This is a genomic window from Pseudactinotalea sp. HY160 (assembly GCF_009372055.1).
Lineage (GTDB): Bacteria > Actinomycetota > Actinomycetes > Actinomycetales > Beutenbergiaceae > HY158.
The window spans coordinates 1-57,671 of sequence record NZ_WHMT01000009.1 but is presented as its reverse complement, the minus strand read 5'-3'; the positions used below and the strand labels follow the sequence as shown (position 1 = coordinate 57,671).

The 57,671-nt window shown below is 72.7% G+C and carries 42 protein-coding genes (1 of these 42 running past the window's edge); 14 read left to right on the top strand and 28 right to left on the bottom strand.

All coding sequences use genetic code 11. The features are described 5' to 3' along the window. Window positions 1-1,095, bottom strand: the 5' portion of a protein-coding gene (locus tag GCG21_RS10080; RefSeq protein ID WP_370517437.1) for an aldolase. 114 nt of this gene lie to the left of the window's left edge; only the first 1,095 of its 1,209 coding nucleotides appear in the window; it begins with the start codon at window positions 1,093-1,095; its stop codon lies off the left edge, out of view. 14 nt (window positions 1,096-1,109) lie between these two features. Beyond that, window positions 1,110-2,561, bottom strand: coding sequence for an NAD-dependent malic enzyme (locus GCG21_RS10075; RefSeq protein ID WP_152909564.1), 1,452 nt, complete (start codon window positions 2,559-2,561; stop codon window positions 1,110-1,112). A 354-nt stretch (window positions 2,562-2,915) separates the two neighbouring features. Between GCG21_RS10075 and GCG21_RS10070 the strand changes: the two genes are divergently transcribed. The 3 genes from GCG21_RS10070 (at window position 2,916) to GCG21_RS10060 (ending at window position 6,392) form a co-directional block, all read left to right on the top strand. Then, on the top strand, window positions 2,916-4,616 hold the full coding sequence (locus GCG21_RS10070) for an NCS1 family nucleobase:cation symporter-1 (protein WP_152909563.1): 1,701 nt from the start codon (window positions 2,916-2,918) through the stop codon (window positions 4,614-4,616). A gap of 9 nt (window positions 4,617-4,625) precedes the next feature. Continuing rightward, a complete protein-coding gene (locus GCG21_RS10065; RefSeq protein WP_152909562.1) occupies window positions 4,626-5,348 on the top strand; it encodes an aspartate/glutamate racemase family protein in 723 nt (240 codons plus the stop codon). 267 nt (window positions 5,349-5,615) lie between these two features. Beyond that, complete coding sequence (locus tag GCG21_RS10060; RefSeq protein WP_152909561.1) at window positions 5,616-6,392, top strand: IclR family transcriptional regulator; 777 nt, start codon at window positions 5,616-5,618, stop codon at window positions 6,390-6,392. Window positions 6,393-6,474: 82 nt separating this feature from the next. Here the strand turns inward: GCG21_RS10060 and GCG21_RS10055 are convergent, their stop codons facing one another. From GCG21_RS10055 to aceB, 5 genes are all read right to left on the bottom strand, one after another. After that, complete coding sequence (locus tag GCG21_RS10055) at window positions 6,475-8,058, bottom strand: nucleobase:cation symporter-2 family protein (protein ID WP_152909560.1); 1,584 nt, start codon at window positions 8,056-8,058, stop codon at window positions 6,475-6,477. A 70-nt stretch (window positions 8,059-8,128) separates the two neighbouring features. Beyond that, on the bottom strand, window positions 8,129-9,073 hold the full coding sequence (gene pucL / locus GCG21_RS10050; protein WP_370517436.1) for a factor-independent urate hydroxylase: 945 nt from the start codon (window positions 9,071-9,073) through the stop codon (window positions 8,129-8,131). Between the two features lie 11 nt (window positions 9,074-9,084). Beyond that, on the bottom strand, window positions 9,085-9,915 hold the full coding sequence (uraD, locus tag GCG21_RS17275; RefSeq protein ID WP_370517435.1) for a 2-oxo-4-hydroxy-4-carboxy-5-ureidoimidazoline decarboxylase: 831 nt from the start codon (window positions 9,913-9,915) through the stop codon (window positions 9,085-9,087). Window positions 9,916-10,205: 290 nt separating this feature from the next. Next, a complete protein-coding gene (locus tag GCG21_RS10035) occupies window positions 10,206-10,679 on the bottom strand; it encodes a peroxiredoxin (RefSeq protein ID WP_152909559.1) in 474 nt (157 codons plus the stop codon). Further along, window positions 10,679-12,265, bottom strand: a complete 1,587-nt coding sequence (aceB, locus tag GCG21_RS10030; RefSeq protein WP_152909558.1) for a malate synthase A — start codon at window positions 12,263-12,265, stop codon at window positions 10,679-10,681. Before aceB ends, GCG21_RS10035 begins: the two co-directional genes overlap by 1 nt. Before the next feature lie 361 nt (window positions 12,266-12,626). On the opposite strand from aceB, the gene GCG21_RS10025 reads away from it, so the two are divergent. Continuing rightward, window positions 12,627-13,991 carry an 8-oxoguanine deaminase gene (locus GCG21_RS10025; protein WP_152909557.1) on the top strand — a complete coding sequence of 455 codons (1,365 nt, stop codon included), beginning with the start codon at window positions 12,627-12,629 and terminating at the stop codon, window positions 13,989-13,991. A 6-nt stretch (window positions 13,992-13,997) separates the two neighbouring features. Here the strand turns inward: GCG21_RS10025 and gatB are convergent, their stop codons facing one another. Genes gatB through GCG21_RS10005 form a run of 4 tightly spaced genes read right to left on the bottom strand, consistent with a single transcriptional unit; the run spans window position 13,998 to window position 18,445 of the window. Next, on the bottom strand, window positions 13,998-15,497 hold the full coding sequence (gatB, locus tag GCG21_RS10020) for an Asp-tRNA(Asn)/Glu-tRNA(Gln) amidotransferase subunit GatB (protein ID WP_152909556.1): 1,500 nt from the start codon (window positions 15,495-15,497) through the stop codon (window positions 13,998-14,000). After that, entirely contained in the window at window positions 15,494-17,041 is a 1,548-nt protein-coding gene (gene gatA, locus GCG21_RS10015; protein ID WP_152909555.1) for an Asp-tRNA(Asn)/Glu-tRNA(Gln) amidotransferase subunit GatA, read from the bottom strand. The genes gatB and gatA overlap by 4 nt, the downstream gene beginning before the upstream one ends. Further along, on the bottom strand, window positions 17,038-17,337 hold the full coding sequence (gene gatC, locus GCG21_RS10010; RefSeq protein WP_152909554.1) for an Asp-tRNA(Asn)/Glu-tRNA(Gln) amidotransferase subunit GatC: 300 nt from the start codon (window positions 17,335-17,337) through the stop codon (window positions 17,038-17,040). Before gatC ends, gatA begins: the two co-directional genes overlap by 4 nt. Window positions 17,338-17,392: 55 nt before the next feature. Further along, the gene (locus tag GCG21_RS10005; RefSeq protein ID WP_152909553.1) at window positions 17,393-18,445 is read right to left on the bottom strand and encodes a hypothetical protein; all 1,053 of its coding nucleotides are present in this window, start codon (window positions 18,443-18,445) and stop codon (window positions 17,393-17,395) included. A gap of 67 nt (window positions 18,446-18,512) precedes the next feature. Between GCG21_RS10005 and GCG21_RS10000 the strand changes: the two genes are divergently transcribed. Then, a complete protein-coding gene (locus GCG21_RS10000; RefSeq protein ID WP_152909552.1) occupies window positions 18,513-18,893 on the top strand; it encodes a hypothetical protein in 381 nt (126 codons plus the stop codon). A gap of 64 nt (window positions 18,894-18,957) precedes the next feature. Here GCG21_RS10000 and GCG21_RS09995 read toward each other — a convergent pair whose 3' ends face one another. The 9 genes from GCG21_RS09995 to GCG21_RS09955 all read right to left on the bottom strand — a co-directional run bounded on the left by GCG21_RS09995 (window position 18,958) and on the right by GCG21_RS09955 (window position 28,877). After that, complete coding sequence (locus GCG21_RS09995; protein ID WP_152909551.1) at window positions 18,958-19,854, bottom strand: biotin-dependent carboxyltransferase family protein; 897 nt, start codon at window positions 19,852-19,854, stop codon at window positions 18,958-18,960. After that, entirely contained in the window at window positions 19,851-20,498 is a 648-nt protein-coding gene (locus GCG21_RS09990; RefSeq protein WP_152909550.1) for an allophanate hydrolase subunit 1, read from the bottom strand. Before GCG21_RS09990 ends, GCG21_RS09995 begins: the two co-directional genes overlap by 4 nt. After that, window positions 20,495-21,262 (bottom strand): 5-oxoprolinase subunit PxpA, encoded by a 768-nt coding sequence (locus GCG21_RS09985; protein WP_370517434.1) that lies wholly within the window; start codon window positions 21,260-21,262, stop codon window positions 20,495-20,497. Before GCG21_RS09985 ends, GCG21_RS09990 begins: the two co-directional genes overlap by 4 nt. Then, window positions 21,259-23,736: an NAD-dependent DNA ligase LigA gene (ligA, locus tag GCG21_RS09980; RefSeq protein ID WP_370517433.1), complete on the bottom strand. Its 2,478-nt coding sequence runs from the start codon at window positions 23,734-23,736 to the stop codon at window positions 21,259-21,261. The genes GCG21_RS09985 and ligA overlap by 4 nt, the downstream gene beginning before the upstream one ends. Continuing rightward, window positions 23,733-24,689, bottom strand: coding sequence for a hypothetical protein (locus tag GCG21_RS09975; RefSeq protein ID WP_152909549.1), 957 nt, complete (start codon window positions 24,687-24,689; stop codon window positions 23,733-23,735). Before GCG21_RS09975 ends, ligA begins: the two co-directional genes overlap by 4 nt. Before the next feature lie 92 nt (window positions 24,690-24,781). Next, window positions 24,782-25,888, bottom strand: a complete 1,107-nt coding sequence (gene mnmA / locus GCG21_RS09970) for a tRNA 2-thiouridine(34) synthase MnmA (protein ID WP_152909548.1) — start codon at window positions 25,886-25,888, stop codon at window positions 24,782-24,784. After that, on the bottom strand, window positions 25,885-27,075 hold the full coding sequence (locus GCG21_RS09965) for a cysteine desulfurase family protein (RefSeq protein ID WP_152909547.1): 1,191 nt from the start codon (window positions 27,073-27,075) through the stop codon (window positions 25,885-25,887). The genes mnmA and GCG21_RS09965 overlap by 4 nt, the downstream gene beginning before the upstream one ends. A 9-nt stretch (window positions 27,076-27,084) precedes the next feature. After that, a complete protein-coding gene (locus tag GCG21_RS09960; protein ID WP_152909546.1) occupies window positions 27,085-28,080 on the bottom strand; it encodes an electron transfer flavoprotein subunit alpha/FixB family protein in 996 nt (331 codons plus the stop codon). Continuing rightward, on the bottom strand, window positions 28,077-28,877 hold the full coding sequence (locus tag GCG21_RS09955) for an electron transfer flavoprotein subunit beta/FixA family protein (RefSeq protein WP_152909545.1): 801 nt from the start codon (window positions 28,875-28,877) through the stop codon (window positions 28,077-28,079). The genes GCG21_RS09960 and GCG21_RS09955 overlap by 4 nt, the downstream gene beginning before the upstream one ends. Before the next feature lie 85 nt (window positions 28,878-28,962). On the opposite strand from GCG21_RS09955, the gene glgX reads away from it, so the two are divergent. The 4 genes from glgX (at window position 28,963) to GCG21_RS09935 (ending at window position 34,825) form a co-directional block, all read left to right on the top strand. Next, a complete protein-coding gene (gene glgX, locus GCG21_RS09950) occupies window positions 28,963-31,146 on the top strand; it encodes a glycogen debranching protein GlgX (RefSeq protein ID WP_370517432.1) in 2,184 nt (727 codons plus the stop codon). Between the two features lie 75 nt (window positions 31,147-31,221). Beyond that, window positions 31,222-32,871, top strand: a complete 1,650-nt coding sequence (locus tag GCG21_RS09945; protein WP_152909543.1) for an FAD-binding dehydrogenase — start codon at window positions 31,222-31,224, stop codon at window positions 32,869-32,871. 54 nt (window positions 32,872-32,925) lie between these two features. Next, window positions 32,926-34,017, top strand: a complete 1,092-nt coding sequence (gene trpS / locus GCG21_RS09940) for a tryptophan--tRNA ligase (protein WP_152909619.1) — start codon at window positions 32,926-32,928, stop codon at window positions 34,015-34,017. Between the two features lie 121 nt (window positions 34,018-34,138). After that, window positions 34,139-34,825, top strand: coding sequence for an HAD hydrolase-like protein (locus tag GCG21_RS09935; RefSeq protein ID WP_194165042.1), 687 nt, complete (start codon window positions 34,139-34,141; stop codon window positions 34,823-34,825). A 155-nt stretch (window positions 34,826-34,980) separates the two neighbouring features. Here the strand turns inward: GCG21_RS09935 and GCG21_RS09930 are convergent, their stop codons facing one another. The 4 genes from GCG21_RS09930 to glgP all read right to left on the bottom strand — a co-directional run bounded on the left by GCG21_RS09930 (window position 34,981) and on the right by glgP (window position 42,670). Beyond that, entirely contained in the window at window positions 34,981-35,202 is a 222-nt protein-coding gene (locus GCG21_RS09930; RefSeq protein WP_152909541.1) for a hypothetical protein, read from the bottom strand. A 156-nt stretch (window positions 35,203-35,358) separates the two neighbouring features. Further along, window positions 35,359-38,574 (bottom strand): HNH endonuclease signature motif containing protein, encoded by a 3,216-nt coding sequence (locus tag GCG21_RS17095; RefSeq protein ID WP_194165041.1) that lies wholly within the window; start codon window positions 38,572-38,574, stop codon window positions 35,359-35,361. 333 nt (window positions 38,575-38,907) lie between these two features. After that, window positions 38,908-40,083: an FAD-dependent oxidoreductase gene (locus GCG21_RS09915; RefSeq protein WP_152909540.1), complete on the bottom strand. Its 1,176-nt coding sequence runs from the start codon at window positions 40,081-40,083 to the stop codon at window positions 38,908-38,910. 7 nt (window positions 40,084-40,090) lie between these two features. Further along, entirely contained in the window at window positions 40,091-42,670 is a 2,580-nt protein-coding gene (glgP, locus tag GCG21_RS09910; RefSeq protein WP_370517431.1) for an alpha-glucan family phosphorylase, read from the bottom strand. A 96-nt stretch (window positions 42,671-42,766) separates the two neighbouring features. Between glgP and GCG21_RS09905 the strand changes: the two genes are divergently transcribed. Continuing rightward, window positions 42,767-44,911: an alpha-1,4-glucan--maltose-1-phosphate maltosyltransferase gene (locus GCG21_RS09905; RefSeq protein WP_152909618.1), complete on the top strand. Its 2,145-nt coding sequence runs from the start codon at window positions 42,767-42,769 to the stop codon at window positions 44,909-44,911. Window position 44,912: 1 nt separating this feature from the next. Next, on the top strand, window positions 44,913-48,509 hold the full coding sequence (gene glgB, locus GCG21_RS09900; protein ID WP_152909538.1) for a 1,4-alpha-glucan branching protein GlgB: 3,597 nt from the start codon (window positions 44,913-44,915) through the stop codon (window positions 48,507-48,509). A 3-nt stretch (window positions 48,510-48,512) separates the two neighbouring features. On the opposite strand, the gene GCG21_RS09895 is transcribed toward glgB, so the two are convergent. The 3 genes from GCG21_RS09895 to GCG21_RS09885 are packed head-to-tail and all read right to left on the bottom strand — an operon-like array spanning window position 48,513 to window position 52,046. After that, window positions 48,513-49,427: a tetratricopeptide repeat protein gene (locus GCG21_RS09895; protein WP_152909537.1), complete on the bottom strand. Its 915-nt coding sequence runs from the start codon at window positions 49,425-49,427 to the stop codon at window positions 48,513-48,515. A 19-nt stretch (window positions 49,428-49,446) separates the two neighbouring features. Continuing rightward, window positions 49,447-50,469, bottom strand: a complete 1,023-nt coding sequence (locus GCG21_RS09890) for a hypothetical protein (protein ID WP_152909536.1) — start codon at window positions 50,467-50,469, stop codon at window positions 49,447-49,449. Further along, entirely contained in the window at window positions 50,466-52,046 is a 1,581-nt protein-coding gene (locus GCG21_RS09885; RefSeq protein WP_152909535.1) for a hypothetical protein, read from the bottom strand. The genes GCG21_RS09890 and GCG21_RS09885 overlap by 4 nt, the downstream gene beginning before the upstream one ends. A gap of 137 nt (window positions 52,047-52,183) precedes the next feature. On the opposite strand from GCG21_RS09885, the gene GCG21_RS09880 reads away from it, so the two are divergent. The 3 genes from GCG21_RS09880 to pepN all read left to right on the top strand — a co-directional run bounded on the left by GCG21_RS09880 (window position 52,184) and on the right by pepN (window position 56,834). After that, window positions 52,184-53,749: a hypothetical protein gene (locus GCG21_RS09880; protein ID WP_152909534.1), complete on the top strand. Its 1,566-nt coding sequence runs from the start codon at window positions 52,184-52,186 to the stop codon at window positions 53,747-53,749. Between the two features lie 3 nt (window positions 53,750-53,752). Next, a complete protein-coding gene (locus GCG21_RS09875; RefSeq protein WP_152909533.1) occupies window positions 53,753-54,175 on the top strand; it encodes a hypothetical protein in 423 nt (140 codons plus the stop codon). Window positions 54,176-54,284: 109 nt separating this feature from the next. Further along, complete coding sequence (gene pepN, locus GCG21_RS09870; RefSeq protein WP_152909532.1) at window positions 54,285-56,834, top strand: aminopeptidase N; 2,550 nt, start codon at window positions 54,285-54,287, stop codon at window positions 56,832-56,834. A 71-nt stretch (window positions 56,835-56,905) separates the two neighbouring features. Here the strand turns inward: pepN and GCG21_RS09865 are convergent, their stop codons facing one another. After that, entirely contained in the window at window positions 56,906-57,316 is a 411-nt protein-coding gene (locus GCG21_RS09865) for a pilus assembly protein CpaE (RefSeq protein ID WP_152909531.1), read from the bottom strand. Window positions 57,317-57,671 lie beyond the last annotated feature (355 nt).

Here is a 57,671-nt window from a genome sequence, read left to right as displayed (position 1 = left end):
CGGCTCGTCCATGACGCTGCCGGTCCCCTCCCCCAGGTAGACCGCCAGGCGCCGGTTGGCATCGCTCAGGGAGCGCCGGAAGAAGGCGTAGGTGGCGGCGTACCGGCTCGGAAGCTGCGCCGGGTGCAGGTCCCACCCCTGGTAGAAGCCGCGCTCGAGCGAGCGGGTCACGAGTCGCCCGTGGAGCGCCCAGGCCGCGCGCGCGCCCGCCCCGACGGGGAGGATGTTGGTCGATCCGTCGCTCAGCCGCACCCCCGTGCCGGCCGCCGCCGCCTGCATGACCTCCTTGGCGTAGTCCGCCGCGGGATGCTCCATCGACTGGTACGCCGCAGCGATGCCCACGGAGGCGGAGTAGTCGTAGGTGCCGTAGGGCATGCCGGTGATGCGCCCCCCGCCGGCGGCGATCATCCGCGGCAGCGGCGAGGTGCCGTCGACCCCGAGGATGGCCTGCGGGGTCTCGACCTGGATCTCGAAGGTCAGCCGCCCCTCGCGCAGGCCGTGGCGACGTTCGAGTTCGGAGAGCATGAGCACCATCGCCTCGATCTGGGCGACATCGGTGACCATCGGGAGGGTGAGCACGAGGTTCTCCGGCAGCCCGCGGGGCGCGAGCTCGTCGACGAACAGCTCCAGGCTCCGCAGGCCGCGGGCGCGCGTGCGCGGCTCGAAGCACTTGAAGCGGATGCCGATGAACGGGGGCGCCGTGCCCTCGCTCGCCGCCTGCGCCACGAATCGGGCACCGGCGCGCACCGCCTCGTCCTCGGCCTCGTCCCCGCGATCGCCGAAGCCGTCCTCGAAGTCGAGGCGCAGGTCCTCGATCGGCTCCGTGCGCAGCTTCGCCTCGACCTTGGCGGCGATCCTCGCCGCCTCATCGGCGTCGTCCACGAGGCCGTGGATGCGCATGAGCTCGGTCATGCCACCGATCTCGGCGACGGCCTCGAGCGCCGCCTCCCCCCATTCCCGCGGGGTCGAGGGCCGGTACCGGTCACCGGGGAGGTAGACCGAATGGATCGGCTGGCGAGAGCCGTCGTCCCCCGGATAGTTCCGGGCGGCCGCGGCGTCGACGGGTGCGAGCAGGGCCTCGATGCGTTCGTTCACCGTCGTCACCGCACTCATTCCTGTCCCGCGCCGAGCGGCAGCGCCCCGGTCAGGGGAGGCTCCTCGCCGCTCGCGGCCCGCTCGGCACGGACGACCTCGACCACGGCGGCCGCCACCTTCTTGGCGACGGCGGCGTCGAACACCGACGGCACGATATACGACGGATTGCGCTCGCCGTCCGCCACGACATCGGCGATCGCCACGGCGCTCGCCCGCAGCACCTCGTCGGAGATCGCGCTCGCGCGGGCATCGAGCAGCCCCCGGAACAGGCCGGGGAAGGCGAGCACGTTGTTGATCTGGTTCGGGTAGTCCGACCGCCCCGTGGCCACGACGGCCGCGTGCTCGGCCGCGGCGATCGGGTCGACCTCGGGGGTCGGGTTGGCCAGTGCGAACACGATCGCCCCCTCGGCCATGCGGGACACGTCCTCGCCGGTGAGGATGTTCCCGGCGGAGACGCCGATGAACACGTCCGCCCCGACGAGGCCGTCGGTGAGCGACCCGGCGAATCCCTCGGGGTTGGTGTTCTTGACGAGCCACTCGCGGTGGTCGTCGCTGTAGTCGCTGCCGGCGTGGATCGAGCCGTTGCGGTCGAAACCGACGATGTTGCGGGCCCCCTGACCGACGAGCAGGCGGATGATCGCCGACCCCGCGGCGCCCACGCCCGAGACGACGATGCGCACGTCCTCGATCGCCTTGCCCACGACCTTGAGGGCGTTGATGAGCGCGGCGAGCACGACGATCGCGGTGCCGTGCTGGTCGTCGTGGAACACCGGGATGTCGAGCTCCTCGCGCAGGCGGCGCTCGATCTCGAAGCACCGCGGCGCCGAGATGTCCTCGAGGTTCACCCCGCCGTAGGCCGGCGCGATCGCCTTGACGATCCGGATGATCTCCTCGGTGTCCTTCGTGTCGAGCGGCACCGGCCAGGCATCGACCCCGGCGAACTGCTTGAACAGGGCCGCCTTGCCCTCCATCACGGGCATCGCCGCGGCGGGGCCGATGTCGCCGAGGCCCAGCACCGCGGTGCCGTCGGTCACGACGGCGACCGTGTTCCGGGCGATCGTCAGCCGCCGCGCGTCCTCGGGGCGTTCCGCGATCGCCAGGCTCACCCGGGCCACCCCTGGGGTGTACGCACGGGAGAGGTCCTCGCGGTGGCGCAGATTCACCTTGGGGCGCACCTCGAGCTTGCCGCCCAGGTGCATGAGGAAGGTCGCATCCGACACGTGCCGGACCGTCACGCCGTCGATCGCCTCGAGCGCGACGCGCATCTCGCCGACGTGGGCGTCGTCGCGGGCGTTCGCCGAGATGTCCACGACCATCTGCGTGTCCGTCGACTCGACGACGTCCACGGCGGTCACCGCCGCTCCGGTGGCACCCACGGCCGCGACGAGGTTCGTCGTCGTCCGGGGTCCCGTCGGCGCCTCCAGACGGAGGGTGATCGCGTAGCTCGGGCTAGGAATCGCCGCCATTGGCCTGTCCAATCTGTCGCAAGGTGGAGTTTTACTTTCGCTATCTGAAATAGCATAGCCGATCCCGAGGGCCGTGGGAAGACGTCGGGGCGACATCCGAGAGGTCGCCCACCTCACTCCCGGAAGGGTTGACCGCCCCCGCCCGGCTCGTTACAGTTTCATTATGCAGAACTGACCTTCCGCAACATGGAACCTGCATGGGACCAGATGGAGCCGACGCGGTACGGAACCACCGCTCCCGGGCACCGACCACCGAGCGGTGACCCGCCGTGGACCATCCGGAAGGCTCCCCGGCCCGGAGCGCGACCGCGCACGAGACCGGGGTCGACATTCAGCTCGATGAGGAGACCAGACATGCGCGACGACAACGACCGCGGGCAGGGCTCAGCACGCGCAGCCGGCCCAGCCGGCGCCGACGGCCCAGGTGGCCCAGGCGAGAGCGCGCCGAGTGATCGCACCCATCCCGGCATCGACGTGAGCACCGGCCCGCCGCGCCACCATGCCGGTCCGGAGCCCTGGGGCACGGGCGCACCGGAGCAGCAGCGCGCCCCCCACGACCCGCAGCCCTCCCATCCGGCCCCCGCGGGCACGAGCCCGGCCCTCTACAACCGCGATCTCGCCCCGACCACCCGCTCGGGCCGCACCTGGCACGCGTACTCGATCTTCACCCTGTGGGCCAACGACGCCCACTCCCTCGGCAACTACACCTTCGCGATCGGCCTGTTCGCCCTCGGCCTCGGGGGCTGGCAGATCCTGCTCGCCTTCCTCATCGCCTCCGGCCTGCTCTTCGTGCTCCTGTCGATCTCCGGCATCATGGGCGAGCGCACGGGCGTTCCGTTCCCCGTCATGAGCCGCATCTCCTTCGGGGTCGTCGGCGCCAAGGTGCCCGCGGCCGTCCGCGGCGTCGTCGCCATCGCCTGGTTCGGCATCCAGACCTACCTCGCCGCGGTCGTGCTCAAGGTGCTCATCATCGCCCTGTACGAGCCGGCCGCGAAGCTCGACGAGAGCACCTTCCTCGGGCTGTCCCCCCTCGGCTGGATCGCATTCGTCGCGCTGTGGATCCTCCAGGTCCTCATCGTCATCCGCGGGATGGAGATGATCCGCAAGTACGAGGCCTTCGCCGGGCCGATCATCCTCGTCACGTTCCTCGCCCTGGCGATCTGGGTGTTCACCAAGGCGCTGAGCGCGGGCATCACGATCGACTGGAGCCCGGCGCTCACGGCCGCCGGCGATCCCGCGCCCACCGGCGGGGCGATGTGGCTCGACATCGGCAAGGCCGCGGCCCTGTGGGTGGTCATCTACGGCACGTTCGTGCTCAACTTCTGCGACTTCACCCGCGGCGCCCCCCACCAGAAGGCCGTGCTCAAGGGGAACTTCTTCGGCATCCCGATCAACATGATGTTCTTCGCCGTCATCGTCGTGGCGCTCTCCGCCAGCGAGTTCAGCATCAACGGCACCTTCATCGAGTCGCCGAGCGACGTGGTCGAGCAGATCCCGAACACGCTCCTACTCGCCCTCGCCTCGCTCGCGCTCATCATCCTGACGATCGCGGTCAACCTCATGGCGAACTTCGTGGCCCCCATCTACATGTTCGCCAACTTCTTCCCGAAGCACCTGAACTTCAAACGGGCCGCCATCATCACCGCGATCATCGGGCTGATCATCCTGCCGTGGAACCTGTACAACAGCCCGGCGGTCATCGAGTACTTCCTCGGCGGGCTCGGCGCCCTGCTCGGGCCGATCTTCGGCGTGATCATCGTCGACTACTGGGTCGTGCGCCGGGGCAGGATCAACGTGCCCGACCTGTACTCGCAGGACCCGAAGGGCGAGTACGCCTACACCCGCGGCACGAACCTCAAGGCCGTCGCCGCCGGCGCCCCCGCCGCCGCCGTCGCCCTGATCGTCGCCCTCGTGCCGTTCTTCGAGGGCATCGCGGGCTTCTCCTGGTTCATCGGGGCGATCCTCGCCGCGGCCATCTTCTGGATCATCGCCGACCACCACAAGGACTACCACGACGTCGACGGCGAGGCGATCGCCGTCCCACCCCTGCACTGAGGAGATCCCATGCGCATCCTTGTCGCGAACGTCAACACCACCCGCTCCATGACCGACACGATCGCGGCCTCGGCCCGGTCCGTCGCCGCACCCGGAACCGAGATCGTCGGGATCACCCCGGAATTCGGCGCCGAATCCGTCGAGGGCAACCACGAATCCTTCCTCGCGGCCGTCGCCGTGCAGGAGGCGGTCCGCGCCTACGAGGGCCACTACGACGCCGTCATCCAGGCCGGCTACGGCGAACACGGACGCGAGGGCCTGCAGGAGCTGTGCGACGTGCCGGTCGTGGACATCACGGAGGCCGCCGCCGCCACCGCCCAGTATCTCGGGCACAAGTACTCGGTGGTGACGACCCTCGATCGCACCGTTCCCCTGATCGAGGACCGCCTGCTCACCGCCGGGCTGCTCCAGCGCTGCGCCTCGGTCCGCGCCTCGGGGCTGTCGGTGCTCGAGCTCGAGGGCGATCACGACCGAGCGGTCGAGGCCATCGTGGCGCAATCCGTGCGCGCGGTCACGGAGGATCGCGCCGAGGTCATCTGCCTCGGGTGCGGCGGGATGGCCGGCCTCGACGCGGCCGTCCAGGAGGCGACCGGGGTTCCCGTGGTCGACGGGGTCGCGGCCGCGGTGACCGTCGCCGAATCCCTCGTCCGGCTCGGGCTGAGCACGTCGAAGGTCCGCACGTTCGCCACCCCGCGCCCCAAGCGAATCGTCCATCCGGTCGCACCCGCCTGAGGCGGCGCGCCCGTGAGCGACAAGACGGACGCGACCGACCCGAACGTGCACTATGTCACAGCGTGGAGTATACTTTCCACTATCTGAAACGATGGCACCCCTCCCCGACACCCCTCCCCGACACCCCTCCCCGACACCCTGCCGAGTCGCCGTAGAGCCATGCGCAATCGCGCATCACCGTGCACGACCGGCGCCGAGCAGTCGAGGTCGTCGCGAGAGCACTCGAACCGGTCGCCGTCATCGCACCCGATGTAGACGAGGCACAGCATGAGCGCAGCCGCCCCCACCCGCAGCAGCACCCGATCCGGGACCGTGCAGTCGGTCGACCGGGCGGTCGAACTGCTCGAGCTCCTCACGGACGCCGGCGGACAGGCGACGCTGAGCGAGCTGGCCGAACACACCGACCTCCCGCTGCCGACGATACACCGGCTCATGCGCACGCTCCTCGCACACGGCTACGTGCGCCAGCTGCCCTCGCGGCGCTACACCCTCGGGCCCCGCCTCATCCGGCTCGGGGAGAGCGCGGGCCGCCAGCTCGGCTCGGATGCCCGTCCCTACCTCGCGGCCCTCGCACAGGAGCTCGGGGAGAGCGCCAACCTGGCGATGATCGACCGCGACATGGTCGTCTACGTGGCGCAGGCCTCCTCGGCCCACTCGATGCGGATGTTCACGGAGGTGGGCCGGCGGGTCTTCCCGCACTCCGCCGGGGTCGGCAAGGCCGTGCTCTCCCAGCTGCCGGACCAGACCGTCATGGAGATCCTCGGCCGGGTCGGCATGCCCGCGGCGACCGACCGCACGATCGTCACTCCCGCGGCGCTGCTCTCCGAGCTCGCGCTCATCCGGGAGCGGGGCTTCGCGGTCGACGACGGCGAGCAGGAGATCGGGGTGCGGTGCTTCGCCGTCCCGGTCCCCCGTGCGCCGACCCCCACCGCGCTGTCGATCTCGGGCCCGGACTCGCGCGTGACCCCCGACTTCGGCAAGCGCGCCGTGCCCGTGCTCCAGCACGCCGCGCACGAGATCGCCGAGACCCTCCTGACCGACTGAGACCCACGAGAGCGCCGGCCGGCCGAGTATGATCTCGGCCGGCCGGCGCTGTCTCGCGTGCTCGCGCGTGTTCCGGAGCGGGTCAGTCCTCGACGGCGCGCTCGAGCACCTTGGCCACGTCCTCCTGGGAGGCGACCTCGCCGGCGACGACCGCGTCGTGGACGATGACGGCCTCGCGCTTGGAGACGACCGGAATCTCCTCCCCGGCGGCCGTGTGCAGCTTGCCGTCCTGGACGTAGTCGCCGTCCTGGAGCCGGCGGAACTGCTTCTCGGTGATGACCCGGCCGGTGCCCGCGGCGAAGACCGAGGGGTTGTCCGGGGTGCCGCTGCTGAAGTGGTTGAACACCAGGTTCATGACGACGGCGAAGATCGCCGCGGAGGAGATCCCCGAACCGAAGATGATCTGGACGGCCGTGGGGAACTGCTCGTAGAACTCGGGCCGCACCTCGGGCAGGATCCCCACCGCGATGCCGACGGCGACGATGATGAGGTTCATGTTGCCGTCGTACTTGACGGTTCCCAGGGTCCGGATGCCCGCGGCGGCGACGCTGCCGAACAGCACGATGCCCGCCCCGCCGAGAACCGGCGGCGGGATGACGGCCACGATGCCGCCGACGACCGGCAGCAGGCCGAGCACGACGAGGATGACGCCGCCGGCCACGACGACGAACCTCGACTTGACCTTGGTGATCGCCACGAGGCCCACGTTCTGGGCGAAGGCGGACTGCGTGAAGGAGTTGAAGATCGGCGCGATGGCCGAGGAGATCATGTCCGCCCGCAGGCCCGACGCGATCCGCTTCGAGTCGACCTTGGTCTTGACGATCTCGCCGACGGCGAGGATGTCGGCGGTCGTCTCCACCATCGTCACGATGATGACCACGAACATCGACACGATCGCCCCGATCGCGAACGTCGGCAACCCGAAGTGGAACGGTTCGGGGACGGCGACGACGCCGGCCTCGGTGATCCCGGAGAAGTCGACCTTCCCGAACGGGATGGCGATGATCGTTCCCACCACGATGCCCAGCAGGATCGACATCCGCGACACCATGGAGATGCCGACCTTCGACAGGCCGAGCACGACGACGAGCGTGAGGAGCGCGAGCACGATGTTGCTCGGCTCGCCGAAGGTCGCCGATCCGACGCCGCCCATGGCCCAGTCCGCGGCGACGCGCATGAGCGAGAGGCCGATGACGGTGATGACGGTGCCGGTGACGACCGGCGGGAAGAACCGCACGATCTTCGCGAAGAACGGCGCGATGATCAGGCCGATGACGGAGGCTCCGATGACCGCGCCGAAGACCGCTTGGAGCTTCTCGTTCGGGCTCGCCGCGACCAGCTCCCCGCTGTTCATGATCGCGAGCATGGTGGAGACGCCCGCGAAGGAGACGCCCTGGACGAGGGGCAGCTGCGATCCGAAGAACGGCAGCCCCCAGGCCTGGAGCATGGTGGCGAGGCCGCCGACGAACAGGCAGGACGCCACGAGCAACGCGACCTGCGTGGCGTCGAGACCGGCGGCCTGGCCGATGATGAGGGGCACGGCGATGATGCCGCCGTACATGGTCAGGACGTGCTGGAGGCCGAAGGCGAAGTTCGCTCCGAGCCCGAGGCGTTCGTCCTCGGGCCTCGCGCCCTTCCGGGTGGCGGCAGCCGACTGTGCCGTCATAGTTTCTCTCCTTTGAGATGAGGCGCCGACGGCCGGGGCGCCCTGAGCGCTCCGGCCGCCGGAACGGGGGTCAGGTGAAGGACGGGATGGTGGTCCAGGCGGCCGGGGTCGGGGTCGTGCCCGTGCGCACCACCTCCGAGGTGATATCGCCGAAGGGGCGGTCGGCCGCGTAGAAGACGACGTTCGGGTTGTCCTGGCCGAACGGGCTCAGGTCGACCACGAAGTGGTGGTTGTTCGGGCACTGCAGCCGCACCGTGTCGATCTCGGGGTGGGTGTCGATGATCCGCGAGCTGATCGCCCACATCGTGTTCTGCAGCGCCATGGAGAAGCGCTCCGCGAACTCGGTCAGGATGATGTGGCGAACCGAGTCGAAGATCGCGTCGAAGTCCGCCTCGAGGGTGTTGTACTCCCACCAGGCGGAGACGTCGGTCGACATGATCCGGTCGGTCGTCTCGGCCAGGGTCGTGTACGTGCCCTTGGGGTAGCCCACGAAGGACGACCCGGAGGACTTGAGCACGGTGAGCTCCTTGAGGCCGGAGACGATGTGGAAGTCCTTCCCCTCTGCCTGGACGACCGCGTAACGCTCCTCCTTGCCGGAGCGCACGAAGGAGTGGTCGTGCGGGCCGTGGTCGCCGACGATCCGATCCCAGTCGACCTTCTTGACCTCCCAGCGGCCACCGGTGACGATCTCGGGCCATTCCGAGAACATGAACCGGCCGAACTTCAGGGCGAACTCCTCGGGCGTGCCCACGCCGTCGCGGGCGAGGGAGAACGTGATGTTCTTCTGCGTGTCCGTGGCCACGCAGGTGGAGTTGTCGCCGTGGGTGTAGATGCGGTCGAGGTCGCCGCGGATGGCGGAGGAGACGGTGTAGTCGGTGATGTGGTGGACCGGGCCGTCCCGGTCGATGCGGACGAGGTGGACCCCGCCCTTGCCGTGGGAGGCGGCATGCATCCGGGCGTTCTCGCTCGGCAGTTCGCGCGGAGTCGTGTCCGGGGTGGTGTCAACGGTGGTCATCTTGCTTCCTTTCAGCTGCCACGGTAGGTGGAGTAGGCGAATGGGCTCAGGAGGATCGGTACGTGGTAGTGCTTCTCGTCGGCATCGACGGTGAAGGTGACCGAGACCTCGGGATAGAAGGTGGGGGTGTCGTGCCCGGCGAAATAGGCGCCGGTGTCGAACGTGACGCGGTAGGTGCCACCGGCGAGGGCCTCGGGGCCGAGGTCGCCGATGCGGCCGTCGTCGTCGGTCCGGCCGGTGGCGACCGTGACCCAGCCGGTGGCGTCCCGGTGGGCGAGCTCGACGTCGATCCCGGCGGCGGGCCGGCCCGACTGCGCGTCGAGCACGTGGGTGGTGATGAACGAGGCCATGGGGGACAGCAGTCCTTCCAGTCGTAGTACGGCGATCTCACGAAGCTGCTCGGCCGCGACCCGGCGTTCCGTCTCCGGGGTGTGGGTCATGCGGCGTTCGAGCTCGGCGAGGATCTCCTCGGCGGTGCGCCCGGCGGCGCGGATGAGGAACACGAAGCCGAACGCGTCCTCGTAGGCGGCGTTCCCCTCGTCCAGGCGGCGCTGGACGTCGTCGGTGATGCCCAGGCCGGACTGCTCCGCCCGGCTCATCCGGGCATCCTCGGCCGCGCCCCGGGCGCGTTCGCCGATGCGGGGGTGGCGGGCGAGGGCCTCGTCGATCTCGGCCTCCGTCCACAGATCGGCGCAGGCACGCGCCGCCGCCGAGACCTCGGCCACGGAGGCATACGGCCGGCCGGCCGCGATCTCCCGTGCCCAGCGATCGACGTGGGCGCAGGCACGGAGCAGGTCCGCGGCCTCGCCCGCCTCGATCTCGTTGAACGCTGACAGCTGCATCGCCGTCCCTTCCGAAGCGACGCACACGGACGCTTCATCGACGCCCTGAACGTGCTACAACGGAGGTCGAACATCCGAAGAGTTTCCGACAGGTGGAAAGTAACTTCTACAATGCAAACGTTATGGGCACCCGTCGCGGATGTCAAGCCTCAGTTCCCCTGAGCTTCGCGATCGGCCCCATCGCCCGTCGGTCTTGTATCGGGGCTCCCCATGCCGACGGGGGACGCGGCGTGTGCCGCGCCCCCCGTCGGGTGGCCGATGTCTCGGCCCGGTCGCCTGTGCCGGCCCTCTCAGCCGAGCAGCTGCTCGCGGAGTCGGGCGACGTGGCCCGTGGCCTCGACGTTGTACTCGGCCGAGCGGACATCGCCGTCGGGGCCGATGACGAAGGTCGAGCGCAGAACGCCCTCGAACGTCGAGCCGCCCACGGTCTTCTCGCCCCAGGCGCCGTACTCCTGCGCGACCCGGGCACCGTCGTCGGACAGCAGCGGGAAGGTCAGGTGCTCCGCCGCGGCGAAGGCCCGCAGGTCCGCGATCGGATCGGCGGAGATCCCGAGCACCTCGTAGCCGCCGGCCGCGAGGGAGGCGAGGTTGTCCCGGAAGTCGCACGCCTCCGTGGTGCAGCCCGGCGTGCCCGCCTTCGGATAGAAGTAGACGACGACCCCGGCCGAGGCCCGCGCACACACGCCGGCGAGGGAGACCTCGGCGCCGTCGGCGCCGGTGAGGGTGAAGTCGGGGGCGCGGACGCCCGTCTCGAGCCGGGTCATCACACCATCCGATCGTAGGCGGGCAGGGTGAGGAAGTCGACGTACTCCTCCGCGATCGCGACGTCGAGGAACGTGTCGCGCGCCTGCTCGTAGTCGCCCGGCTCGCCGGGCAGCTTCGCGATCTCCTCGGCCACGATCCGCTCGACCAGCTCCCGGGTCACGAGCTCGCCGGTGTCGGCCAGCGTGATCCCGTTGTGGAGCCACTGCCAGGTCTGGGAGCGGGAGATCTCGGCGGTGGCGGCGTCCTCCATGAGGTCGAAGATCGCGACGGCCCCGAGGCCGCCGAGCCAGGCACGCAGGTACTGCAGCGCCACGGAGACGTTCGTGCGCAGCCCCTCCTCGGTCACGTCGCCGGGGGTGGCGGCGACGTCGAGCAGGTCGGCGGCGGTGACGGAGACGTCCTCGCGCTTGTTGTCGATCTGGTTCGGCCGGTCGCCGAGCACGGAGGTGAAGACCTCCTTGCAGGTCTCGACCATGCCCGGGTGGGCGACCCACGAGCCGTCGAAGCCGTCGGTGGCCTCCCGCAGCTTGTCGGCGCGGACCTTGTCGAAGGCGACCTTGTTCACCTCCTCGTCACGGCTCGGAATGAAGGCGGCCATGCCGCCGATCGCGTGCGCTCCGCGCTTGTGGCACGTGCGCACGAGCAGCTCGGTGTAGGCGCGCATGAACGGCACGGTCATCGTGATCGCGTTGCGGTCGGGGAGCAGGAACTCCTGACCGCGGGTGCGGAAGGTCTTGATGACCGAGAACAGGTAGTCCCAGCGGCCGGCGTTGAGCCCGGCCGAGTGGTCGCGCAACTCGTAGAGGATCTCCTCCATCTGGAACGCGGCGGGGATGGTCTCGATGAGGCAGGTCGCCCGGATCGTGCCGCGGGGGAAGCCGAGGTGGTCCGAGGCGATGTTGAACGCGTCGTTCCACATCCGCGCCTCGAGGTGGTGCTCCATCTTCGGGAGGTAGAAGTACGGCCCCTGCCCCTTGGCGATCTGGCGCAGGCCCGCGGTGGCCACGAAGAGGGCGAAGTCCACGAGCGAACCGGAGGTCACCTCGCCGTCGACGAGCACGTGCTTCTCCGGCAGGTGCCAGCCGCGCGGACGCATGACGATGGTCGCGAGGTCCTCGTCGGGCGCGAGCGCGTAGGTCTTGCCGTTCGAGTGCGTGAAGTCGATCGTGCGGTCGATGGCGTGGAGCAGGTTGAGCTGGCCCCCGACCACGGAGTCCCACTCGGGCGTGTTGGCGTCCTCCTGGTCGGCCAGCCAGACCTTCGCGCCGGCGTTGAGCGCGTTGATGGTCATCCGCCGATCGGTCGGGCCCGTGATCTCGACGCGCCGGTCCTCCAGGCCCGGGGCCGGCGGGGCCACCTGCCACGTGGGATCGGCCCGGATGTGCTCCGTCTCGGGCAGGAAGTCGAGGGTGCCGCCGGCGCTCACGCGCTCGACGACCTCGGCGCGGGCGGCGAGCGCCTCCTCGCGGCGCGCCGCCAGCGCGCGGTGGAGCGTGACGATGAGCTCCAGGGCCGAATCGGTCACCACCTCCTCCGCTCCGGCGGGAAGATCTCCAATGATCTCGATTCCGCTGACTGTGCTCATGCGGATCTCCGTTCCTTCGTGATCGGTCGGTTCGTGACGAGCTGATGAGCCGGTGAGAAGTCCATCGTGGCGGACTTCCGAGCCACTCACAACGCTTTTCACATCTTGAAAGTTCGCTTCCATCGTAGCAGTTCTCTCGACGTCAAGAGAACTGAGTGTTAGCAGGAGCACGGCACCCCGTCCCCGTCGGCGGCGCCCGCCGTGAACTCCTCGAGGGTGCGGGACTGCTTGACAGCGCGACCTTCGGAGGTGCTATCGTCCCCGGCACCGGAACGACCCGGAACGGCGGAGCAGCAGACGCCGAAACACCTGAGCTGGCGGTTCGCGCGCCGGCGGTGCCGCCGAAGGAGGTAGCACCGAGATGCCCACGCTGTGGTTGAAGAATCCCCTGGCCGTCCACCTGGGAGCCGAGGCACCCGAGGAGCCGGCCCGAGGCGGCATCGTCGTGGACACCGACGCGGGGGTGATCCTCGAGCTCGTCGGCGCCGGCGGGCAGCCGTCGGTCCCGGCCGACGAGGTGTTCGACGCGAGCGCCCACGCGATCACGCCCGGACTGATCAACACCCACCATCACTTCTACCAGACCCTCACCCGCGCCTGGCCGCCCGTGGCCAGCAGCAAACTCTTCACGTGGCTCACCACCCTCTACCCGGTGTGGGCGCGGATCGACGCCGAGGCGATGCGGCTCGCCACGACCGTCGCGATGGCCGAGCTGCTCACGACCGGCACCACGACGACCTCGGACCACCACTACCTCTTCCCCGCCGGCGGGGACGTCGCGATCGACACCCAGGTCGACGTGGCCCGAGAGCTCGGCATGCGCGCCGTGCTCACGCGCGGCTCGATGAGCGTCGGCGAGGACGACGGCGGCCTGCCGCCGCAGCACACGGTGCAGGACCCGGACACGATCCTCGCCGACTCCCGGCGGCTCGTCGAGACCTATCACGAGCGTGGCGAGGGCGCGATGATCCAGATCGCCCTCGCGCCCTGCTCCCCGTTCTCGGTCTCGACCACGCTCATGGCCGACAGCGCCACGCTCGCCGCGGACCTCGACGTGCGGCTGCACACGCACCTGGCCGAGACCCTCGACGAGGAGGAGTACTGCCTCACCCGCTTCGGCCTGCGCACGGTCGACTACCTCGAGTCGGTCGGCTGGCTCACGGACCGGGCCTGGCTCGCGCACGGCATCCACTTCGACGACGCGGAGATCGCCCGGCTGGGAGCCGCGGGCACGGCCGTCTCCCACTGTCCGAGCTCGAACATGCGGCTCGCCTCCGGGATCGCCCGCGCCGTCGAACTGGAGGAGGCCGGCTCCCCCGTCGGCCTCGGCGTCGACGGCTCGGCCTCGAACGACTCCTCGAACATGGTCCGCGAGGTCCGCCAGGCCCTCTACGTGCAGCGGCTGCGCTACGGCGCCGAGTCCGTCACCACCGGGCGGGCCTGGGACTGGGCCACCCGCGGGTCCGCCGCGGCGCTCGGCCGGGCCGACCTCGGGGTGATCGAGGTGGGCAGGCAGGCCGACCTGGCGCTGTTCCGCCCGGAGGGCCTCTCGTTCTCGGGCTCGCACGACGTGCTCACCGCGCTGCTGCTGTGCGGGGTCGAGCGGGCGGACCGGGTCATGGTCGCCGGCCGCTGGCGCGTGACCGACGGCCAGGTCGTCGGGCTCGACACCGACGCCCTCATCGCCCGTCATCATGAGCTGGCCCGATCGCTGGTCGAGGGCTGAGGCGGCTCAGGACCCGGCGACCCGCTCCAGCACGAGCTCCCGCACCCGCCCGGCATCCGCCTGACCGCGCGTGGCCTTCATGACCGCCCCGATGACCGCGCCGATCGGGCCGAGGTTGCCCGCGGCGATCTTCTCGGCGATGTCGGGCTGGGCGGCCAGCGTCGCGTCGATCACCTCGAGCAGCGGGCCGTCGTCGGAGACGATCTCGAGCCCGCGGGCGACGAGCACCTCCTCGGGGGTGCCCTCGCCGGCGAGCACGCCGGTGAGCACCTGTCGGGCGAGCTTGTCGTTGATGCGGCCGGAGTCCACGAGCTGCTGGAGCTCACCGACCGCGGCCGGGGTGATCGCCAGCTCCTCGAGGGCGCGGCCCTCGTCCTTGGCGGTGCGGGCGAGCTCGCCCATCCACCACTTGCGGGCCGCGGCCGGACTTGCGCCGGCGGCGACGGTCGCCTCGATCAGGTCGATCGCGCTCGCGTTGACGACGTCGCGCATCTCCAGCTCGGTGTAGCCCCACTCGCCCTGCAGCCGCCGGCGCCGCGCGGCCGGCATCTCGGGCAGGTTCGCCTCGATCTCGCGCACCCAGGCCGGGTCGGGCACGACCGGCACGAGGTCGGGCTCGGGGAAGTAGCGGTAGTCGTCCGCGTCGGACTTCGGCCGCCCCGACGAGGTGGAGCCGTCGTCCTCGTGGAAGTGACGCGTCTCCTGCAGCACGGCCTCGCCGGCGTCGAGCACGGCGGCCTGCCGGGAGACCTCATAGCGCACGGCCCGCTCGATCGACCGGAAGGAGTTGACGTTCTTCGTCTCCGTGCGGGTGCCCAGCGGGGCCTCGGGGGCGGCCCGCAGCGACACGTTGATGTCGGCCCGGACGTTCCCGCGCTCCATCCGCGCCTCGGAGACCCCGAGCGCCCGGAAGATGTCGCGGAGCGCGTGCACGTAGGCGCGGGCGATCTCCGGGGCCCGGTCCCCGACCCCCGTCAGGGGCTTCGTCACGATCTCCACGAGCGGGATGCCGGCGCGGTTGTAGTCGACGAGCGAGTGGGTGGCCCCGTGGATCCGGCCGGCGGCGCCGCCGACGTGGGTGTTCTTGCCCGCGTCCTCCTCCATGTGCGCCCGCTCGATCTCGACGCGGTAGACCGTGCCGTCGTCGAGTTCGACGTCGAGGTGGCCGTCGTAGGCGATCGGCTCGTCGGACTGGGAGGTCTGGAAGTTCTTCGGGATGTCCGGGTAGAAGTAGTTCTTCCGTGCGAACCGACAGCTCGGCGCGATCGTGCAGCCGAGCGCGAGGCCGATGCGGATCGCGTACTCCACCGCGGTCCGGTTGACCACCGGCAGGGAGCCGGGGAGCCCGAGCGACGTGGGGGTCAGGGCCGTGTTCGGCGCCGTGTCCACGTGCGCGGGGGCGTCGTCGAACATCTTCGTCGCGGTTCCGAGTTCGACGTGCACCTCGATGCCGAGCACCGGGTCGAACCGGCGGATCGCATCGGCGTAGTCCACCAGCGCGGTCATCGGTTCGCCTCCGTGTTCATCGGGTTCGTCGGGTTCATCGAGTTCATCGGCACGTGCGTGAGCAACGGAGTGCCTCCCCAGGCGCCCGCGAGCCGGGCCTCGAGGGCGGCCGCGTAGGTGTACAGGTTCGTCTCGCCGCGGGCGGGGCCGATGAGCTGGAACCCCGTGGGCAGGCCGTCCGAGTCGCGCCCGTTCGGCAGCGACAGCGCCGGCACCCCGGCGAGGTTGGCCGGGATCGTGGCGATGTCGTTCAGGTACATCGCCATCGGGTCGTCGACCTTCTCCCCGAACCTGAACGCCGTGGTCGGGTTCGTCGGGGAGACGATGACGTCGACCCGGCCGAACGCCGCGTCGAGGTCGCGCTGCACCAGGGTCCGGACCCGCTGGGCCGACCCGTAGTAGGCGTCGTAGTACCCGGCCGAGAGCGCGTAGGTGCCGAGGACGATCCGGCGCTTGACCTCCGGGCCGAATCCGGCCCCGCGGGTGGCGGCCATGACCCGTTCGGCGGTCACCGGCCCCTCGGAGGGCTCGACCCGCAGGCCGAACCGCATGCCGTCGAACTTGGCGAGGTTCGAGGACGCCTCCGAGGGCATGATGAGGTAGTACGCGGCGAGCGCCGCCTCGAACGAGGGGCAGGCGACCTCGACGACGTGAGCTCCGGCGTCCTCCATCAGCGCGACGGACTCCTCGAAGCGGGCCTGCACGTCGGGGGCGTACCCGGCGCCGGCGAGTTCGCGGACGATGCCCACGCGCACCCCGGACAGGTCGCCGTTCGCGCCGGCGCGGGCGGCCGTGGCGTAGGCGTGCGGGGCGTCCGGCAGCGAGGTGGAATCGCGCGGGTCGTGGCCGGCGATGAGGTCGTGCAGGAGCGCCGCGTCGGTGACCGTGCGGCTGCAGGGGCCGACCTGGTCGAGGCTCGAGGCCATGGCGATGAGGCCGTAGCGCGAGACCGAACCGTACGTGGGCTTGACCCCGATCGTGCCCGTGACCGAGGCGGGCTGGCGGATCGATCCGCCCGTGTCCGAGCCGAGGGCGAGCGGGGCGGCGTAGGCGGCCACGGCGGCGGCCGATCCGCCCCCGGAGCCGCCGGGGATCCGGTCTCGGTCCCACGGGTTGCGGGTCGGGCCGAAGGCGGAGAACTCCGTGGAGGAGCCCATCGCGAACTCGTCCATGTTGGTCTTGCCGAGGATCGGCAGGCCGGCCGCGCGCAGCTTCGCCACGACCGTCGCGTCGTACGGCGGCACCCAGCCCTCGAGCATGCGAGAGCCGCACGTGGTCACCTGGTTCTCGGTGACGATCGAGTCCTTGACGGCGATCGGCACCCCGGCGAGTTCGGGCAGCTCCCGGCCCGCCGCGCGGCGCGCATCGACGTCGGCGGCCGCGGCGAGCGCCTCGTCGGCGTTCACGTGGAGATAGGCGTGCAGGTCGCCGTCGACCGCGGCGATGCGGTCGAGGTGGGCGCGGGTGATCTCGGCGGAGGTGGTCTCGCCCGCGGCCATGGCCGCGCTCAGCTCGACGGCGGTCGCGGTGATGAGGTCGCTCATGCGTCTTCTCCCAGGATCTGCGGAACGGCGAAGCGGCCCTCGGCGGCGGCCGGCGCCTGGGCGAGCACGACCTCGGGGTCGAGCGTGGGCCCGACGACGTCGTCGCGGAAGACGTTCGAGAGCGGGAGCGGATGGCTCGTGGCCGGGACGTCGCCGGAGACGGCCTCGCTCACGGTGGCGACGGCGGCGACGATCACGTCCAGCTCGGCGGCGAGGCGGGCGGTCTCGTCCTGCGTCAGGTCGATCCGCGCGAGGTCGGCGAGGCGCGCAACCTCATCTGGATTGATGGTGGGCATGTCCGGAAGTCTATCGGCCATGACCCACCTGCTCCGCCGCCGCCTCACCGCTGCGTCACCACGCCGCGGCCAGGCGGGCGTGCAGGTCGAGCAGCGGTGCGGTCCGCTCGGCCGGTCCGCGCCCGAAGCCGCACTCGGTCGCGAGCCCGAAGTCGCCCACGCCGCTCGCGCCGGCCGAGGCGATCCGGGCGCGGGCGCCGTCCGTGCCGTCCTCGTGGTGCACGAGCCCGAGGTAGAGCTCGGCGAAGCGGTGGCGGTGCAGGTCGCGCAGCGGTGCGAAGAAGGCGGCGTCGTCGCGCTCGATCGGCACGGGCAGGTGGAGCCAGGTGATCTCCCGGTCGATCCGCTCGGCCAGGCCGTTGGCCACGAGCACGAGGTTGGTCGCATCGAGCGGCTCGACGAAGTGCCGCTCCCCGACGTCGCCGTAGCAGAGGTGGAAGCCGAGCTCGACCCCGGCCGGCACGGCCCGCCCCACGTGGGCGGCGCGGTCGAGCAGGCCCGCCGCGACGTCGTCCCACCATGGCCCCCGGCCGTAGGCGACCGCCCGCCCCTGGGAGTTCTCGAGGTAGGCGAACTCGACCGCGAGGTCGAACTGGATCGCCAGGTCGGCGGCCGGAATCGCCGCCGTGATCCGGTCGAGCTCGGCCAGGAGCGCGGCGGTGTACGGTCCCTCGACGGCGGCCCGGGCCTCGGGGTGCACGAAGGTGGTGAGCGCGGCCAGCGGTGTGGGCAGACTCACCTGGAACCGCGTTCCCGCCCGCACGACGCCGGCCTCGCGCAGCCTCGCGAACGTGGCGTAGGACTCGAGGGCGGCGTCGGCGTAGCCGAGGTCGGAGAAGGCGAGCCGGTCGGGTTCGACGCTGCCGTCGAGCGCGAAGGGGCGCACGTCGAAGCCGGCGAGCAGCGCGGGCTCGTCCCCGACCCGGCTCAGGCCCGCGGTGGCGGCGAAGGCGGCGCCCTGGAAGAGGATCCAGTGGAAGCGCGGGCCCACCTCCCCGTCGGGGATGCGGCGCAGGTGGCCGCCGAGGTGCTGGGATGCCACTCGGAACGTGCTCTCGGCGTCGGTGCAGGTGAGCGAACCGACCAGATGGGCGCCTTGGATGGCCATGTGCTGTACTCCTTGACGTAGCTGCTGCCGACCCACTGTAGGGCCGGTGGCCCCGTAGGCTGACGGCATGCACGGCACCGACGAGAACCCGATCCCCGATCCCGAGGCGGCCGATCCCGAGGACGGCCCGGAGGCCCCGGCGCCCACCCCGATCGGGGCGTTCCTGGAGCGTCACCGGTTCGTGCTCGGAATCACCCTGGCCGTGGTCTTCGCGGCCGGCACCGCCGTTGCCCTGGTCTCGCTACGACCCGACGCGGCGCTGCCGGGCTTCTTCGGGATGGTGCAGCGCTTCGCCTTCCCGCTCATGACCGCGCTCATCGCGGCCGTCGGGCTCACGTGGGCGCTGCGGCTCCCGCGCCGGTGGCCGAACCTCGCGGCCTACCTGGCGATCGGCACCTACCTGCTCTACCTCGCGACCGGCTGGATCCACGACCAGTTCCTCTCCTGAGCCGCGCGCCGCCGCTTCGACGCAGGACCGGCACAGGAGCAGTGCAGGCCCGATGACGGGGCGGTCACCAGGCGCCGGTGCGGCGGAAGCGCACGGCCTGGCCGGGGCGGGCCTGGGCGAGGGCGTCGGCGGCGGCGCCGGTGAGCACGGCGATCACCGGGTAGCCGCCCGTGACGGGATGGTCCGCACCGAAGATCACGGGCAGCCCGCTGGGCGGCAGCTGCACCGATCCGCGCACGAGCCCCTCCGACGGCAGTTCCCCCGCGTCCCCCGCGCGCGCCCGGGCGAGTGGCGCCCCGGCCAGGCGCGTGCCCACCCGGTCGCTCTCCTCGCCCACGCGGTACTCGCCCGCGAAGAGCACCCCGAGATCCTCGGCCCAGTCGGCCCGCGGGCCCGGGTGCACGGAGAGCATGAGCAGCGGGCCGGGCAGCGGGGTGCCGCCCGCAGTGTCGTCGCCCGCACCGTCAGTCGCACCGGCACCGTCACCGGCACCGTCACCAGCACCGGATCCGTCGCCGACCGTGCGCAGGTCGCCGAGGTCGCGGCCGATGGCGAGGACGTCCCCGGCCCGCAGCGGCGCGGGCCCGAGGCCGGAGAGGGTATCGGTCGCGGCGGAGCCGAGGGTTCGCGCCGTCGCCAGCCCGCCCCGCACCGCCAGGTACGTGCGCAGCCCCCGCTGCGGGAACGGGACGCTCATCCGCTCCCCCGCCGCGAGCACCGTCGCCGCCCGCGTCTGCGCCCCCGCGAGCGCGATCATGACGCCGGCCTCCGCCCGCACCTCGAGCGTGCCGACGATCTCGATCCCGGCGGCGCCGGGGCGGTTGCCCACGAGCGCGTTCGCCCGCCGCAGGCTCGCCCGGTCCGCGGCGCCCGATCCGGTGATCCCCAGGTGCGCGTGCCCCGGCCTACCCAGGTCCTCGCACAGCGCCCGTCCCCCGAGGTGTTCGATCCGCAGGCTCATCCGATCGCCTCGAATCGCACGCGGGCGCCGGCCCGCAGCGGGGTCGGCGGATCCTCCGCGAGGTCGAACAGCGTCATCGTCGTGGTTCCCAGCAGCAGCCATCCGCCCGGCGACGGCCGCGGGTAGACGGCCGTGTAGTCGCCCGCGATCCCGACGGCCCCCGCGGGCACCCGGGTCCGCGGGCTCTCCAGCCGCGGCAGCCGCAGCGCCGGATCGAGGCCGCCGAGGTAGGCGAATCCGGGCGCGAAGCCGATGAACTCGGCGACGTAGGTGGGCGCGCAGTGGCGGGAGACGACCTCGGCCGCGGTCAGCCCGGACCGCCGCGCCACCTCGGCCAGGTCGGGGCCGTCGTAGCGCACCGGGATCGTCACGAGGGCGCCCGCGGCCCGCGCCGCCCCCGCCCCATCGCCGTCGAGGCCGGCGAGCGTCTCGCCGATGAGCCTGCGGACGACGCCGCCCGCCCCGGGTGCGAACGTCACCAGCACGGTCCTCGCCGCGGGCACGACGTCCCCGAGCAGGCCGGCGCCGTCGCGCTCGTGCAGCGCGACGGCGAGGTCGGCCGGGGTGGCACGCTGCCCGCCGCCCCGGTCCACCTCGACCAGGAGGGCCGTGGGTCCGCACGGCAGGATCCGTGCCGGGCTCATCGCGTGAACGGCCGCGGCGGCAGCCCGGCCGCGGTGAGGGCCTCGGCCAGGCGCCGGGCGATGGCGACGGCCTCCGGGGTGTCGGAGTGCACGCAGATGCTGCGCACGGGCAGCGGCAGGCGGGTGCCGTCGACCGCGGTCACGTCCCCAGTGCGCACGAGGTCGAGGATGCGCTCGGTGATCCGGACGGGGTCGTGGAGGAGGTCGCCGGGCTCGCCGCGCGGCACGAGGCCGCCGGTGGCGAGGTAGCCGCGGTCGGCGAAGCCCTCGGCCACGAGGTGCACGCCGCGCTCGGCCGCGGCGCGGGCGAGCGCGGCGCCGGGTGCGAGCGCGGGCGGGGCGAGGAGCAGCGGCAGGGCGAACTCCGCGGCGACGCCCACGATCGCCGCGGCGTGCCCGGGATCCACGGCCACCCGGTGGTAGAGCGCCCCGTGCGGCTTGAGGTAGCGCACCGGCACGCCCTCGAGCGCGGCGCACTCGACGAGGGCGGCCACCTGTGCGGCCAGCCGGCGCCGGAGCTCGGGGCCGGAGATCCGGGTGGCGGCGCGTCCGGAGTTCTCCCGGTCCGGATAGGAGGGGTGGGCGCCCACGTGCACCCCGTGCTCCCCCGCGAGCGCGCAGGCCGCCCGCATCGTGGACTCGTCGCCGGTGTGGCCGCCGCACGCGACGTTCGCGCTCGTGAGGACCTCCATGAGGGCCTCGTCGCGGCCGGTGCCCTCGCCGAGGTCGGCGTTGAGGTCGAGGGCGGGCAGGGCGGGACTCACGTCGTCCCCCCGCGCGCCTCGGCGGACTCGCCGGGGTCGGCGAGCAGGTGCTCGACCGCGGCCGGGCCCCCGGCGAGAAGCGCCTCGAACCCGGCCTCGTCGAGGATCGGGCGGCCGAGCTCGCGCGCCCTGGCCTCCTTGGAGCCGGCGCCGGGACCGACGACCACATAGTCGGTCTTCTTCGAGACGGAACCGGCGGCCTTCCCGCCGCGGGAGACGATCGCCTCCTTCGCGTCGTCGCGGCTGAAGTGCTCCATCGCTCCGGTGACCACGACCGTGAGCCCGGTGAGGATCCCGGCGGCGGCGTGGCCCGCTCCCGGTCCCGGGTGGCCGGGAGTGGCGAACGAGACGCCGGCGGCGCGCCAGGCGGTGAGGATGTCGCGGTGCCAGTCGACCGCGAGCCACTCGATCACCGCGCCCGCGATGGTCGGTCCGACCCCCTCGACCTGGGCCAGATCCTCCTCGCCCGCGGCCTCGATCGCGTCGAGCGAGCCGAAGTGGTCGGCCAGCGCGCGGGCGGCGACCGGGCCGACGTGGCGGATGTTCAGCGCCACGAGCTGGCGCCAGAGGTCCTTGGTCGTGGCGGCCTCGAGCTCGGCGATCAGGGTCTCGGCCTGCGCCGAGGGCTCGACCAGGTCGTGGTCCTTGCGGATCTTGGCCGCTCGCCGCTCCGCAGGGCTCATGCCCTCCGTCCCGGGCGGGTACACCTTGGTCACCTTCTGGAACGGTCGCCGCACCCGCGGCCGTCCGGTGGACTCGTCGGTCCTCGGCTCCCCGGTCTCGGCGTCGCGCACGACGACGGAGATCGGCACGAGCTCCTCGATCGTCAGGGCGAAGAGTCCCGCCTCGGTCTCGAGCGGGGGCGTGGCCGGCGACTCCGGCTGGGTGAGCGCCGCCGCGGTCACCTCGCCGAGGGCCTCGATGTCGAGGGCCCCGCGGGAGCCGGCGTGCTCGACCCGGCCGCGCACCTGCGCCGGGCACGAGCGGGCGTTCGGGCAGCGCAGGTCGATGTCTCCCTCCCGCATCGGCCGCAGCGGCGTGCCGCAGGCGGGGCACTCGGCGGGCATGACGAACTCGCGTTCAGTGCCGTCGCGGAGCTCGAGCACGGGGCCGACGACCTCGGGGATGACGTCCCCGGCCTTGCGCAGCACCACGGTGTCGCCGATGAGCACGCCCTTGGCGCGCACGACGTCCTGGTTGTGCAGGGTCGCCTGCCGCACGACCGATCCGGCCACGTGCACGGGCTCCATGACCGCGTACGGGGTGGCGCGGCCGGTGCGCCCGACGGCCACGGCGATGTCGAGGAGCCTCGTGTGCACCTCCTCGGGCGGGTACTTGAACGCGATCGCCCAGCGGGGGGCGCGGCTCGTGGCGCCGAGCTCGGCGTGCAGGGCGAGCTCGTCGACCTTGACCACGACCCCGTCGATCTCGTGCTCGACCGAGTGCCGGTTCTCGCCGTAGTAGTCGACGAACTCGAGCGCGTCCGTGACCGAGTCGACGACCCGGGCGTACGGGCTCGTGGGCAGGCCCCACCCGGCGAGCAGTTCGTACACCTCGCTCTGGGCGGCGACCGGGGGGTGGTCCCAGGCGCCGATCCCGTGCACGTACAGCGACAGGGAGTGGATCCGGGCCTCGCCGGCCTCGAGCTCGAGACCCTCCTTCTTGCTCAGGATCTGCCGGAGCCCGCCGCTGGCCGCGTTCCGGGGGTTCGCGAACGCCGGGAATCGGCGGGCGGCCGCGGCGGCCTGGCGCTCCTCGTCGAAGTCGCCCCGGGTGGCGGCCGGCCGCTCCCGCCACTTGTCCCGCGCCGCCGAGATCGCCCGGCCCTGGAGCCGGGCCTGCAGCTCGTTCAGCCGCGCGAACTCGGCGGTGGGGATGAAGACCTCCCCGCGCACCTCCACGAGGTCCGGATGTCCCGTGCCCGAGAGGCGGCGCGGGATGCCGGCGACGCGGACGGCGTTGACGGTCACGTCCTCACCGATGCGCCCGTCGCCGCGGGTGGCCGCGCTCACGAGCACGCCGCGCTCGTACCGCAGCGCGATCGCGAGCCCGTCGATCTTCAGTTCGCACAGCCAGCGCACCGCCCGGCCGGCGGCGTTCTGGGTGCGCACCTCCCAGTCGCGAAGCTCCTCGATCGAGAACACGTTGTCGAGGCTGAGCATCGGCTCGGCATGGGTGACCGGCGTGAACAGCTCCGAGACGGTGCCGCCGACCTGCCGGGTCGGCGAGTCCGGCCGGCGCAGGAACGGGTGGCGGGCCTCGAGCGCCTGCAGGTCGCGCAGGAGTTCGTCGAAGGCGGCGTCGGACAGGAGCTGGGCATCGCTGCCGTAATACGATTCGCGGGCGGATCGCACGCGGCCGGCCAGGTCGTCCCAGCGGGCGCGCAGGGCGGCCCCGTCGGTGCCGTCGACCTCGTCGGTGCCGTCGGCGCCCGGGGGGTCGGTGGGCTCTGGTGCTGCGGCGGATTCACTCACGCCGCCATTGTCTCCCCTTCGCCGGGCGCCGGTCGTGTCTCGTCGGCACTCGGACCGGGAATCGGTCCCGGCTCGGCACACGCGAGGGCGACGATCGAGACGTCCGGATCGCACGTGGTGTAGGTCCACTCGCCCCGCCGCGAATCGCGCGTCGCGTCCACGAAGACCTCGGACCCCGCCGGACCGACCCGGACGAACCACACGAGGGCGGCGCCGGTGTCGCTCGGGACGGCGACCGCGGCCTCGGCGCCCTCGCCGTCGGCGCCGGCGTCGAGACAGGCGACGACATCGGGGGGCAGGAGTTCCTGGCCGTGGGCGCGCACGAGGTCGCCGCACGAGACGTAGCGCTCCCGGGCGCGGAACGCCGCGGGTGCCTCGCCCGTGCGCGACTGCGAGATGAGCGCCGCCCAGCCCTCGATGGGCGGGGCCGGAGCCGGTTCCGGCGCCGGTGACGTCGGCTCGGGCTCCTGCGGCGCGGGCCGGGTGGGGTCGGCGGTCGGCCGTTCCGATGGTGTCGACGGGTTTGATGGGGTCGGCTGTTCCGACGGTGTCGATGGGGTCGATGGTCCCGGCGGGCGCGGACCGGAATCGTCCCCGTCCGGATCGGCCGGCGGCGGCGCGGTCTCGCCTGGACCGGTCTCGACGGGACCGGTCTCGACGGGCGCGGGCGGATCGATTCGCGGCGGATTCGGCGTGGCCGAGGCGTCCGGACCCGTCGAACCCGTCGGGCCCGTCGAACCCGTCGGACCCGTCGGGGTCGATGGCGTCGGTGGAGCCCCGCCGGTTCCTCCCGCACCCGGCTCGCCGGCCGGGTCGCTCGGGCCGGCACTCGCGGGTGGTGTGCTGCTCGCGGCGTCGCCGGGCACGGTCACCTCGCCGGCGCAGCCCGCCACGGCGAGGACGCCGGCGAGCAGGGCGCTCAGGCACGCGATCCGTCGATCGGTACGCCTCATCACGCCTCCCTCCGAACCAGTACCCCTACCGTTCCCTACTGCTCCCACGTTCTCCGGTGAGGATAGCAAAGCCGCCGAGGCCTGCCCAGGGCTCAGTGCGCGAGCCGATCCCCGAGCCGCGCGCTCGCGCTGATCGAGCCCTGTCCGAGCACCCGCGTGTCGGCGTAGACCACGAGCGACTGGCCGTTGGCGATCCCGCGGATCGGCTCCTCGAGCCGGGCGACGAGCTCGCCCTCGACCCGGCGCACGCGTGCCCCGACGGGAGTGCCGTGCGCACGCACCTGCACGGTGAGGCCGTCGAGCCCGTCGCCCGGGTCGATGTCGCCGGCGAGCCAGACGACGTCGTTCGCCCGCAGTTCGTCGACGCTCAGCAGGGCGGCGGGGCCGACGATCACCCGGTTGCTCGCCGGCTCGGTGGCCACGACGTATCGCGGGGCGCCGTCGTCGGCGGGGCGCCCGATGCCGAGCCCCTTGCGCTGGCCGACCGTGTACCCGAAGAAGCCGTCGTGCTCACCGAGCACGACGCCGTCGGTGTCGACGATCTCCCCGGCGCGGCTGCCGAGCCGGTCGCGCAGGAAGCCACGCGTGTCGCCGTCGGCCACGAAGCAGATGTCGTAGGAGTCGGGCTTGGCCGAGACACTCAGCCCGCGGGCGGCCGCCTCGGCGCGCACCTCCTCCTTCGAGGTGACGTCGCCGAGCGGGAACAGGGACCGCGCGAGCCGCTCGGGCCCCATGACCGCGAGCACATAGCTCTGGTCCTTCGCGGAATCGTTGCTGCGGTGCAGCTGCGGGCCGTCCGGTCCCGGCACGATCCGGGCGTAGTGGCCGGTGGCCACGGCGTCGAAGCCGAGGGCGAGGCCGCGGTCGAGCAGGGCGGCGAACTTGATGTGCTCGTTGCAACGCACGCAGGGGTTCGGGGTGCGGCCCGCCTCGTACTCGGAGACGAAGTCGGCGACGACGGTCTCCTCGAACTCCTCCGAGAGGTCCCACACGTAGTACGGGATGCCGAGCACGTCGGCGGCGCGGCGGGCGTCCGAGGCGTCCTCGATCGAGCAGCAGCCACGCGAGCCGGTGCGGTGCTGGGCGCGGCTGCGGCTCAGGGCCATGTGCACCCCGACCACCTCGTGGCCGGCGTCGACGGCGCGGGCGGCGGCGACGGCGGAGTCCACCCCGCCGGAGAGTGCGGCCAGGACTTTCATCGGATTCCCTCCAGGACGGCGCGCGCTCGCCCGAGCGCGTCCGGCAGCACCGCGAGCGCGGCATCGATATCGGCGGCCGTGCTCGTGCGGCCGAGGGTGAAACGCAGGGCGGAGCGGGCCTCCTCCTCCGTGCCGCCGGCGGCGAGCACGACCGGGGAGGCTCCCACGACCCCCGCATGGCAGGCCGAGCCGGCCGAGGCGGCGACGCCGGCCATGTCGAGCGCGAAGATCACGGGTTCGGAGCGGGTCCCGGGGACACTGACGAGCAGGTGCCCGGGCAGGCGTTCGGCCTCCCCTGCCCAGACCCGCACGTCGGGGGCGATCGCGCGGATCCCGGCCTCGAGCCGGTCCCGCAGCCCGGCGAGCCGGTCGGCCTCGGTGGACAGGTCGTGGACGGCCGCGGCGAGCGCGACCGCGAGGGCGCGGGCGCCCGCGGCGTTGACGGTTCCCGAGCGGACCCCGCGCTCCTGCCCGCCGCCGTGCTGGTGGGAGCGCATGTCGAAGTCACGCCGGGCCAGCAGCGCGCCGACCCCGACCGGGGCGCCGAATTTGTGGCCGGAGATGCTCAGCGCCGCGAGCCCGGAGGCGGCGAAGTCGATCGGCACCCGGCCCGCGGCCTGCACGGCGTCGGTGTGCACGGCAATGCCGTGCGCGCCGGCGAGCTCGACCACCGCGGGAAGCGGCTGGATCGCGCCGGTTTCGTTGTTCGCCCACATGATCGAACACACGGCGATGCGACCCCGCTCGGACTCGGGCCGCGCGAGCAGGCCTGCGAGCGCGTCGAGGTCGACGGTGCCCGCGGTCGTGACGGGGGCGATGTGCAGCCGGGCGCCGCCGTCGCTCGCGAGCCATTCGGCGCTCTCGAGCACGGCGGGGTGCTCGATCGCGCTGACGATCAGCCCCGGCGGCACGGCCGTGTCGGCTGTGCCCGCGGCGGCCGCCTGCCAGGCCCCGATGACCGCGAGGTTGTCGGCCTCCGTGCCGCCGGAGGTGAGGATGACCTCGGCGGCTTCGGCGCCGAGCAGCGCGGCGATCTCCTCCCGCGACTCCTCCACGATCCGGCGGGTCGTGCGCCCGTAGCCGTGGACGGCCGAGGGGTTGCCGAGTTCGCGGGCGACGCGGGCAAAGGCGTCCGCCGCCTCGGGGAGCACCGGGGCGGTGGCCGCATGATCGAGATAGGCACCCATCACCCCAGTCTAAATACCCGTCGGTGGCTCGGCGTCGCGGTGCGCCCGGATCACCTCCGCCGCCTCGCTCAGCACGCTGCCCGCGTCCCCGATGACCGCGAAGTCGGAGATCTGCACGAGCGGGGCCTCCTCGTCGATGTTCACCGCGATGACGACCGAGGAGGCCTGCATGCCGCCGTGGTGGTGTGGGGCGCCGGAGATCCCGGCGCCGATGTAGACCCGCGGGGCGATGGTCACCCCGGTCTGGCCGATCTGCAGGTCGTGGGAGATCCAGCCCTCCTCGACGCAGTCGCGGGTCGTGCCCACGGCGCCGCCGAGGGCGTCGGCGAGCTCCTCCACGGGCGCGAAGTCGCCGTAGGTGCCCCGGCCGCCGGCGACGACGTGGGTCGCCTCGGCCAGGTCCGGGCGGCCGGAGCCGGAATGGACGGTGCGCTCGATCACCTCGAGTCCCGCGGGCAGGTCGACCTCGACGGCGAGCGACTCGAGCACGGGCGTGCCCGGGCGCTCGGCCGCACGGGCGGCCACCGCATTGGGGCGGATCGTGACCACGGCGAGCGGCGTCGTCGTCTCGCAGTCGCAGACCCAGCTGCCGGCGAAGGCGCGCTTGCCGCCGGCGAGCCCGGTGGGGGTGCGGCGCACGTCGGCGACGTCGATGAGCAGCCCCGCCCCGAGCAGGTGGGCGGTGTGGGCGGCGACCTCCTTGCCGAAGAAGGAGGCCGGAATGAGCACGCTCGCCCCGGCCCCACCGCCGACGTGTTCGACCGCGCGGGCGAGCACCTGGCCGACGGCGGGCGCGAGGAGGGCCCGATCGGGGTCGAGGCCGGCGACGATCACCCGGTCGATGCCCGCGGTCGCGAGCTGGTCGAGCGCGCGGGGGGACGGCGGGCTCGTCGCCACGGCGATCGGCTCGCCCAGGCCGCGGGCGAGCGTGAGCGCCTCGAGGGTCGAGTCGGCGAGGTGGTCGCCGGCGTGGGCGACGTGGACGAGCACGGCCGGGGCGGTCATCGGGCGTCTCCGAGCAGGTCGTTGCGGATGAGGTAGTCGGCCAGGGCGCGCCCGCCGCCGCCGGTGTCGTGGACGATCACCGGTTCGGGGCGCTCGGGCGCGGGCTCGGCCCGGGTGACCCGCGTGCGGGAGGAGGCTGCGCCGTCGGCGAGCCCGAGATCGGCGAGCGTGACCGCGGCGACCGGGGCGCTGCGGGCGGCGAGGATGTCCTTGGTCTTGGGCAGGCGCGGGGAGTTGATCGCGTCCGAGACGGAGACGACGGCGGGCAGGGCGGCGCGCACGCGCTCGGCGGCGCCGTCGAGGTCGCGGGAGATCGTGGCGAGGCGGCCGTCCGGCCCGTCGGTCACCGTGAGGTCCTGGGCGCCGGCGAGCACGCCCCGGCCGAGCTCGGCGCCCACGAGGGTGGGCACGACCGATCCGAGGCCGTCGAGGGCCGTCATGCCGGCGAGCACGAGGTCGATCGGCGCTCCCGGGCGGGCGAGGTGGGCGATCGCGGCGGCGAGCACCCGGGCGGTGGCGGGGGCGTCCAGGCCGGCGAGCGCGTCGTCCTGCACGTGCACGGCGGAATCGACCCCCATCTGCAGGGCCCGGCGCACGGCGTCGACGGCGATCGCGGGGCCGGTGGTCAGGGCGATCACCTCGTTCTCGCCGGGGACCTGCAGGGCCGCCTCGATCGCGTTCTCGTCCACCTCGTTCAGGGTGGAGTCGGCGGCCGTGCGCCGGGTGCGCCGATCGTCGTCGAACCCCCGCGCCGAGGCCAGATCGGGCACATGCTTGACGCAGACCACTATCCTCATGCTGCTAGCGTGCCATGCTCACCTCGATGGCCGATATCGTGGTGACGGTTCGTCATCATGGTCAGGCTGCGGGAAAGGTGCGTGTGTGAGTTCGCGATCCGAGGTGGCCTCCGATCAGGTGGCCGCGGCCACGGCACGATTCCCGCACCGATTCGGCGTCCACTGCCGCGACGGCGGGGTCGACGTGGCGGTGTACGCCCCGCAGGCCGAGGGCGTGTACGTGTGCTTCCTCGACCGGGATGATTCCGATCACACCGCTGCCGAGCGGCCCTGGCGCGAGCACCGGGTGCGGCTCCTGCGCTCCCACCACGGGGTCTGGACGGCGCACGTGCCGGGCATCGAGCCCGGCCGCCGATACGGCTTCCGCGCCCACGGCGCCACCGACCGCGCCGGGGGCCGGGGCTTCAACCCGGAGAAGCTGCTGGTCGACCCGTACGCCCGCGGGATCACCGGCTCGCTCACGCTCGACCCGCGGGTCTACGGCTGGGACGAGGACGGGCGCCCGATCCCGGGCGACTCCGCCCCGTTCGTGCCCCACGGGATCGTCATGCCCGCTCCCGAGCCCGCCCGCGGTCCCCGCCCGTACGTGCCCTGGGCGCAGACGGTGATCTACGAGGCGCACGTGCGCGGCCTCACCCGCAAGCTCCCGGGTGTTCCCGCGGACCTGCGCGGAACCTACGCGGGGCTCGCGCATCCCGCCACGATCGCCCACCTGCAGCGGCTCGGGATCACGGCCGTCGAGCTGCTGCCCATCCAGGCGAGGCTCGACGAGGTGGCGCTGGCGGAGCGGGGCGCCACGAACTACTGGGGCTACAACACCCTCGGGTTCTTCGCGCCCGAGCCCGGCTACGCGACCGCCGCGGCCCAGGCCGCCGGCCCGCAGGCGGTGCTCGCCGAGGTGACCGAGATGGTCGAGCTCCTGCACGAGGCCGGCATCGAGGTGCTCCTCGACGTCGTGTACAACCACACGTGCGAGGGCGGCATCGACGGGCCGATGATCAGCTGGCGCGGCCTGGACGAGGGGGGCTACTACCTCCACGCCGAGGGCGATGCGACCAACTACCTCGACATGACGGGCACCGGGAACACCCTCGACTTCGCGAATCCGCGGGTGGTCGAGCTGACCCTCGAGTCGCTGCGGTACTGGGCCGAGGTCGTCGGGGTGGACGGGTACCGGTTCGACCTGGCGGTGACCCTCGGCCGGTTCGGCACCCGGTTCGACTCGCTGCACCCGCTGCTCGTGGGACTCGTGACCGATCCCGTGCTCCGCCACCTCAAGCTCATCGCCGAGCCGTGGGACGTGGGCCAGCACGGCTGGCAGACCGGCAACTTCCTCGCCCCGATGTCCGAGTGGAACGATCGCTACCGCGACAGCGTGCGCACGTTCTGGCTCGCGGACCAGGCCGCCCTGACCGGCGGCCACAGCGGGCACGACCTGCGCGACCTGGCCACCCGGCTCGCGGGCTCGGCCGACCTCTTCGGCCACAACGGGGTCCCGGGCGGGCGGGGGCCGACGGCGTCGATCAACTTCGTCACCGCCCACGACGGGTTCACCCTCGCCGACCTCGTCGCCTACGACCACAAGCACAACGAGGCCAACGGCGAGGACAACCGCGACGGCACCGACAACAACCGGTCGTGGAACCACGGCGTCGAGGGCGCGAGCACCGATCCCGGCGTGCTCGCGGCCCGCCGGCGCAGCATGCGCAACCTGTTCGGCACGCTCGTGCTCTCGGCGGGGGTGCCGATGATCGCCGCCGGCGACGAGATCGCCCGCACCCAGCAGGGCAACAACAACGGCTACTGCATCGACGGCGACCTCACCTGGGTCGACTGGGACGCCGCCCACACGGGCGAGATCCCGGACTTCACGGCCACGGTCACGTACCTGCTCGACCTGCGCCGCTCCCACGAGGTGCTGCGCCCGGCGCACTACCGCTCGCACACCCGCTCCGGGCGGCCGACCCTGTCCTGGTACGACCGCACCGGTCAGGCGATGGAGCCGGAGACCTGGTACGACCCGAGCCAGCGCGTGCTGCAGATGGCGCGCGTGCAGCCCGAGGGCGAGGGCCGCAATCTGCTCGCGATCTTCAACGGCGAGATCGAGGCGGCCGGGATCGCGCTGCCCACCGCCGAGGACGGCCGCTACGAACTCGTGTGGGACTCCGAATGGGCCGCGCCGGACCACCCGTCCCGCGGCGCGGTCGCCGCCGCCGGGTCGCAGGTGACGCTCGCGCCGATGTCGCTGCGGGTGTACCTGAGCTCCTGAGCGCTCGGTCGCTCGGGGCGGCCCGATCGGCCCGGCCCCCTGCGCACCCGCCGGCACGGAGGTAGCCTCGATTCCATGGTGGACGCAGACGTCATCGTCATCGGCGCGGGACTCTCGGGTCTGGTCACGGCCACCCGCGCCGCCGCCCGGGGCCGCAGGGTGATCGTGCTCGATGCGGAACCCACGGCCGCCCTCGGCGGGCAGGCGTGGTGGTCCTTCGGCGGCCTGCTCATGGTGGACTCCCCCGAGCAGCGCCGCCTCGGCGTGCACGACTCCCCCGAGCTCGCCTTCTCCGACTGGCTCGGCTCGGCGCGGTTCGCGGACGGCGCCGACCGCGGCCGGGGGCCCGACCGGTTCGGCTACGAATGGGCTCAGCGGTACGTCGAGTTCGCGGCCGGTCCGATGCGCGCATGGCTGCACGGGCTCGGGGTGCGCTGGTTCCCGCTCGTGCAGTGGGCCGAACGCGGCGGCCACCCCGCCGGCGGCCACGGGAACACCGTGCCGCGCTTCCACGTCACCTGGGGCACCGGGCCCGCGATCCTCGCCCCGTTCGTCTCCGCCGCGAACTCCGCGCGCGCCGACGGCCTGCTCGAGTTCAGGTTCCGGCACCGGGTGGTCGAGCTCGTCCGCACGGGCACGGCCGTCACGGGCGTGCGCGCCCAGGTCCTCATCCCGAGCCCGGCCGGGCGGGGCGAGCCGAGCCCGGCGGAGGTGACCGGCGAGGTCGAGCTGAGCGCGGGGGCCGTCGTCATCGCGGCCGGCGGGATCGGCGCGAACCACGACCTCGTGCGCGAGCTGTGGCCGAGCGGCACGCTGCCGACCACCCTGCTCTCGGGCGTGCCCGACTCGACCGACGGCTCGATGCAGGCGGTCGCCGCGGGCGCCGGTGCCGCGCTCGTGCACACCGACCGCATGTGGCACTACCCCGAGGGCCTGCCGATGCCCGCGCCGGTGTGGAACCGGCACGGGATCCGGATCCTGCCCGGCCCGAGCTCGCTGTGGCTCGACGCCGACGGGAACCGGCTGCCCGCGCCGTTGTTCCCCGGCTTCGACGCCCTCGGCGCGCTCGAGCACATCACCGGCCGCGGCGACGAGCACTCGTGGTTCGTGCTCAACCGCACGATCATGGAGACCGAGTTCGCCCTCTCGGGCTCGGACATGAACCCCGACCTCACCGGCAAGGACGTCCCGCTCCTGCTCAAGCGGGTCACCCCGGGCGCGGTCGGGCCGGTGGCCGAGTTCGCCCGCCACTCCCCGGAGTTCGTGTGGGCCGACTCCCCGGCCGAACTCGCGGCCGGGATGAACGCCCTGGTGGGCGATGAGCGTATCGACGGCGCCCGCCTGGCCGGCCTCGTCTCGTTGCGCGATGCGCAGGTCGCCTCGGGCCTCGGGAAGGATCCGCAGGTGGTCGCGACCGCCGCCGCCCGCCGGTTCTGGGTGGACCGGCGGATGCGGGTCGCTCCCCCGCGTCCCCTCACGACCCCGCGTGACGGGCCGCTGCTGGCGGTGCGGCTGCACGTGCTCACCCGCAAGACGCTCGGCGGCATCCACACGGACGGGCGCGCCCGCGTGCTCGACCCGGCCGGCGCCGTCCTCGATGGGCTCTTCGCGGTCGGCGAGGCCGCCGGCTTCGGCGGCGGCGGGATCCACGGCCATCGTGCCCTCGAGGGCACGTTCCTCGGCGGCTGCCTGTTCAGCGGCCGGGTGGCGGCCGAGGCCCTGTGAGGCCGATACCCTGGGTCGGTGAGTTCTGAGAGTCCTGCAAACCCCGTGAATGTCATGCCCGACGCCCAGCCCGAGGATGTCCTGAGCGACGACATCGAGAAGAGCCTCCAGCGCTCGGTCGCCCGCTCGGAGGAGATCGAGCGCGAGATCGCGGCGGACCCGAGCACCTTCCGGGTGCTCACCGGCGACCGGCCCACCGGCAGGCTGCACCTCGGCCACTACCTGGGCACGCTCGCGAACCGGGTGCGGCTGCAGGACGCCGGGGTCGAGACCGTGCTCGTCGTGGCGGACTATCAGGTGATCATGGACCGCGACGACGCCGGGCCGCTCGCCGAGCGGGTGCGCGGTCTCGTGACCGACTACCTGGCTGCCGGCATCGACCCGGAGCGCACGACGATCTTCACGCACTCCTCCGTGCCGGCGCTCAACCAGCTCGTGCTGCCGTTCCTGTCGATGGTCACCGACTCCGAGCTCAAGCGGAACCCGACGGTCAAGGCCGAGCACGAGGCCACCGGTGGTCGGCCGATGAGCGGGCTGCTGTTCACCTATCCGGTGCACCAGGCGGCCGACATCCTCTTCTGCAAGGCGAACCTCGTGCCCGTGGGCAAGGACCAGTTGCCGCACCTCGAGGCCACGCGGGTCGTGGCGCGACGCTTCAACGAGAAGTACGCGCGCACCTTCCCCCTGCCCGAGGCGCTGCTGAGCCGGACGGCGAACGTGCTCGGCCTCGACGGCGAGAAGATGTCGAAGTCGCGCGGGAACACGATCGAGCTCGGCATGACCGCCGACCAGACCGCCAAGCAGTTCAAGCGGGCCGTGACCGACTCCGACCGGCACATCACCTACGATCCGATCGGCCGCCCGACCGTGGCGAACCTGCTTCAGATCGCCGCCGCCTGCAGCGGGGGCGACCCGGCCCGGATCGCGGCCGAGATCGGCGACGGCGGCGGCGGCGGCCTCAAGGCCGTCGTGACCGAGGCCGTGAACGAGCACCTCGCCCCCCTGCGCGCCCGGCGGCTCGAGCTCGAGGCCGATCCCGGCTATATCACCTCCGTGCTCGCGGAGGGAAACAAGCGCGCGAACGAGGTCGCCGACGCCACCCTCGACGAGGTGCGTGCCGCGATGGGGATGGTCTACGGCGCCTGAGTCACTGCCCGTCCGGGCCCGTGGTGGTCAGGTCGCGGCCGGTGATGTCGACGACGTCTCGTCGCTTCCTGCCCCGGGCTCTGGGATCATGGGCGTTGGTCTGCATTCAGGAGTGTCCCACGTGCCCATCGCGTTTCTGCCCCAGCCCACCCTCACGAGCCTCGAGCCCACCGCCGTCCTGTTCGATCTCGACGGAACGATCAGCAACTCCGGCGTGGCCATCACCTCGGCCGTCGCGGAGGCGCTCGCCGTGAGCGGCTACCCGCCGCTGAGCGAGGCGGACCTGCTCCACTTCGCCGGCCCGCCCATCCGCGACGGCTTCCGCGAGTTCGGCGGTGTGGCCGAGGAGGACCTCGACCGGGTCGTCGCCGCGTTCCGGCCCCTGTACGAGGGCCGGATGCTCGCGCCCGCCTTCGCGGGCATGCCCGAGCTCGTGCGCGAACTGCATGCCCGGGGCGTTCCCATCGCGTTGGCCACGTCGAAGCGGCGCGCGCTGGCCGTCCAGATCGTCGAGCACTCGGGCCTGACCGAGTACTTCACCGTGCAGTGCGGTGCGACCGATGACGGCACCCGCGCCTGGAAGGCCGATATCGTCGAGGACGCCCTCGCCGCCCTGCGGGACGAAGGTGTCGACGTGTCCCGGGCGGTCATGGTCGGTGATCGCGATCACGACGTCAACGGCGCCATCACCCACGACATCCTCTCGGTGTTCGTCGCCTGGGGCTACGGCACCGCCGAGGAGCGCGACGGCGCGAGCGCCGTCGCGACCGACGTCGGCGAGTTGGCTCAGTTGCTCGGCGTGGGCTGAGGTACGGGTTCGGGTTCGGGGTCGCCGACATGGCGTCGTAGGGCCCCGGCGATGTCGTCCCCGCCGGCCGGTCGCATCAGCCTCATGGCGATGGCCGTGGAGCCTGAGCGCGGGCGCTGGGGAGACCATCCACCCGTGATGCCCGGGACGTGACCTCAACGCCTGCGCAACAGCACCCAGAAGCCGGTCGCGGTGAGCACGGCCCCTGCGACCCAGGCGGCGATCGGGCTGAGCGGGAAGTTCAGCCGGTCGGGGAAGGTGGGGAGCACGACGACGAACACCGCGGCCACGAAGAACCATACGGCGGGGGATCGCCCGGCCTGTTTCTTCGGTTCCTGCGGCATTCCCGACCCCTGGTCATTGGTCACGCTGTTCATGCCCACCAGCCTGCCTCACGCTCACCGAATCCGCGGGTGGACGACGGTACAGTTCTCCGCCGCGGGTCCTCCTCAGCCTGCCACACCACGGCTGGTCACCCGGTCGCCCAGTCACCCGGTCGCCCAGTCACCCGGTCGGGCCGACGGCCGGCGTGGTCAGAAGGGTGGTTCGGCGGGTCGGCAGGCGTCGGCGGCGGCGGCTTCTGCCCGGCGTCTGGCGGCGCGGGCCTGGTCGGCTCTCTTGATGATGTCGTGGTTGCAGGCCTCGAGGATGTCCCGGTTCTCCATCGTGGCCTCGGACCAGTGGGCCCGGTTCGCCCGTTCCCGCTGCGGAGACATCGACCCGCTCGCCGACCGTTCACTCGCGCCGGTCACGCCGGTCGTACCGGTCGCACCGCCCACGCCACCCACGCTTGTCGCGCCTGTCGCGCCTGTCGCGCCGGTCGCGCCTGTCGCGCCGGTCGCGCCTGTCGCGCCGGTCGCACCGGTCGCACCGGTCGCACCGCCCACGCCACCCACGCTTGTCGCGCCTGTCGCGCCTGTCGCGCCGGTCGCACCGGTCGCACCGGTTGCGCCTGTCGCGCCTGTCGCGCCTGTCGCGCCTGTCGCACCGGTTGCGTCGGTCGTGCCGGTTGCGTCGGTCGGGCCGGTCGGGCCGGTCGAGCCGCCCACGCCGGTCGGACCGTTCAAGCCGGTCGGGTCGGTCGAGCCGGTCGGGTCGGTCGGGTCGTTCGGGCCGGTCGGACCGTTCGAGCCGTTCGAGCCGTTCGAGCCGTTCGAGCCGTTCGAGCTTCCCACGCCGCCCACGCCGTTCGGACCGTTCGAGTCGCGGTGGTCGCTCGTCTTGCTCGTCTGACCCGGCTCGTCTGCTTCGTGGGTGCCGGTGTTCTGGATGCCGGTGTTCTGGGTGTCGTAGGTGCCCCACGGGGTGCGTAGGAGCCGGAGGCCGTGGGGGCCGGTCCACAGGTAGGTGCCGGTATCGAGTTTGACGTAGGTCCAGGCCGCGTGCCGGCCGCGGGACGCGGCGGCGGCGCGGGCGTGGGTCTTGAGCCGGTGATGCGCGCGACACAGCGGGGCGAGGTTGCACGGGCAGGTCGCCCCGCCGGTGGCGACCTCGGCGCCGGCGTTCGGGCCGGTGCGGGGCCGGGTGGTGTGCCAGGCCTGGATATGGTCCAGGTCGCAGGCGCGGGCGGTGCGGGTACACCAGGGGAAGGCGCATCGATCCTCGGCCAGGACGAGTTGTTCACGCAGCCGCTCGGACGGGGTGTAGCAGTCCGTGGCGAGTGGCTCGTCCAGGTCCAGGACCGGCCGCACGATGATCTCCGGCGCGAAACACGCCAACCCGCTACCGGCCGCACCCGTAGCACCGACAGCACCCGTAGCACCGGCAGCCCCCGTAGCACCGGCAGCACCGGAGCCGGGGCTACCGGCCAACGCCCCGAGCCGGACGGTCTCGCCGGTCCCGGCGGCGACCTCGACGGATCCGGGAGCGGTGGACACACCTGTGCTGTCGGTCCCGCCCATTCCGGGCAGGACGGTCTCGCCGGCCCCGGCGGCGACTACGGTGGTTCCGGGAGCGGTGGACACACCTGTGCTGTCGGTCCCGCCGGTTCCGGGCAGGGCTGTCCCCTCAATGCCGCCAGATCGGTGCCTGCGCCGGTCGAGGATCGGGCCCGCGGGCGGGCCGTCGGGCGGGCCGGTGGGCGGGCCGTCGGGTGGGCCGGTGGGCCGGGTGAGGCAGTCACCGGTGCAGGGGCGTCCGTGCGGGGTGAGCGCGGATGGCCGGTAGAACATCGGGGCGAGTTCGGCGGCGCTGATGAACGTGCCGGCCGGGATGCCGCGGGCCTCGATACGCACCGGCGTTCGCCGCAACCGGCCGGGATCGATCCCCAACGACGACCCAGTCGACCCAGGCGGCGGCCCAGTCAGCCCAGTCGGCCCAGTGGGCGGCGCGGATGCGCGCGTGGCGGGCCTGCCGGCGGCGTCATCGCCGTGATCGGCTCCCGCAGCTCCGGCACCTCCGGCGCCGCCGGGTGCCGGCGGTGGTGGTGGGCCGGTGTTCGGGATGCCGAAGGGGAACAGGTCACGGGCCTGGACGTGCAGGTACATCAAGATCTTGCCACGCGGCACACCCGCCCCACCCGTAGTCACCGGGACGCCCGTGGTCACCGGGACGTCCGTGGTCAACGGGACGCCCGTGGTCACCGGGCCTTCCGGACCGGCCGGCCCAGCCTCGAGCGTGGCGCTCAGAGCACTCGATGCGGCCGATGTGCCGGCCGGGGCGTCGTCGTGGCGGTTGCCGGTGCAGTTCGGATCCCCACACCAACTCGACCCTGCCGGCCCATCGTTCGGCCCACCGGGCGGTCTGCCGGGCAGCTGGGCACCGGTCGACCCACTGTTCGGCCCGCTGTTCGGCTCGCTGGTCGGGGTCTCGGGTGGGGTGAGGGGGTGTTGGCCGTCGTAGCGGAGCCGGGCGAGGTCGCCCATCGCGTAGGAGCGCAACTCGCCGGCGGTCAGTTTCCAGCCCTGGGCGGTGAGGGTGGCGGCGAGGTGGTCGATGACGTCTTCGAGGATGCGGCCCTCCACCACGGGCAGGACGGCCTGCACGCTCGTGTCCCCCGTCCCGTTGCGTGCGTGCTTGAACACGACGTCTCGTGCCGGGGGCGCGGCGAAGCGTTCCTCCAGGTCTTCGTACTCCTCGGGCATGTGCTCGATCAGGGCCCGCTTGATCAGGCCATCGAGCTGGGCCTGCCCGAAGTTCAAGGGCACGAGGTCGAGTTGGGCATCGACGTAGTCACATGCCTCCTCCGAGAGGAACAGGGTCGCCCGGGCGAGGGTACGGGCCCGCCACACCCGCGTCCGCCCGGCCATGGTCCGGGCGAACAGGCGCGGTAGCCGCACCCGCAACTGCTCGGCCTCCAGCAGCAGCCGCTCGGCCGCGCCCAGACCCATCCCGGCCGCGGTCGCGAACGTCGAGATCGAGAACTCCTCCACCGTCCACAACCCCCGCACCCCCGTGCCCGGATCGACCCCCAGATCGGCCCCGTGCTCACCACCCGAGACCACGAACCCCGAGACCCCGGTGCCGGCCCCGGTGCCGGATCCGGTCGTGGCCGGGGTGACCACGTGGCCCTCCTGCTCCCAGATCGCGTTGCGGGCACGAGCGCGTTCGGCAACGAGCCGCGGCGCACCGGCCAGGTCCTCATCGCCGTCATAGTCATCGGCGATCACGAACGGATGCCACTGCACCCACGTCGCCGCCAACGCGAGCTGCTCCACCTTGACCCGATCCACGGTATCGCGGCCCTGACGCAGCCGAGCGACCAGGCCGGCATCATCGCCCACCTCGCCCACCAGCTGCTGAAGTTCCATACCAATCATGGTCTCAGCGACCACCGACATTCCCCCGACCCCAACCGCCCAAGGGCACCCAGGAACACGACCGGGGAAACAACTCGAAGAATCTTCGGGCAGGCCGACGGTCGTGGCCGGGCGGATGCGGATCGCGACCATGGGAACAGCCGAGCGCGCAAGCGGCCGGACGTGCGGGCACATCCCGTCCGTGAAGGAACACCGGCGCCGACGACCCCCGGGACGCACGAGAGGCACCGATGGTCGGGAGGACCAGGCGACATGACTGGAACGCTCGAGCCCCGGACCGCCCGAGCCGCCGACACCCGGCCCGACATTTGGCCTGATCCCCGCTCAGAACCGCGGAGCGGCCGGCGGCGGGGGTTGCCACCCCATCGCGGCGTCGGCGCCGCGGTTGACGAGCCCGGCGGGAGTCACGCGCATGAGGGCGTTCCGAACGCTCTGGCGCCGCCCACCGCCCAGGTGAGCGCCGATGCGGGCGGTGGCCATCGCCGCCCGCCCGAGCGCTCGCGAACGCGGCCGGCGCATGGCGTCGAACTCCGCCAGGGCCGGGGCAAGCCTGCCCCCGGCCGCGACCGGGTGCCCGATGATAAGGCCGATGCACGCGCCGTCCTCCAGCGCGGTGGCGACGCCCTGCCCCATGGTGGGCAGGAAGCCGTGGGCGGCATCGCCGATCATGACCACGCGGCCATGGGTATAGCTCGGCAGTCCGCCCGGTAGGTGGTACACGTCGTGCCTCATGACGGCGCCCGGCTCCGTCGCGTCCATGACGTCGAGTACGGGGCGGGCCCAGCCGGCGAAGCGCTCCCGGGCGGCGGCGAGCTCGTCGTCGAGCCGGGTGCGGGAGGGCATCGCGACGTAGCCGTACCAGTAGGTGAGCTCCTCCGAGACCGGTATGAGGCCGAACTCGGCGTGCGGCCCCCAGAACTGGCGCAGCGTCGTGACCTCGGGCGTTCGGGCGGTGAGCGCCCGCCAGCTCGAGTAGCCGCTGTAGGTGAGCCGGTGCGGGCTGAACAGGGCGTCCCGGACTGCGCTGAACATGCCGTCGGCGCCGACCACGAGGTCGGCCTCACGGCCCGCGACGACGGCGGGTGCTCCCCCGGGCGCGCCGGCCGAGAGCGTCGCGACCTCGAGTCCGGTCTCGATGTCGACCCCCACCGCACGGGCCCGTTCGAGCAGGACGTGATGGATGCGCCGGCGGTTCATCCCGATCAGCGCGACGGCCGCGCGGGTGCGGGCATCGTCGGCGAGCGTGAGGATGGGCCGCCCGTCGAATGCCCAGGTGCCCGCGGCCCGGGTGCGGTAGCCGAGCAGGCCGACCGTGTCGTCGTCGAAGCCGAGGGCACGGAACGCCGCGACGGCGTTCCGTGCCATGGCGAACCCCGCGCCCAGCTCGGTGGGCGTCGCGGCCCGTTCGGCGACGGTCACCTCCCAGCCCGTGCGGGCGAGCGAGATCGCAGCCGCCAATCCTGCGATCCCGCCGCCCACCACGACCGCCGCGTGACTCATCGCACGATCAGGCTCCCGTCACGAGGCCCAGCTCGGCGTCGGACGCCATCTCGGGGTGCGTCGGAACGATCCGCACGGTGTAGCCGAACGGGCCGGCCTCCTCGAGTGCGTAGTCGAGTGCGAACTGGTGCCGCCCACCCTCGTAGGTCTCGGTGTGGTCGAGCAGGACGGTGCGGAAGTCGACGAGCTCGTCGTTCTCCCGCACGCGCCCGTAGTTCATCTGCACCTGCACGTCGGCCGGGTCGAGGTCGCCGAGCGTGACGAACGCCCGCACGTTGAGCCGGTCACCGACGTTGACGGTCTCGTGCAGGCCCTCGGATTCGACGTGGTCGACCCGAACGCTGTGCCAGGCGGCCCGCACGCGGTTCTTCCACGCGGCCAGCGCGCCGGCCGCCTCCACGGAACTCAGCGCCCGAGCGGACTCGGCGGTCGGGCCGTACATGACCGCCAGGTAGTCCTTGACCATCCGGGTCGCCTGCACCTTGGGCCCGAGCGTGGCCAGCGTGTGGCGCACGTTCTCCAGCCAGCGCAGCGGGAGGCCGTCGGTGCGGTCGTAGAAGCGCGGCACCACGGTGTTCTCGAGCAGGTCGTAGAGCGCGGTGGCCTCGAGGTCGTCGCGACGCTCGGGATCCTCCACGCCGTCGGCGGTCGGGATGGCCCAGCCGTTGTGGCCGTCGTACATCTCGTCCCACCAGCCGTCGAGGATCGAGAGGTTGAGGCCGCCGTTCAGGGCGGACTTCATGCCCGACGTGCCCGAGGCCTCGAGCGGGCGCAGCGGGTTGTTCAGCCACACGTCGCAGCCCGGCAGGAGGGTCTGGGCCATCTCGATGTCGTAGTTCGGCAGGAACACGATCCGCTTGCGCACGTCCTCGGAGTCCGCGAACTGCACGAGCTGCTGGATGAGCCGGATCCCCTGCTCGTCGGCCGGGTGCGACTTGCCGGCCACGATGATCTGGATGGGACGGTCCGGGTCGGTCAGCAGGGCCCGCAGCCGCTCGGGGTCACGCAGCATGAGCGTGAGGCGCTTGTACGTGGGCACGCGGCGGGCGAAGCCGATCGTGAGCACGTCCTCGTCGAGCACCTCGCCGACCCAGCCGAGCTCGGCCGGGGAGGCCCCGCGCTGCGACCAGGACTTACGCACCCGCTCGCGCGCGTCGCGCACGAGCGCCGAGCGCAGCCGGCCGCGCAGCTCCCACAGGGTGGCGTTGTCGATCCGGTCGCTCAGCCACCCGGACCCGTCGCTCACCTGGGCGTCGGTGAAGCATTCGGCCTGCGCCTCGGCGAAGACCGGGTCGACCCAGGTGCCCGAGTGCACGCCGTTCGTGATCGAGGTGATCGGCACCTCGGTCACGTCGAAGCCGGACCACAGGTGGTGGAACATGCCGCGGGAGACCTTCCCGTGCAGCTTCGCCACCCCGTTCGCGCGCTTGGCCAGCCGCAGGCCCATGACGGCCATGTTGAACACGCCCGGATCGCCGCCGGGGTAGTCCTCGGCGCCGAGCGCCAGGATCCGCTCGACGGGCACGCCGGGGACCTCCGCACCGGAGGAGAAGTAGTCCCGCACGAGGGAACTCTCGAATCGGTCGATCCCGGCGGGAACGGGAGTGTGCGTGGTGAACACGGTGCCGCCGCGCACGGCCTCGACCGCGGTGTCCACGTCGGCCCCGGTCGCCTCGATGTACTCCCGCATCCGCTCCACGCCGAGGAAGCCCGCGTGGCCCTCGTTGCAGTGGTACACCTCGGGCTCGGGGGCGCCGGTGAGCCGCGAGAACTCCCGCAGCGCCTTGACGCCGCCCATCCCGAGGAGCAGCTCCTGCTGGAGCCGGTGCTCGGAGGTGCCTCCGTAGAGGCGGTCGGTGACGTGCCGGGCGGCGTCGTCGTTCTCGACCACGTTCGAGTCGAGCAGCAGCAGCGGCACGCGGCCCACGTCCGCGCGCCAGACCTGGGCGTTGAGCACGCGCCCGCCGGGCAGCGGAACGCTCACGCGCACGGGCCGGTCCTCGCCGTCGCGCAGGAGCGTGAGCGGCAGGTTGTCGGGGTCGAGCACGGGATAGGTCTCCGCCTGCCACCCGTCGCGGGTGAGCGACTGGCGGAAGTAGCCGGCGCCGTAGAGCAGACCGACGCCGACGATCGGCATCCCCAGGTCGCTCGCGCTCTTGAGGTGGTCGCCGGCGAGGATGCCCAGGCCGCCGGAGTACTGCGGCAGCGCCCCGGTGATGCCGAACTCGGCGGAGAAGTAGGCGATCGCCGCCGGCGGGGCGGCCGCACCCGCATCCGCGCGGCGCTGCGCCTCGCCCTGGTACCACCGCCGCTCGCGCAGGTAGTCGGCCAGGTCTTCGGCGAGGTGGCGCACCCGGGCGACGAACGCGTCGTCGGCGGCCAGGGCGTCGAGCCGGTCGGAGCTGAGGGAGCCGAGCAGCGTGACCGGGTCGCCGTGCAGGGACCGCCACAGGTCCGCATCGATCGACTCGAACAGCTCCCTGGTCGGGGTGTGCCACGACCAGCGTAGGTTGACAGCGAGGTCGTCCAGGGCCGCCAGTGGCTCGGGCAGCATGGGACGAACAGTGAATCGTCGGATAGCTCTCACGCTCGCGAGTCTAGCCACCGGGCCCTCGGGCCGCCTGGGAACCGTCTCGCTGGTGACGCATCACTCAGCCGGAGGGTGACCCGGCCCTCCCGGGCCATGCCCGCGGGCGAATCGCGCCGGACTCTCCTGACGAACCGGCACTTCGTGGGTAGGTTCTCTAGTGTGACCACGACACCGGAGCCCCGTCCGACCGCCCTGCCCGGCTTCCCGCCCGCCGGGCCGAGTCCCGAACCCGCCCCGGCGGCGGGTATCGGCCGCATCCCCGTGCTCGACGTCGGCCCGGTCGTCGAGGGCGGCCGCTGGCCCACGAAGGCGGTCGTCGGCGAGGTCGTGCCCGTGCGGGCGACCGTCTTCCGCGACGGCCACGAGTACGTGAGCGCCACGGCCGTGCTCATCGATCCCGAGGGCCGGGACCACTCCGCGCTCACCATGCGCCCGGGGACCCCCGGCCTGGACGACTGGCACGCCGAGTTCGTGCCCGACCGGGTGGGCCGCTGGTACTTCCGGGTCGAGGGCTGGTCCGACCCGCTGGCGACGTGGGCGCACGACGCCGTGATCAAGGTCGACGCGGACGTCGACACCGAGCTCATGCTCACCGAGGGCGCCCTGCTGCTCGAGGCCGCGGCCGCTCGCCCCGGCCTGCCGGCGGGCGTCGTCGCTGTTCTCATGGACGCCGTCGCGGGCCTTCGCGATTCGGCCCGCCCGGCCGCGGCCCGCCTCGCCGCCGGCACCGACGCGCGGGTACGGTCCGCCCTCGCCGCTCACCCCGTGCGCCGGTTCGTGACCGCGAGCGCGACCTATCCGCTCCAGGTGCACCGCCGGGAGGCGCTGTTCAGCTCGTGGTACGAGTTCTTCCCGCGCTCCGAGGGGGCCACGTTCGACGAGGCGAGCGGCACGTGGACCTCGGGCACGCTCCGGACGGCGGCCGAGCGCCTGCCCGGGATCGCGGCGATGGGCTTCGACGTCGTCTACCTCACGCCCATCCACCCGATCGGGTCCACGAACCGCAAGGGCCGCAACAACACGCTCACGTGCGAGCCGGGCGACCCGGGCTCCCCGTACGGGATCGGCGCGGCCGACGGCGGCCACGACGCCGTCCACGCCGACCTGGGCACGTTCGACGATTTCGACGACTTCGTCGCCCGCGCCCGCGGTCTCGGGATGGAGGTGGCCCTCGACCTGGCCCTGCAGGCCTCACCCGACCACCCGTGGGCGATCGACCACCCCGACTGGTTCACCGTGCGGGCCGACGGCACGATCGCCTATGCGGAGAACCCGCCGAAGAAGTACCAGGACATCTACCCGCTCAATTTCGACCGCGACCCGGAGGGGATCTACGAGGCCGTCCGCGACGTCGTCTACACGTGGATCGATCACGGGGTCACGGCCTTCCGGGTGGACAACCCGCACACGAAGCCGCTGACGTTCTGGGAGCGGCTCCTGGCGGAGGTCGCCTCGACCCATCCCCACGTGATCTTCCTGTCCGAGGCGTTCACGAAGCCGGCGATGATGCGCGCCCTCGCGCTCATCGGCTTCCACCAGTCCTACACCTACTTCACGTGGCGGAACACGAAGGAGGAGCTCTCGGAGTACCTCGCCGAGGTCGCCGGGGACTCGGGTGCGGTGCTGCGCCCCTCGTTCTGGCCCACGACGCACGACATCCTCACCCCGTACATGCAGCAGGGCGGGCAGGCGGCGTTCGCGATCCGGGCGGTGCTCGCCGCCACCGGCTCGCCCACGTGGGGGATCTACTCCGGCTACGAGTTCGCCGAATCCGTCGCCCGGCCGGGCGCCGAGGAGCAGATCGACAACGAGAAGTACGAGTTCAAGCCGCGGGACTGGACCCGGGCCGAGCACATCGGGCTGGCCACGCTGCTCACCCGACTCAATCAGCTCCGCGCCGCCCACCCGGCGCTGCAGCAGCTGCGCAACCTCACCGTGCACGGCACGACCGACGACGCCATCGTCTGCTTCTCCAAGCGGATCGCGGCGGAACACTCCCCCACGGGCACGGACGACGTGATCATCGTGGCCGTCACGACCGACCCGTTCGCGACCCGCGAGGGCCGGCTCTTCCTCGACATGCACGCGCTCGGGCTCCACCACGAGGCGACCTTCGTGGCCGAGGACCTGCTCTCGGGGGACCAGTACCTGTGGGACCGGACCCCGTTCGTGCGCCTCGACCCGCACGGGAACTGCGCGCACATCATCTCGGTGCGCAGCTCCGGCGGGCGGGTCTGACATGCCCGCGCCCCACGCCGCACCGGCCGCCGCCCCCGGGGGCCGCGACGTGCTCGCCGCGCTCGAGGCCTGGCTCCGGGGCCGGCGGTGGTTCCCGGGCCGGCTCGACGCGGACGCCGAGCTCACCCACCTCGAGACGATCCCGCTCGCCGGCGGGCGCCGCACGGGGATCGTGCGCCTGGAGATCGCGGCCGTGCGCTCGGCGGCCGGGGTGGTCGCCGTGCAGGTGCCGGTGGTGCTCGCCCAGGCGGGGGCACCCGGGCCGGCGACGCCCGAGCCGATCGCCTCGCTCGCCGGGTGGGACGTCTTCGACGGGCCGACCCACCCGGCGTTCCTGCCGGCATGGCTCGGGGCCGCCACGACCCCGACCCGGCCCGGCCTGCGCACCCTGCCCGGCCCGGCGGCCGGGCTCGACCTCGCCGCGGCCCGGGCGGTGCGCGGGGAGCAGTCGAACAGCTCGATCATCGTGCCCCGCGCCGACGGTGCCCCGGGCGGTGCGATCCTCAAGGTGTTCCGGGTGATCGCGGCCGGCGCGAACCCCGACGTCGAGGTTCCCCTCGCCCTCGCCCTCGCCCGCGCCGGCGGGTCCCGGCACGTGCCCGCGGTGCTCGGCTGGCTCGAGGGCCGGTTCCGCGACCCGGCCACCCTCACGACCGTCACCGGCCACCTGGGCGTCCTCGCCGAGTTCGTGCCCGGGGCCGAGGACGGCTTCGCGTGGGCCTGCGAGCGCGCCGGGGCCGGGGCCGACATCACCGCCGAGATGCGCAGCCTCGGCGGAGACCTGGCCGACCTGCACGGGCAGTTGCGCGCGGCCCTGCCCGTCCCCGACGACGCCCCCCGCGAGACCGCCGCCGACCTGCGGGGGCGAGCCGACTGGGCCCTCGCCCGAGTACCGCGGCTGACCGGCGACACGGCCCGGACCGAGGCGATCCACGCCGTCCTCACGCGCGCCATGGCGGGCCGGGAGCCACCGCCGCCGCAACGCATCCACGGTGACCTCCACCTGGGACAGGTGCTGCACGCCGGCCGGGCCTGGCACATCCTCGACTTCGAGGGCGAGCCGCTGCGGCCACTCGCCGAGCGGCGCCGCCCGGGGCAGCCGATGCGCGACGTCGCGGGCCTGCTGCGTTCGCTCGACTACGCGGCCGCCGTCGGCGGCGCGAGTGACCCGGCCTGGCTGCGGCACGCGCGCGCCGGCCTGCTCGCCGGCTACCTCGACCACCCGAGCCACGTGGACGCCGCGTCCGACCCGGCCGGCCTGCCCGGCCTGCGCCGCCTGCTGCAGGCCTACGAACTCGACAAGGCGCTGTACGAGGCCGCCTACGAATCCCAACACCGCCCCGACTGGATCTCGATCCCCCTCGCCGCCATCGACCGCATCCTCCAGGAGAACGACATGACCGCCACCTCCCAGCCCGGACCCGCCCAGGCACGTCCCGCCGCGGCGTTGCTCGAGGCGGTGGCCCAGGGCGGCCACTTCGCCCCGCACGACGTCCTCGGCGCGCACCCGGCCGGCGGCACCGTCACGCTTCGGGCGTTGCGGCACCTGGCCGAGTCGGTCGCGTTCGTCACCGCCGACGGACGCGTCCCCGCCCGCCACCTGCACGGCGGCATCTGGGAGGCCGAGCTCGAGGCCCCGGGGATTCCCGACTACCGGGTCGAGGTCACGTACGAGGACGGCGTCGGCCACATCCAGGACGACCCGTACCGGCACCTGCCCACGATCGGCGACATGGACCTGCACCTCATCGCCGAGGGCCGGCACGAGGAATTGTGGACGGCGCTCGGCTCCCATGCGCGCGAGTTCGCCTCGGCCCTCGGCCCGGTCACGGGGGTCTCCTTCGCCGTGTGGGCGCCGAATGCGCGCGCGGTGCGGGTGATCGGCGACTTCAACGGCTGGGACGGGCGTGAGGCCGCGATGCGCTCGCTCGGCAGCTCGGGGATCTGGGAGGTGTTCCTGCCCGGCGTCGAGGCCGGCGCGAAGTACAAGTACGAGGTCTGCCATGCCGACGGCAGCTGGCACGCCAAGGCCGACCCGCTCGCCCGCGCCACCGAGGTGCCGCCGAGCACCGCCTCGGTCGTGACCGACGACGACTACGTGTGGTCGGCCGGCGACGAGGCGTGGATGGCCCACCGCAGCACCACCAACCCGCACACCGGGCCGATGAGCGTCTACGAGGTGCACCTGGGCTCGTGGCGGGCGGGCCTGAGCTACCTCGAGCTCGCCGAGCAGCTCGTGGAGTACGTGCAGTGGATGGGCTTCACGCACGTCGAGTTCCTGCCGGTCTCGGAGCACCCGTACGGGCCCTCCTGGGGCTATCAGGTGACGTCGTACTACGCCCCGACCGCCCGGTTCGGCACCCCCGACGAACTTCGCCACCTCATCGACGCCCTCCACAGCGCCGGCATCGGCGTGCTGCTCGACTGGGTGCCCGCCCACTTCCCCAAGGACTCGTGGGCGCTGGCCCGCTTCGACGGCACGGCGCTGTACGAGCATGCGGATCCGCTGCGCGGGGAGCACCAGGACTGGGGCACGCTCATCTTCGACTTCGGCCGCAACGAGGTCCGCAACTTCCTCGTCGCGAGCGCGCTGTACTGGCTGAGCGAGTTCCACATCGACGGCCTGCGGGTCGACGCCGTGGCCTCGATGCTCTACCTCGACTACTCCCGCAATCCCGGCGAGTGGCGCCCGAACGCGCGCGGCGGACGGGAGAACCTCGAGGCGATCCAGTTCCTGCAGGAGGTCACGGCCACGGCCTACCGCGTGTGCCCGGGCATCATCATGATCGCCGAGGAATCGACCGCATGGCCCGGGGTGACCTCCCCGACGTCGGTGAGCGGGCTGGGCTTCGGGCTCAAGTGGAACATGGGCTGGATGAACGACACCTTGCGCTACCTCGCCGAGGACCCGGTGAACCGGCGCTACCACCACGGCGAACTGACGTTCTCGCTCGTGTACGCCTTCTCCGAGCAGTTCCTGCTCCCCCTCTCCCACGACGAGGTGGTGCACGGGAAGGGCTCGCTGCTGGCGAAGCTGCCCGGGGACCGCTGGCAGCAGCTCGCCGGACTGCGTGCGCTCTTCGCCTACCAGTGGTCGCACCCGGGAAAGAAGCTGCTGTTCATGGGGGGCGAGTTCGGCCAGGAGGCGGAGTGGGCCGAGTCCCGCTCACTCGACTGGGGCCTCGGCGACACCCCGGACCACTCGGCGCTGCGGGAGTGCCTGCGCGACCTCAACCTGCTCTACGCCCAGGAGCCGGCCCTGTGGGCCGACGACTTCTCCCACGAGGGCTTCCAGTGGCTCGAGGCCGGCGCGGGCGACGACAACCTGATCGCCTACCTGCGCGTGGGCGCGGGAAGGCAGGTGGCGGTCGTGGTGAACTTCGCGGGCGTGCCGCACGAGGACTACCGGATCCCGGTGCCGCAGGGCGGTCGCTGGCGGGAGGTGCTCAACACCGACGCGCTGCGCTACGGCGGCTCGGGCGTCGAGAACACCGCCCCGATCACGGCCGAGGCGCGGCCGTGGGGCGGGCGCTCACACTCGATCCCCCTGCGGGTCCCGCCGCTCGGGGCGACGTTCCTCGTGCCCGAGGATCAGTGACCCTCAGAACAGGGCGAGGGCGAGCTGCCGGCGGGCGGCGGCGACCTCCGGGGAGCCCTCCGGCGCGAGCGTGAACAGGTCGAGCAGCCGGAGCCGGGCCAGCTCGCGGTCGTCGCCCGCGGTCGCCCGGATCACGGCGAGCACCCGGTCGTAGGCCGCGGCCGACCGCCCGGTCGAGAGCTCGACGTCGGCGGCGAGGAGCTGAGTGGCCGCGTCGCCGGGCGAGGCGTCGCGGGCGGCGTTGAGCGCGGCCGCCGGGTCGACCCCGGCCAGCCGGGTCAGCAGCGTCACCTGGGCGAGGCCCGCGCGCGCCTCGGCGTCGCCGGGGTCGGCGGCGAGGGCCTGCGTGAAGGCCGCGGTGGCGGCGTCGAGGTCGTCGTTCTCGATCGCGTCGTAGGCGGCCTGGATGTGCGGCGGCAGCTCGGGTTCGGGCGGCGCCGGCGGCACGTCGTCCTCCTCGGCGGCGACCGTGCCGGTCACGCCGTTCTCGGCGGCGACCCGGAGCAGTTCGGTCAGGATCGAGCGCACCTGATCGATGGGGTGGGCGCCCTGGAACAGCGGCACGGGCTGGCCCTTGAGCACGGCGACCGTGGTCGGCAGCGACTGCACCTGGAGGGCCTGGGCGATCTCCGGGTTCGCGTCGACCGCGACGCGGGCGAGCACGAACCTCCCGGCGAACTCCTTGACGAGGTCGACGAGCACGCCGCTCAGTTCGATCGAGGCCGGCGACCGGGTGGAGTACAGGTCGAGCACGACGGGCACGTCCATCGACTGCTGCACGGCGTCGGCGAAGGACTGGGCGGTCACCTCGATCACGAGGCCGCCCGGTGCGTCCACGGGGTCGGCCTTCGGAGCGGTCAGGGCCGCGAGGTCCACGGCGCCGCGCAGGTTGAGTCCGGCGGGATCGTGCTGAGTCATCGACGTTCTTCCTTAGCTGTCATTTCGCGGTCACCTTGGTCAGGACCCGCTCGGCCCCGAGCACGCTCACCTGGGCGTCCTCCCCGGCATCGGCGGGCGGGATGTAGAACGCGATCATATGAAGGTAGCTTCCGGTGATCGACTCGTCCACTTCGTCCTCGCCGTCGTTCAGGGCGGCGTATTGGCTGCCGACCTTCATGGTCGAGCGGGCCACGGTCCGCTCATAGGTCATGGTCGAGGTGAGTCCGGCGTAGACGATCGCGCCGCCGTCCGCGGTGGCCAGGGCGGCGACCCCGTCCTGGGCCGTCACCTTGTTCTTCACCGTGCCCGCCACCTCGAGGCTCTTCTGCTGCGCCTTGACCTCGTCGCGCAGGGCCGTGCGGTAGATGTCGTCGGCGAACAGGTCCGCGGAGTCGGCCTTGTCCCCCTTCTCGACCGTCTCGGCATAGGCGGCGGCGACCTCGTCCGGGGCGATGAGGAGCCCCGGGTCGTCGGGGGCGACCGGGTCGACCCCGATCTCCGAGGCCGCGACGGTCGGCGTGCTCACCCCGGGCAGGAGCCGCACCCAGCCGACCATCGAGTAGTCGTCGCGGGGCTCCTGCTGGGTGAGCACGAGCAGCCGCGGCGCGTTGCTGCCGGCGGGCGGGGTCGTCGCCACCATGACGGTCCGGGGCCAGTCCTCGGTCGCCGCGACGACGGCCGCGACGTCGTCGGTTCCCAGCGGCTGGGGCGTGTAGGGCTCCTCGTCGTCCTTCGTGGCCTTCGCGAGCCGGTACTCGGCGGCCCGGACCGCCTCGGCCCGTTCGGTGATCCGGGGCGGCAGCAGGTCGGGGTCGAGGGCCGCATCCGCGTCGGCGAGGCTCGTCTGCACGGACGCGAGCACCCGGTCGAGGCGGCCCTCGTCGAGCACGGGGTAGACGGTCGTGCTCTCGGGTTCCGGGGTGGACTGCGGCACGGGCACGGCGCAGCCGGTCAGTCCGGCCGACCCCAGCAGGATGACCATGCCCGTGGCGGTCGCGGCAACGATCCTCCGCGCGTTCATCGCTTCTCCTCGCTGTCGCCGGCATCGTCGGGCTCGCCGTCATCGGGCTCGCCCGGCTCGTGACCGGGGCGTTCGGCCGCGCCCATCCCCCAGGTGGCCCGCCACGAGGCGCCCGAGGCGCGCGGGTTCGGTTCGGAGTCGTTCGGTTCGGGCTCGTCCGGCTCCGCCGGGGGCAGGGACGACGCAGCCTCGGTTCGCGTCGGCCCCTCACCGGGCCCGGGCTCACCGTCGGTGCGGCGGCGCCGCCACCAGCGGCGCCGCGTCTGCGCGGGTGCGGCCGGTTCTACTGGTTCTGATGATTCTCGAGATTCGAGTGGTTCTACCGGCGACACTGCGGGAATCGTCTCGGTCCGCTCCAGGGCGGGCCACTGCGGAGCTGTCGTACCTGCCGTACCCGCGGGCTCTGCCGGCTCTGTCGTAGCGGTTGCCGGCGCGGTCGTGGGCACGAGGAAGGCCGGCACGGCGAGATCGGCCGGATCGACACGCGCGGCCGGGTCCCCGGCTGCCCGTGCCGGGGCGCCGGAGCCGGCAGCCGCGCCGCCGGCCCAGGCGGCCAGCTCGGCCGCGGCCGATTCCTCCGCCGACCGTCCCCCGACGGCGGGGATCACCTCGGTCGCGTCGGAGCGCTGCTGTGACGGGGCCCCGGCGGCGCCGCGGCGACCCCGGGCCCGCTCGGCCTCACGCAGCTCTCGGCGGGTGAGCGGCCGGTCCGGATCGATCGCCTGGAGCTGAGCCGTGAGCTCGGGCTCGTAGCTGTCCGCCGCGGGCGCGCGCCTCGCCTCCCGGCGGGCGAGGAGGTCGGCCGACAACAGGGCCAGGCCGATGAGCAGGAGCAGGGCCCCGCCGATGATGCCGGGCACGAGCAGCGGCGTGGGAACGTCGCGCTCCCAGGTCAGCTCGACCTGCGGCGCCGGACCGCTGCCGTCCCCGGCCACGAGCATCGACCAACTGCCCGGGACCTTCGACCACGTGTACTGGATCTCGCCGACCCCCTCGACCTGGTCGATCCACAGGTCCGACCCGGCGGGGTTCGCCGGGTCCGCGGGCGCGGACTCGTCCGCGGCATCCGGGTCCCCGGTCGGCTCCTCCGTGGGACCGGCGGTCGCGTCGTCCGTGGGCTCACCGGCCGGCGCTCCCACGGAATAGCTCAGGTGATCCCAGTCCTGCAGGCCGGTGATCACCCAGTGCGGGCTGTCCCCGACCCAGGCGGTCACGTCGCCCGCCCGGCCGAGTGCGAGCACGACGGGCTCCGTGGAGTCGGCGGCCACGACCGTCACCCCGACCGAATCGTTCACGGCGGTGAGCGCCCCGGGCCGGGTGATCACATAGGGCACGTCGGGCGTCGCCGGCAGGTCGAGCGTGACCACGGTCGCCGGCTTCCACACGGTCGCGGATCCGATGGCGCCGGCGATGCCGGCCAGCCCGACCACGATGAGCGCGATCGCGATGATGCGTCGTAACACGGTCCGCAGCACTCCTTGTCTCAAGCGTTCGCCGGCGGCGAGGTCGGCCACGTAATTGCCGGTCAAGACTACGGGAACGAGCACCGCGACCACGACCCGGCCCGGCATCTCCATCACCTTCTCCCAACTGCGGTGATCTGCGCCACAGGGCGCCCGGGGTGAGAGCGGTTAGGCTGAGCCCCAGTGTCAGCCCGGGACGGACCCCCGGGGAGGAGAGGGTGCCGGAGCACCCGGATGCGGAGGATCGGCCCATGGCCGACGAACAGCCGATGTTTCCCGTGGTCATGCGCGGATACGACCGAGCTCAGGTGGATGAACAACTGCACGGCCTCACCCGGCAGTTGCACGAGGCGCGAGCCCAGGTGGAGGCCCTCGACGCCGCCGCGGTGACCATGTCCGGGCAGCTCGCCGAGACCCAGGCCCTCCTGCAGGAGAACGAGAAACCGTCCTATACCGGGCTCGGGGCGAGGATCGAGCAGCTGCTGCGGTCCGCCGAGGAACAGTCCGCCGTCCTCATCGGACAGGCGCAGACCCAGGCACGCGACATCGTCGAGCGTGCCCAGCATCAGGCCGACTCCCTCGCCGGCCAGGCCGAGAGCGAGGCCGCCGACGTCATCTCCGCCGCCCGTCGCGACGCCGAGGCTCGCGTGGCCGCCACGGCGAGTCAGGTCGACGGCGTGCTCGAGGCCGCCCAGCGCCGGGCCGAGGAGCTGGTCGGCTCCGCCGAACGCGAGGCCGCCCGGATCACGTCCGCCGCCGCCACCGAGGTGAGCGAGCGCACCGCAAGCCTCGAACGGGAACTCGGCACGAGCCGCGCCTCCGCCGAGCGCGAGCTGACCGAGGCGCGGGTCACCGCCGAGCAGGAGGCCCGGGAGCTGACCGCGACGGCCGAGGAGGCCGCCACGGCGCTGCGTGAGCAGGCCAAGGCCGAGGCCCAGCAGCTGCGCTCCGACGCGGCCCGCGAGGCCGAACTCACCCGGGCGACGGCCGAGACGGCCGCGCAGGAACTCATCGCCGCGGCCACCACCGAGGCGGGTTCCGTTCGTGCGGTCGTCGCCGCCGAGCGGGACGAGGCCGATGTGCTGCTCGCGCGCCGCCACGAGGAGGCCGAGCAGCAGGATTCGGCTCGCCACGAGCAGGCCAAGGCCGAGACCACGGCCATGGTCGCCGACGCGCAGGAGCACGCCCGCGCGGCGGAGACCCGGGTCGCCACCGCCCTCGACAAGGCCGAGGAGATCCGCTCGACCGCCGAGGCGCGCGCCGAGCAGATCCTCACCGCGGCCCGCGCGGCCTCCGACCGGATCACCCGGGAGGCCAAGGAGGACGCCGACCAGCTCCGCACCGAGACCGTGGCCCGGGTGGACCGCGAGCGTCGCACCGCCCAGAGCGAGCTCGACGTGCTGAATCAGCAGCGCGAGTCGATCACCACCTACCTCGACGAGCTCCGGGGCCTGCTCGGCACCGGCGACGACTCCGGCGCCACCGCGCTGGCGAACGCAGTGCCCTACGAGGAGTACGCGAGCCCGACCGACTCGGCGGGGTCGGCAGAGTCTGTGGGGTCGGCACAGTCCGCCGCGTCGGCCGCCACGGTCGAATCGGCCCCGGCGGGTTCCTCGGCGGCCTCCGTCCCGTCGGTCGAGTCGGTCGAGTCGGTCGAGTCCGTGGATTCGGTGGATTCCGTCGGGTCCCCGGCGACCGATGACTCGAACGACACAGCCGACACAGGCGACACGGGCGACACGGGCGACACAGGCGACACAGGCGACGACTCCGAGGCGGAGTCGACCGCTGCAGCCGATCGCACCCGGTCCTCCTAGCCGATGACCCGGGCCGAGGACTGGCGGGCCGAGCGGACCCGGGCGGCGGCCGAGCACGCCGCCCGGCTGGAGGCACGTCAGGCGGCCGAGCACGCCGAGGCCGCGGAGTTCATCGAGCGGTTCGTCGAACGTGCCCGTGCGGCCCGGCTGCCGGCCGAGCCGCTGCGGGTGCAGGGATACGGGGGCCGCGGCAGCGCCCGGACCCCGTTCACCGGCTGGTACCTGCGGCGAGACCGCAGGGCCGCACTCGGCGAGGAGGGCGACTTCTACGTGCTCACCGCCCCGTTGAGCGTGCTCGACCGGATCCGCGGGGTGCGGCCCGAGCCGGTGCCCGCCCCGCTCGTGCTCGGGCAGGGCGGCAAGGACGGCGAGTCGATCGACCTCGTCGACGCCCTCGAGCGGCTCCTGCCCGGCTGGCGCGGCTAGCGATCTGGCATCACTGGCATCACTGGCACCACGGGCACCGCGGGCACCGCGGGCACGACCCACCAGCCGGGCGTGTGGCGGCCCGCGCGCGGGGTGACATGATGAATCCATGCCTGGAACGAATCTCACGCGGGCCGAAGCGCATGCCCGCGCGTCACTGCTGACCGCCGACTCCTACGACATCTCGCTCGACCTGACGGTGGGCGAGACGCATTTCCTCAGCACCACGGTGCTGCGGTTCCGCTCCCGGGAGGAGGGGGCGAGCACGTTCGTCGACCTGGTCGACGCGAGCGACCTCGAGATCACGTTCAACTCGAAGCGGCTGGACCCGGCGCGCGTGTACCGCGACTCGCGCATCGAACTGACCGGCCTGCGCGGCGAGAACGAGCTGACCGTGCGCGCCCGGCTGCCCTATTCGCGCACGGGCGAGGGCCTGCACCGGTTCGTCGACCCGGCCGACGACCGGGTCTACCTCTACTCCCAGTTCGAGGTGCCGGACGCCCGCCGCGTCTACGCGAACTTGGAGCAGCCCGACCTCAAGTCGGTCTTCACGTTCACCGTCACCGCCCCGGCCCACTGGGTCGTCGTCTCCAACGCCCCCTCGCCCACCCCGGAGCCGGCCGGCGGGGCCGGGGAGGGAACGGCGATCTGGCGGTTCGAGCCGACGAAGCGGATGTCGACCTACATCACCGCGATCATCGCCGGCGAGTACCACTGCGTTCATCACTCGTACGAGGGCACGGGCGGGGTGATCGAGCTCGGCCACTACTGCCGCCGGTCGATCAAGGAGCACCTCGATCTCGACGAGCTGCTCGAGGTGACCAAGCAGGGCTTCGAGTTCTTCGAGCGCACGTTCGGGGTGCCCTACGCGTTCGGCAAGTACGACCAGCTGTACGTGCCGGAGTACAACATGGGCGCGATGGAGAACGCGGGCGCGGTCACGTTCCGCGACGAGTACCTGCCCCGTTCCCGGCAGGTGCACGCGTTCTACGAGCAGCGCGCGAACACGATCCTGCACGAGATGGCGCACATGTGGTTCGGCGACCTCGTCACGATGAAGTGGTGGGACGACCTGTGGCTGAACGAGTCCTTCGCGGAGTGGGCCTCCCACCACGCGATGGCCCACGCCACGAAGTACACCGACGTGTGGACGGGCTTCACCAACGCCCGCAAGAACTGGGCCTACCGGCAGGACCAGCTGCCCTCGACGCACCCGATCGCGGCCGACAACGTCGACCTCGAGGCGGTCGAGGTGAACTTCGACGGCATCACCTACGCCAAGGGCGCCTCCACGCTCAAGCAGCTCGTGCACTGGGTCGGTGAGGAGGAGTTCGTCACCGGCCTGCGCCGGTACTTCGCCGAGCACGCGTGGGGCAACACCGAGTTCGCGGACCTGCTCGAGGCGCTCGAGGCCGCGAGCGGCCGGGAGCTCGGCACGTGGGCCGAGGAATGGCTCAAGACCTCCGGCGTGAACACGCTCAGCCCCGAGTTCTCCCTCGCCGGCGACGACTACGCCTCGTTCGCTGTGCGGCAGCGGGCGAGCGAGGACTTCCCGACGCTGCGCCGTCACCGCATCGGCATCGGCCTGTACGACCTGACCGGCGGGCGGCTCGAGCTGCGCGAGCGGCTCGAGGTCGACATCGACGGCGAGCTGACGACGATCGCCGCGTTGGCGGGCGTCCGCCGGCCCGATCTGTTGCTGCTGAACGACGGCGACCTCACCTATGCGAAGATCCGCCTGGACGAGCGGTCGCTCGCCACCGCGATCGCCCACATCGACGTCGTCTCCGACTCCCTCGCCCGGGCCCTGCTGTGGGGAGCGGCGTGGGACATGACCCGCGACGGCCAGTTGCGTGCGCGCGACTTCGTCACCCTCGTGCTCGCGGGCGCCGGCTCGGAGACCGACTCGACGGCCGTGGCGCGGCTGCCGATGTACGTGCGCACCGCCGTCGAGTACTACTCCGATCCGGACCACCGCGACGAGCTGCGGGCCCGCTGGGAGGCCGGCCTGGTCGCCCTCCTCGAGGGCGCCGAGCCCGGCAGCGACCACCAGCTCTCGTTCGCCCGCGCGCTGGCCGGGATCGCGCACTCGCCGTCCGCCCTGGACCTGCTCGCGGGCCTGCTCGACGGCTCGCGGGGTCTCGCCGGGCTGACCGTCGACACGGATCTGCGCTGGACGCTCGTCGTCGCGCTCGCCCGCGCCGGAGTCCACGGCGAGGCCGAGATCGACGCCGAACTCGCCCGCGACAACACGATCTCGGGCCGGGAACGGGCGGCGCTCGCCCGCGCCGTCCGCCCGGACGCCGCCTCGAAGGCCCGGGCGTTCCACGACGCCATGGTCCGTGACGACCTGCCGAACGAGACGCAGCGCCAGATCGCGGCCGGCTTCGCGACCCCCGGGCAGGGCGAGTACCTGGCCCCGCTGCTCGAGGAGTACCTGACCGCGGCGGACACCCTGTGGGAGGAGAAGGGCGTGCAGCGGGCCTCGACCGCGCTCGAGCTCATGTTCCCGATGCCGCTCGCCTCCCCCGAGGTGCTCGCGCGGGTGACCGAGTGGCTCCAGACGTCCCCGGCGAACCCCGCCGCGAAGCGGTACGTGCGCGAGGGCGCGGCGGACATGGCGCGGGCACTGGCGGCCCAGGCCTTCGACGCGGGCTGAGCGCTGCCGCCGAGCGGGGAGCAGAGTCCGCGCCCGGCGGCGGCGGTCTTCCCCGGTCGGGGCCCGGGCTCTCAGTCGATGGCGCGATGCAGCAGGTCGAGCAGGGCCGCGGCGTAGGCGTCCTCGGGGTCGGCCGCGGTGAATGCCGCGGCCGGCTCGTCGCCGAGGCGGGTGCGCACGCGGAATCCGTCTCCCGTGCGGTGCAGGCCGCGGAACGCCTCCCCCAGGAAGGCGCGGAGCTGATCCTCCCGGGGCAGCCACAGCGCCTGCTCCATGGCCACCGAGTCGAGCGCCCACTCCGTCGTGCCGTTGAAGGCGAGCACCGTCCCCGTGGGATGGGCGCGGGCCTCGATCACCATGTCGGAGAGGATGAACACCTCCTCACCCAGCGCCGCCGCCTCGACCCGGAACCGGTCCCCCGGCGCGGGATGCCAGGCCAGGCCGGAGTCGCGGAGGTCCCGGGCGTGGTCGTCGCTGATCATCGACCCACCCTACTCAGGGTCCGTCGAACGCCCGCGAATCGACCGCCGCCATCGCGCCTCGGCTAGAGTCTCATTGCGAATCCAGCAGCCACCCGAGCATCGTTGCGGGCCGGCTGTGGCCACAACGGAGGGTGAGCCGATGCCTCAGCCTGGATCCACCGTTCGGGTCGTGGTGATGGTGTGAGGTCCGGGTTCTGGCGGGTCGGGTCGTGTGGGCATGGCGGGGCCGCCGGTCTGCCCGGCTTTTCCACTTGTGTTCCGGTCGTGCCCGTGGGGGCCGGTGGTCAGGTCCTCGGGGCTGGGGGTGGCCCGCAGGCAGCGACATAGAGCGCTTCCCAGGGGCCTTGATGGGCCC

Bases quoted from the DNA above. Each gene is read 5' to 3' on its own strand.
- GCG21_RS10075 (WP_152909564.1), bottom strand. From the start codon at position 2,561: ATGGCGGCGATTCCTAGCCCGAGCTACGCGATCACCCTCCGTCTGGAG.
- GCG21_RS10070 (WP_152909563.1), top strand. From the start codon at position 2,916: ATGCGCGACGACAACGACCGCGGGCAGGGCTCAGCACGCGCAGCCGGC.
- GCG21_RS10065 (WP_152909562.1), top strand. From the start codon at position 4,626: ATGCGCATCCTTGTCGCGAACGTCAACACCACCCGCTCCATGACCGAC.
- GCG21_RS10060 (WP_152909561.1), top strand. From the start codon at position 5,616: ATGAGCGCAGCCGCCCCCACCCGCAGCAGCACCCGATCCGGGACCGTG.
- GCG21_RS10055 (WP_152909560.1), bottom strand. From the start codon at position 8,058: ATGACGGCACAGTCGGCTGCCGCCACCCGGAAGGGCGCGAGGCCCGAG.
- pucL (WP_370517436.1), bottom strand. From the start codon at position 9,073: ATGACCACCGTTGACACCACCCCGGACACGACTCCGCGCGAACTGCCG.
- uraD (WP_370517435.1), bottom strand. From the start codon at position 9,915: ATGCAGCTGTCAGCGTTCAACGAGATCGAGGCGGGCGAGGCCGCGGAC.
- GCG21_RS10035 (WP_152909559.1), bottom strand. From the start codon at position 10,679: ATGACCCGGCTCGAGACGGGCGTCCGCGCCCCCGACTTCACCCTCACC.
- aceB (WP_152909558.1), bottom strand. From the start codon at position 12,265: ATGAGCACAGTCAGCGGAATCGAGATCATTGGAGATCTTCCCGCCGGA.
- GCG21_RS10025 (WP_152909557.1), top strand. From the start codon at position 12,627: ATGCCCACGCTGTGGTTGAAGAATCCCCTGGCCGTCCACCTGGGAGCC.
- gatB (WP_152909556.1), bottom strand. From the start codon at position 15,497: ATGACCGCGCTGGTGGACTACGCCGATGCGATCCGCCGGTTCGACCCG.
- gatA (WP_152909555.1), bottom strand. From the start codon at position 17,041: ATGAGCGACCTCATCACCGCGACCGCCGTCGAGCTGAGCGCGGCCATG.
- gatC (WP_152909554.1), bottom strand. From the start codon at position 17,337: ATGCCCACCATCAATCCAGATGAGGTTGCGCGCCTCGCCGACCTCGCG.
- GCG21_RS10005 (WP_152909553.1), bottom strand. From the start codon at position 18,445: ATGGCCATCCAAGGCGCCCATCTGGTCGGTTCGCTCACCTGCACCGAC.
- GCG21_RS10000 (WP_152909552.1), top strand. From the start codon at position 18,513: ATGCACGGCACCGACGAGAACCCGATCCCCGATCCCGAGGCGGCCGAT.
- GCG21_RS09995 (WP_152909551.1), bottom strand. From the start codon at position 19,854: ATGAGCCTGCGGATCGAACACCTCGGGGGACGGGCGCTGTGCGAGGAC.
- GCG21_RS09990 (WP_152909550.1), bottom strand. From the start codon at position 20,498: ATGAGCCCGGCACGGATCCTGCCGTGCGGACCCACGGCCCTCCTGGTC.
- GCG21_RS09975 (WP_152909549.1), bottom strand. From the start codon at position 24,689: ATGAGGCGTACCGATCGACGGATCGCGTGCCTGAGCGCCCTGCTCGCC.
- mnmA (WP_152909548.1), bottom strand. From the start codon at position 25,888: ATGAAAGTCCTGGCCGCACTCTCCGGCGGGGTGGACTCCGCCGTCGCC.
- GCG21_RS09965 (WP_152909547.1), bottom strand. From the start codon at position 27,075: ATGGGTGCCTATCTCGATCATGCGGCCACCGCCCCGGTGCTCCCCGAG.
- GCG21_RS09960 (WP_152909546.1), bottom strand. From the start codon at position 28,080: ATGACCGCCCCGGCCGTGCTCGTCCACGTCGCCCACGCCGGCGACCAC.
- GCG21_RS09955 (WP_152909545.1), bottom strand. From the start codon at position 28,877: ATGAGGATAGTGGTCTGCGTCAAGCATGTGCCCGATCTGGCCTCGGCG.
- GCG21_RS09945 (WP_152909543.1), top strand. From the start codon at position 31,222: ATGGTGGACGCAGACGTCATCGTCATCGGCGCGGGACTCTCGGGTCTG.
- trpS (WP_152909619.1), top strand. From the start codon at position 32,926: ATGCCCGACGCCCAGCCCGAGGATGTCCTGAGCGACGACATCGAGAAG.
- GCG21_RS09930 (WP_152909541.1), bottom strand. From the start codon at position 35,202: ATGAACAGCGTGACCAATGACCAGGGGTCGGGAATGCCGCAGGAACCG.
- GCG21_RS17095 (WP_194165041.1), bottom strand. From the start codon at position 38,574: ATGGAACTTCAGCAGCTGGTGGGCGAGGTGGGCGATGATGCCGGCCTG.
- GCG21_RS09915 (WP_152909540.1), bottom strand. From the start codon at position 40,083: ATGAGTCACGCGGCGGTCGTGGTGGGCGGCGGGATCGCAGGATTGGCG.
- GCG21_RS09905 (WP_152909618.1), top strand. From the start codon at position 42,767: ATGCCCGCGGGCGAATCGCGCCGGACTCTCCTGACGAACCGGCACTTC.
- glgB (WP_152909538.1), top strand. From the start codon at position 44,913: ATGCCCGCGCCCCACGCCGCACCGGCCGCCGCCCCCGGGGGCCGCGAC.
- GCG21_RS09895 (WP_152909537.1), bottom strand. From the start codon at position 49,427: ATGACTCAGCACGATCCCGCCGGACTCAACCTGCGCGGCGCCGTGGAC.
- GCG21_RS09890 (WP_152909536.1), bottom strand. From the start codon at position 50,469: ATGAACGCGCGGAGGATCGTTGCCGCGACCGCCACGGGCATGGTCATC.
- GCG21_RS09885 (WP_152909535.1), bottom strand. From the start codon at position 52,046: ATGGAGATGCCGGGCCGGGTCGTGGTCGCGGTGCTCGTTCCCGTAGTC.
- GCG21_RS09880 (WP_152909534.1), top strand. From the start codon at position 52,184: ATGGCCGACGAACAGCCGATGTTTCCCGTGGTCATGCGCGGATACGAC.
- GCG21_RS09875 (WP_152909533.1), top strand. From the start codon at position 53,753: ATGACCCGGGCCGAGGACTGGCGGGCCGAGCGGACCCGGGCGGCGGCC.
- pepN (WP_152909532.1), top strand. From the start codon at position 54,285: ATGCCTGGAACGAATCTCACGCGGGCCGAAGCGCATGCCCGCGCGTCA.
- GCG21_RS09865 (WP_152909531.1), bottom strand. From the start codon at position 57,316: ATGATCAGCGACGACCACGCCCGGGACCTCCGCGACTCCGGCCTGGCC.